The 56,939-nt window shown below is 56.6% G+C and carries 54 protein-coding genes, 2 tRNA genes and 9 pseudogenes (2 of these 65 only partly in view); 24 read left to right on the top strand and 41 right to left on the bottom strand.

Annotated features, from left to right (window positions below):
* The 12 genes and pseudogenes from PSQ19_RS02390 to PSQ19_RS02340 all read right to left on the bottom strand — a co-directional run.
* On the bottom strand, positions 1-109 hold the 5' portion of the coding sequence (locus PSQ19_RS02390) for a hypothetical protein (RefSeq protein WP_282219474.1). 242 nt of this gene lie to the left of the window's left edge; the window shows 109 of its 351 coding nt (coding positions 1-109); it begins with the start codon at positions 107-109; its stop codon lies off the left edge, out of view.
* 43 nt (positions 110-152) lie between these two features.
* A complete protein-coding gene (locus tag PSQ19_RS19640) occupies positions 153-257 on the bottom strand; it encodes a hypothetical protein (RefSeq protein WP_407649065.1) in 105 nt (34 codons plus the stop codon).
* A gap of 73 nt (positions 258-330) precedes the next feature.
* A pseudogene (locus PSQ19_RS02385) lies at positions 331-1,485 on the bottom strand (alpha-galactosidase); the annotation flags it as partial.
* A gap of 292 nt (positions 1,486-1,777) precedes the next feature.
* A complete protein-coding gene (locus tag PSQ19_RS02380; protein WP_282220592.1) occupies positions 1,778-2,575 on the bottom strand; it encodes an oligopeptide/dipeptide ABC transporter ATP-binding protein in 798 nt (265 codons plus the stop codon).
* A 49-nt stretch (positions 2,576-2,624) separates the two neighbouring features.
* Positions 2,625-2,828 (bottom strand): annotated as a pseudogene (locus PSQ19_RS02375) (ATP-binding cassette domain-containing protein); the annotation flags it as partial.
* 8 nt (positions 2,829-2,836) lie between these two features.
* Positions 2,837-3,868: an ABC transporter ATP-binding protein gene (locus PSQ19_RS02370; RefSeq protein WP_282219472.1), complete on the bottom strand. Its 1,032-nt coding sequence runs from the start codon at positions 3,866-3,868 to the stop codon at positions 2,837-2,839.
* 8 nt (positions 3,869-3,876) lie between these two features.
* Positions 3,877-5,022 (bottom strand): ABC transporter permease, encoded by a 1,146-nt coding sequence (locus tag PSQ19_RS02365; RefSeq protein WP_282219471.1) that lies wholly within the window; start codon positions 5,020-5,022, stop codon positions 3,877-3,879.
* Positions 5,015-5,998 carry an ABC transporter permease gene (locus PSQ19_RS02360; RefSeq protein ID WP_282219470.1) on the bottom strand — a complete coding sequence of 328 codons (984 nt, stop codon included), beginning with the start codon at positions 5,996-5,998 and terminating at the stop codon, positions 5,015-5,017. The genes PSQ19_RS02365 and PSQ19_RS02360 overlap by 8 nt, the downstream gene beginning before the upstream one ends.
* Positions 5,999-6,062: 64 nt before the next feature.
* Positions 6,063-8,042, bottom strand: coding sequence for an ABC transporter substrate-binding protein (locus PSQ19_RS02355; RefSeq protein WP_282219469.1), 1,980 nt, complete (start codon positions 8,040-8,042; stop codon positions 6,063-6,065).
* Positions 8,043-8,295: 253 nt separating this feature from the next.
* Entirely contained in the window at positions 8,296-9,957 is a 1,662-nt protein-coding gene (locus PSQ19_RS02350; protein WP_282219468.1) for an alpha-galactosidase, read from the bottom strand.
* A gap of 25 nt (positions 9,958-9,982) precedes the next feature.
* Entirely contained in the window at positions 9,983-10,387 is a 405-nt protein-coding gene (locus PSQ19_RS02345; RefSeq protein ID WP_282219467.1) for a hypothetical protein, read from the bottom strand.
* A gap of 126 nt (positions 10,388-10,513) precedes the next feature.
* Positions 10,514-11,359, bottom strand: a complete 846-nt coding sequence (locus tag PSQ19_RS02340; RefSeq protein WP_282219466.1) for a phytanoyl-CoA dioxygenase family protein — start codon at positions 11,357-11,359, stop codon at positions 10,514-10,516.
* An 85-nt stretch (positions 11,360-11,444) separates the two neighbouring features.
* On the opposite strand from PSQ19_RS02340, the gene PSQ19_RS02335 reads away from it, so the two are divergent.
* Positions 11,445-12,302, top strand: a complete 858-nt coding sequence (locus PSQ19_RS02335) for a helix-turn-helix domain-containing protein (protein WP_328517720.1) — start codon at positions 11,445-11,447, stop codon at positions 12,300-12,302.
* A 183-nt stretch (positions 12,303-12,485) separates the two neighbouring features.
* Here the strand turns inward: PSQ19_RS02335 and PSQ19_RS02330 are convergent.
* Positions 12,486-12,560: transfer RNA gene (locus PSQ19_RS02330), tRNA-Gly, on the bottom strand.
* 486 nt (positions 12,561-13,046) lie between these two features.
* On the opposite strand from PSQ19_RS02330, the gene yghU reads away from it, so the two are divergent.
* From yghU to PSQ19_RS02300, 6 genes are all read left to right on the top strand, one after another.
* Entirely contained in the window at positions 13,047-13,931 is an 885-nt protein-coding gene (gene yghU / locus PSQ19_RS02325; protein WP_282219465.1) for a glutathione-dependent disulfide-bond oxidoreductase, read from the top strand.
* Positions 13,932-14,024: 93 nt separating this feature from the next.
* Positions 14,025-14,720 (top strand): haloacid dehalogenase type II, encoded by a 696-nt coding sequence (locus tag PSQ19_RS02320; RefSeq protein ID WP_282219464.1) that lies wholly within the window; start codon positions 14,025-14,027, stop codon positions 14,718-14,720.
* Between the two features lie 97 nt (positions 14,721-14,817).
* Positions 14,818-16,119, top strand: a complete 1,302-nt coding sequence (locus PSQ19_RS02315) for a PQQ-dependent sugar dehydrogenase (protein ID WP_282219463.1) — start codon at positions 14,818-14,820, stop codon at positions 16,117-16,119.
* Between the two features lie 42 nt (positions 16,120-16,161).
* Positions 16,162-16,701: an ABC transporter substrate-binding protein gene (locus tag PSQ19_RS02310; protein ID WP_282219462.1), complete on the top strand. Its 540-nt coding sequence runs from the start codon at positions 16,162-16,164 to the stop codon at positions 16,699-16,701.
* Positions 16,702-16,786: 85 nt separating this feature from the next.
* On the top strand, positions 16,787-17,944 hold the full coding sequence (locus PSQ19_RS02305; RefSeq protein WP_282219461.1) for an ABC transporter permease: 1,158 nt from the start codon (positions 16,787-16,789) through the stop codon (positions 17,942-17,944).
* A complete protein-coding gene (locus PSQ19_RS02300) occupies positions 17,941-18,663 on the top strand; it encodes an ABC transporter ATP-binding protein (RefSeq protein ID WP_282219460.1) in 723 nt (240 codons plus the stop codon). The genes PSQ19_RS02305 and PSQ19_RS02300 overlap by 4 nt, the downstream gene beginning before the upstream one ends.
* Before the next feature lie 374 nt (positions 18,664-19,037).
* Here PSQ19_RS02300 and PSQ19_RS02295 read toward each other — a convergent pair whose 3' ends face one another.
* The 4 genes and pseudogenes from PSQ19_RS02295 to PSQ19_RS02280 all read right to left on the bottom strand — a co-directional run bounded on the left by PSQ19_RS02295 (position 19,038) and on the right by PSQ19_RS02280 (position 24,795).
* Positions 19,038-20,960: a putative bifunctional diguanylate cyclase/phosphodiesterase gene (locus PSQ19_RS02295; RefSeq protein WP_282219459.1), complete on the bottom strand. Its 1,923-nt coding sequence runs from the start codon at positions 20,958-20,960 to the stop codon at positions 19,038-19,040.
* 16 nt (positions 20,961-20,976) lie between these two features.
* Positions 20,977-22,203 carry an FIST signal transduction protein gene (locus PSQ19_RS02290; RefSeq protein ID WP_282219458.1) on the bottom strand — a complete coding sequence of 409 codons (1,227 nt, stop codon included), beginning with the start codon at positions 22,201-22,203 and terminating at the stop codon, positions 20,977-20,979.
* A gap of 238 nt (positions 22,204-22,441) precedes the next feature.
* Positions 22,442-23,458: pseudogene (locus PSQ19_RS02285) on the bottom strand (NAD-dependent epimerase/dehydratase family protein).
* Positions 23,455-24,795 (bottom strand): UDP-glucose dehydrogenase family protein, encoded by a 1,341-nt coding sequence (locus tag PSQ19_RS02280; protein ID WP_282219457.1) that lies wholly within the window; start codon positions 24,793-24,795, stop codon positions 23,455-23,457. Before PSQ19_RS02280 ends, PSQ19_RS02285 begins: the two are co-directional and overlap by 4 nt.
* A 157-nt stretch (positions 24,796-24,952) precedes the next feature.
* Here PSQ19_RS02280 and PSQ19_RS02275 point away from each other — a divergent pair, with 157 nt between their 5' ends.
* The 4 genes from PSQ19_RS02275 (at position 24,953) to PSQ19_RS02260 (ending at position 26,950) form a co-directional block, all read left to right on the top strand.
* Positions 24,953-25,549, top strand: a complete 597-nt coding sequence (locus tag PSQ19_RS02275) for a sigma-70 family RNA polymerase sigma factor (RefSeq protein WP_282219456.1) — start codon at positions 24,953-24,955, stop codon at positions 25,547-25,549.
* Positions 25,546-26,103: a ChrR family anti-sigma-E factor gene (locus tag PSQ19_RS02270; RefSeq protein ID WP_282219455.1), complete on the top strand. Its 558-nt coding sequence runs from the start codon at positions 25,546-25,548 to the stop codon at positions 26,101-26,103. Before PSQ19_RS02275 ends, PSQ19_RS02270 begins: the two co-directional genes overlap by 4 nt.
* A gap of 86 nt (positions 26,104-26,189) precedes the next feature.
* On the top strand, positions 26,190-26,717 hold the full coding sequence (locus tag PSQ19_RS02265; protein ID WP_282219454.1) for an SDR family oxidoreductase: 528 nt from the start codon (positions 26,190-26,192) through the stop codon (positions 26,715-26,717).
* Positions 26,714-26,950 carry a Rossmann-fold NAD(P)-binding domain-containing protein gene (locus PSQ19_RS02260; protein WP_282219453.1) on the top strand — a complete coding sequence of 79 codons (237 nt, stop codon included), beginning with the start codon at positions 26,714-26,716 and terminating at the stop codon, positions 26,948-26,950. The genes PSQ19_RS02265 and PSQ19_RS02260 overlap by 4 nt, the downstream gene beginning before the upstream one ends.
* Positions 26,951-26,974: 24 nt before the next feature.
* Here PSQ19_RS02260 and PSQ19_RS02255 read toward each other — a convergent pair whose 3' ends face one another.
* The 7 genes and pseudogenes from PSQ19_RS02255 to PSQ19_RS02225 form a co-directional block, all read right to left on the bottom strand.
* On the bottom strand, positions 26,975-28,210 hold the full coding sequence (locus PSQ19_RS02255) for an SAM-dependent methyltransferase (RefSeq protein WP_282219452.1): 1,236 nt from the start codon (positions 28,208-28,210) through the stop codon (positions 26,975-26,977).
* 17 nt (positions 28,211-28,227) lie between these two features.
* Complete coding sequence (locus PSQ19_RS02250; protein WP_282219451.1) at positions 28,228-29,016, bottom strand: DUF1365 domain-containing protein; 789 nt, start codon at positions 29,014-29,016, stop codon at positions 28,228-28,230.
* Positions 29,001-30,326, bottom strand: a complete 1,326-nt coding sequence (locus PSQ19_RS02245; protein WP_328517756.1) for an NAD(P)/FAD-dependent oxidoreductase — start codon at positions 30,324-30,326, stop codon at positions 29,001-29,003. The genes PSQ19_RS02250 and PSQ19_RS02245 overlap by 16 nt, the downstream gene beginning before the upstream one ends.
* Before the next feature lie 85 nt (positions 30,327-30,411).
* Entirely contained in the window at positions 30,412-32,208 is a 1,797-nt protein-coding gene (gene recJ / locus PSQ19_RS02240) for a single-stranded-DNA-specific exonuclease RecJ (protein ID WP_282219449.1), read from the bottom strand.
* Between the two features lie 9 nt (positions 32,209-32,217).
* Positions 32,218-33,204, bottom strand: coding sequence for a class II fructose-bisphosphatase (glpX, locus tag PSQ19_RS02235; protein WP_282219448.1), 987 nt, complete (start codon positions 33,202-33,204; stop codon positions 32,218-32,220).
* Positions 33,201-34,568, bottom strand: a pseudogene (locus tag PSQ19_RS02230) (homoserine dehydrogenase). Before PSQ19_RS02230 ends, glpX begins: the two are co-directional and overlap by 4 nt.
* A gap of 296 nt (positions 34,569-34,864) precedes the next feature.
* A complete protein-coding gene (locus PSQ19_RS02225; protein ID WP_282219447.1) occupies positions 34,865-36,085 on the bottom strand; it encodes an LL-diaminopimelate aminotransferase in 1,221 nt (406 codons plus the stop codon).
* Positions 36,086-36,493: 408 nt separating this feature from the next.
* On the opposite strand from PSQ19_RS02225, the gene PSQ19_RS02220 reads away from it, so the two are divergent.
* Both PSQ19_RS02220 and PSQ19_RS19280 read left to right on the top strand, forming a co-directional pair.
* The gene (locus PSQ19_RS02220) at positions 36,494-37,528 is read left to right on the top strand and encodes a glycosyltransferase (RefSeq protein WP_282219446.1); all 1,035 of its coding nucleotides are present in this window, start codon (positions 36,494-36,496) and stop codon (positions 37,526-37,528) included.
* Positions 37,437-37,814, top strand: coding sequence for a glycosyltransferase (locus PSQ19_RS19280; RefSeq protein WP_328517719.1), 378 nt, complete (start codon positions 37,437-37,439; stop codon positions 37,812-37,814). Before PSQ19_RS02220 ends, PSQ19_RS19280 begins: the two co-directional genes overlap by 92 nt.
* 4 nt (positions 37,815-37,818) lie before the next feature.
* On the opposite strand, the gene PSQ19_RS02210 is transcribed toward PSQ19_RS19280, so the two are convergent.
* From PSQ19_RS02210 to PSQ19_RS02195, 4 genes and pseudogenes are all read right to left on the bottom strand, one after another.
* Positions 37,819-38,460 (bottom strand): SdpI family protein, encoded by a 642-nt coding sequence (locus tag PSQ19_RS02210; RefSeq protein WP_282219444.1) that lies wholly within the window; start codon positions 38,458-38,460, stop codon positions 37,819-37,821.
* 93 nt (positions 38,461-38,553) lie between these two features.
* A pseudogene (gene rpsI, locus PSQ19_RS02205) lies at positions 38,554-39,037 on the bottom strand (30S ribosomal protein S9).
* Positions 39,038-39,503: pseudogene (gene rplM, locus PSQ19_RS02200) on the bottom strand (50S ribosomal protein L13). It lies immediately after the preceding pseudogene.
* Between the two features lie 102 nt (positions 39,504-39,605).
* Positions 39,606-40,688 carry a COX15/CtaA family protein gene (locus PSQ19_RS02195; protein ID WP_282219443.1) on the bottom strand — a complete coding sequence of 361 codons (1,083 nt, stop codon included), beginning with the start codon at positions 40,686-40,688 and terminating at the stop codon, positions 39,606-39,608.
* A 79-nt stretch (positions 40,689-40,767) separates the two neighbouring features.
* Between PSQ19_RS02195 and PSQ19_RS02190 the strand changes: the two genes are divergently transcribed.
* The gene (locus PSQ19_RS02190) at positions 40,768-40,977 is read left to right on the top strand and encodes a DUF2842 domain-containing protein (protein WP_282219442.1); all 210 of its coding nucleotides are present in this window, start codon (positions 40,768-40,770) and stop codon (positions 40,975-40,977) included.
* Between the two features lie 2 nt (positions 40,978-40,979).
* Here the strand turns inward: PSQ19_RS02190 and PSQ19_RS02185 are convergent, their stop codons facing one another.
* On the bottom strand, positions 40,980-41,504 hold the full coding sequence (locus PSQ19_RS02185) for an anthrone oxygenase family protein (RefSeq protein WP_282219441.1): 525 nt from the start codon (positions 41,502-41,504) through the stop codon (positions 40,980-40,982).
* Between the two features lie 86 nt (positions 41,505-41,590).
* On the opposite strand from PSQ19_RS02185, the gene PSQ19_RS02180 reads away from it, so the two are divergent.
* Positions 41,591-42,187, top strand: coding sequence for a TetR/AcrR family transcriptional regulator (locus tag PSQ19_RS02180; RefSeq protein WP_282219440.1), 597 nt, complete (start codon positions 41,591-41,593; stop codon positions 42,185-42,187).
* Positions 42,188-42,344: 157 nt separating this feature from the next.
* On the opposite strand, the gene PSQ19_RS02175 is transcribed toward PSQ19_RS02180, so the two are convergent.
* On the bottom strand, positions 42,345-42,713 hold the full coding sequence (locus PSQ19_RS02175) for a VOC family protein (RefSeq protein WP_282219439.1): 369 nt from the start codon (positions 42,711-42,713) through the stop codon (positions 42,345-42,347).
* A gap of 124 nt (positions 42,714-42,837) precedes the next feature.
* On the opposite strand from PSQ19_RS02175, the gene PSQ19_RS02170 reads away from it, so the two are divergent.
* Entirely contained in the window at positions 42,838-43,341 is a 504-nt protein-coding gene (locus PSQ19_RS02170) for a TetR/AcrR family transcriptional regulator (RefSeq protein WP_282219438.1), read from the top strand.
* Between the two features lie 385 nt (positions 43,342-43,726).
* On the opposite strand, the gene PSQ19_RS02165 is transcribed toward PSQ19_RS02170, so the two are convergent.
* The 8 genes from PSQ19_RS02165 to PSQ19_RS02130 all read right to left on the bottom strand — a co-directional run bounded on the left by PSQ19_RS02165 (position 43,727) and on the right by PSQ19_RS02130 (position 47,673).
* A complete protein-coding gene (locus PSQ19_RS02165; RefSeq protein ID WP_282219437.1) occupies positions 43,727-43,951 on the bottom strand; it encodes a hypothetical protein in 225 nt (74 codons plus the stop codon).
* Between the two features lie 127 nt (positions 43,952-44,078).
* On the bottom strand, positions 44,079-44,525 hold the full coding sequence (locus PSQ19_RS02160) for a polysaccharide deacetylase family protein (RefSeq protein WP_282219436.1): 447 nt from the start codon (positions 44,523-44,525) through the stop codon (positions 44,079-44,081).
* Positions 44,494-45,126 (bottom strand): polysaccharide deacetylase family protein, encoded by a 633-nt coding sequence (locus PSQ19_RS02155; protein ID WP_282219435.1) that lies wholly within the window; start codon positions 45,124-45,126, stop codon positions 44,494-44,496. Before PSQ19_RS02155 ends, PSQ19_RS02160 begins: the two co-directional genes overlap by 32 nt.
* A gap of 14 nt (positions 45,127-45,140) precedes the next feature.
* Positions 45,141-45,386: a P-loop NTPase family protein gene (locus PSQ19_RS02150; RefSeq protein WP_282219434.1), complete on the bottom strand. Its 246-nt coding sequence runs from the start codon at positions 45,384-45,386 to the stop codon at positions 45,141-45,143.
* 58 nt (positions 45,387-45,444) lie between these two features.
* A complete protein-coding gene (locus PSQ19_RS02145) occupies positions 45,445-46,206 on the bottom strand; it encodes a hypothetical protein (RefSeq protein ID WP_282219433.1) in 762 nt (253 codons plus the stop codon).
* A gap of 61 nt (positions 46,207-46,267) precedes the next feature.
* On the bottom strand, positions 46,268-46,543 hold the full coding sequence (locus tag PSQ19_RS02140) for a hypothetical protein (RefSeq protein WP_282219432.1): 276 nt from the start codon (positions 46,541-46,543) through the stop codon (positions 46,268-46,270).
* The gene (locus PSQ19_RS02135) at positions 46,518-46,736 is read right to left on the bottom strand and encodes a hypothetical protein (RefSeq protein ID WP_282219431.1); all 219 of its coding nucleotides are present in this window, start codon (positions 46,734-46,736) and stop codon (positions 46,518-46,520) included. Before PSQ19_RS02135 ends, PSQ19_RS02140 begins: the two co-directional genes overlap by 26 nt.
* A complete protein-coding gene (locus tag PSQ19_RS02130; RefSeq protein ID WP_282219430.1) occupies positions 46,681-47,673 on the bottom strand; it encodes a GumC family protein in 993 nt (330 codons plus the stop codon). Before PSQ19_RS02130 ends, PSQ19_RS02135 begins: the two co-directional genes overlap by 56 nt.
* 153 nt (positions 47,674-47,826) lie before the next feature.
* On the opposite strand from PSQ19_RS02130, the gene PSQ19_RS02125 reads away from it, so the two are divergent.
* The 5 genes and pseudogenes from PSQ19_RS02125 (at position 47,827) to PSQ19_RS02105 (ending at position 52,392) form a co-directional block, all read left to right on the top strand.
* Entirely contained in the window at positions 47,827-48,378 is a 552-nt protein-coding gene (locus PSQ19_RS02125; RefSeq protein ID WP_282219429.1) for a polysaccharide biosynthesis/export family protein, read from the top strand.
* A 3-nt stretch (positions 48,379-48,381) separates the two neighbouring features.
* Positions 48,382-49,512 carry a glycosyltransferase family 4 protein gene (locus PSQ19_RS02120; RefSeq protein ID WP_282219428.1) on the top strand — a complete coding sequence of 377 codons (1,131 nt, stop codon included), beginning with the start codon at positions 48,382-48,384 and terminating at the stop codon, positions 49,510-49,512.
* A 72-nt stretch (positions 49,513-49,584) separates the two neighbouring features.
* Positions 49,585-50,226: pseudogene (locus PSQ19_RS19275) on the top strand (undecaprenyl-phosphate glucose phosphotransferase); the annotation flags it as partial.
* A gap of 1 nt (position 50,227) precedes the next feature.
* A complete protein-coding gene (locus PSQ19_RS02110) occupies positions 50,228-51,109 on the top strand; it encodes an exopolysaccharide biosynthesis polyprenyl glycosylphosphotransferase (RefSeq protein ID WP_328517717.1) in 882 nt (293 codons plus the stop codon).
* The gene (locus tag PSQ19_RS02105) at positions 51,106-52,392 is read left to right on the top strand and encodes an O-antigen ligase family protein (RefSeq protein ID WP_282219426.1); all 1,287 of its coding nucleotides are present in this window, start codon (positions 51,106-51,108) and stop codon (positions 52,390-52,392) included. Before PSQ19_RS02110 ends, PSQ19_RS02105 begins: the two co-directional genes overlap by 4 nt.
* Here the strand turns inward: PSQ19_RS02105 and PSQ19_RS02100 are convergent.
* The 3 genes from PSQ19_RS02100 to PSQ19_RS02090 all read right to left on the bottom strand — a co-directional run bounded on the left by PSQ19_RS02100 (position 52,363) and on the right by PSQ19_RS02090 (position 53,497).
* Positions 52,363-52,785: a phosphotransferase enzyme family protein gene (locus PSQ19_RS02100; protein WP_282219425.1), complete on the bottom strand. Its 423-nt coding sequence runs from the start codon at positions 52,783-52,785 to the stop codon at positions 52,363-52,365. The two genes, PSQ19_RS02105 and PSQ19_RS02100, sit on opposite strands and share 30 nt — an antisense overlap.
* Before the next feature lie 4 nt (positions 52,786-52,789).
* Positions 52,790-53,359: a phosphotransferase enzyme family protein gene (locus tag PSQ19_RS02095; protein WP_282219424.1), complete on the bottom strand. Its 570-nt coding sequence runs from the start codon at positions 53,357-53,359 to the stop codon at positions 52,790-52,792.
* A 61-nt stretch (positions 53,360-53,420) separates the two neighbouring features.
* A tRNA-Pro gene (locus tag PSQ19_RS02090) sits at positions 53,421-53,497 on the bottom strand.
* 269 nt (positions 53,498-53,766) lie between these two features.
* On the opposite strand from PSQ19_RS02090, the gene PSQ19_RS02085 reads away from it, so the two are divergent.
* The 3 genes and pseudogenes from PSQ19_RS02085 to PSQ19_RS02070 all read left to right on the top strand — a co-directional run.
* Positions 53,767-54,519, top strand: coding sequence for a GntR family transcriptional regulator (locus PSQ19_RS02085; protein ID WP_282219423.1), 753 nt, complete (start codon positions 53,767-53,769; stop codon positions 54,517-54,519).
* 132 nt (positions 54,520-54,651) lie between these two features.
* Positions 54,652-56,107, top strand: a pseudogene (locus PSQ19_RS19630) (putative N-acetylmannosamine-6-phosphate 2-epimerase).
* Between the two features lie 24 nt (positions 56,108-56,131).
* Positions 56,132-56,939, top strand: a pseudogene (locus PSQ19_RS02070) (ABC transporter substrate-binding protein); it runs 520 nt beyond the window's last position.

Here is a 56,939-nt window from a genome sequence, read left to right as displayed (position 1 = left end):
CCTCGGACCATTGCGAAACCGGCGCGCTGATACCTAGTGAGCCGAGCATGGCGATGCGTAGGCGGAATGCGATATCGCCGCGCTCGTCCGGCTGGGCACCCCGGCTCATGTGCCCCGCGATGCTGTTGGGTGGCCACTCGATCAGCCAGTCGTTACATTCTACCGGCGTATGGGCGAGCCTGACTGCCGAAGTGAATGGCGAGATTTCGTAGAGACTGTTTCTGATCGGACATCCAGTTGGTGTGCGCGTGCTTCATGATCGCAGCATCGAAACGACCGCCACCGCCGGCGCACATTTCGAGCGTCAGGCTCGGGCATGGCAGCGCGAATTTCGTCCTGCAGGCGATAAAGCCCTTGGTAGTGAGCCACAACCGGATCTGCATCTTTGGCGCCGGTATAACCATCGGCCCAACCACCCTGGCGCATATCGGTATTGAAATCCCACTTCATCCACTTGGCATTTGTGGCACGCAAGATTTTCAGGATACGCTCAAGGGCAAACTGGCGCGCGCCCTCAATACCCAAATTCACGATAGCGCGCTCGTTGGGCGACGGCGCGCGCCCATCGACATGATGCAGCCACTCCGGATGATTGCGACGTATGTAAGCGGACGGGCTAATAGCCTCTGGCTCGAACCAAATTCCGAACTGAAGTCCGGCCTGTTCACATGCCTGGCTCAACTCTTCCAGACCGTTTGGAAACAGGCGATTATTAACCGTCCAGTCGCCCGTTCGTGTCCACCAGCTCTCATCGGGGTCTTCCTGGTCGGTCGTGTACCACCCAGCGTCGAGAACAAATACCTCGCACTGCATTTTCTTGGCGATCGGCACAAAATCCATCATGTCCGCAACATTGGGCTCACCTGGATACGGATACCAACTGTTGAACTGAACGGGCACATTCCTTTGCCCGTTGGGGCGCTCGGCGCGACGATAATCATGCAAGCACTGGGTAGCGCGGTTCAGATCGCCGGCAACACGCAGGATCGTTGCGCGCGGCAGCACCAATTCCTGGTTTGCATGCAGGGCGTGCGAGAGGCTGATCTCGTGTATGCCGCCCGCGAGGTGGGTTACGCCGGGACCGCGCCGAGCCGACATGTTCCAATTTCCCGACCACGACAATTGCGCCACAATCGTGGTCTGATCTGCTTCCAGGGCGATCCAGGGATTGTACTCGAACCCCGTTTTGCCGGCCCGACTTTCGAGATTGATGGGGACATGCTGCAAACTAACCCGATTGACCTGAGTTTCCTCGCCCCACTCCCCTGACAATAACACAGCGCGTTCAACCGGATCGGTCAGTGTAAATGCAAAGCTGGGTGCAGATGTAAGCAACAGGGGCGCGGTCGCACCGGTGTGGATCACTTTCGTGTCTTTTACGAGCACGCCACTTGGGTGGATCGCGAACAATAATTCGGCGCGCAGATCAAACCGGGTGCTGCTAAGAATGACAGCGAGCCCGCGCGGCAACTCGTTCACCTCCATTTTGTCCCATGACACCGGTATCCGGTCGACCCCTATCCGAAAATCGGCGTCGTTGCGGCGCAGCGTATCGGGAAAGGCGAACACCGCGTCCCGGTCCGTTGCCGGATCGTCCTTGCTTGTACCCAGTCTCGTATAGAGCGCATTGACGCCGTGGACGTGATTGTCACTCTGGTCTCGCAGCACGATATCGAGCGCGTTTTCGGCCCACACTATGCGCCAGTGCCAGTCTGAAATCCGTGAGGTCGATACGGCTATCACGTCGCGCTCAACTTGCTCGTTCATCAGTACACCTTCAGATTGCAGACTGGCCGGGTGCCGCCACGAGCGGCAGTTCTCCAGCGAAATGACAGCGCGCCTGGCGTCCAGCGGATATGGTGCGCAGGGGCGGCACCTCGGATGAACATATCGGCTGCGCATAGGGACAGCGTGGATGGAAATGACAGCCAGCGGGCGGATTGACGGCGCTTGGCACCTCGCCCTTGGGCGCGCGCTTTTCCGTGGCTTTGCCGTGACCAAGGCGCGGCACACTGTTGAGCAGCGCTGCGGTATAGGGATGCAGCGGTGCCTTGAACATTGTGCGGGTGTTGCCGGTTTCAACGACCCTGCCGAGATACATCACAACTGTTTCGTCGGTAAAATAATTCACGACGCTTAGATCGTGAGCGATGAACAGATAGGTCAAATTGTGTTTGACCTGCAGGTCTTTCAGCAAATTGAGCGTCTGGGCCTGAATTGATACGTCGAGGGCCGATACCGGCTCATCGGCGACCACAAGTTTGGGGTTCATGGCCAGCGCTCGCGCGATCACCACGCGTTGGCGTTGGCCGCCACTCAATGCATGGGGGTAGCGGTCCATATAACGGGGCGACAAGCCGACCTGCTCTAACAGTTGAGCCACCCGTGGCGGGATTTCGGCTTTTGGCAGCAGCTTGTTGATGATCAGTGGCTCGGCCACGAGATCCGCCAGCGTCATACGCGGATTGAGGGACGCGTTTGGATCCTGAAACACCATCTGGATATTGAGCCGAACATGTCGGCGCAGGCTCGCTGTCTGCGTGGGCAATATCGACGCGACCACGCTCGGGATCATCAAACTGGATTTCCCCGCTATTCGCCGACAAACCACCCATTATGGTATGACCCATAGTGGATTTTCCGCACCCAGATTCACCTACAAGGCCGACACTTGCTCCGTGCGGCACGTCGAACGACACATCGTCAAGCGCCCGCACCGTGCTCTTGGCACGGCCAAAAACGCCGCCATTGAGGACAAAATGCTTGCTCACCCCGCGCACTGATAATAGCGGGGACGGCGACTGCGCCAGAGGCGTTGGCTCTTTCATAGTGCTGCTCATCCTCTCAGCACCTCCAACTGAGGATCAACCAGAAAGCAGCGGGCCTGGTGGCCTTGGCCGCAAGCGTAAAGTTCGGGTAGTCGCTGATCGCATAGTCCAGGCATGGCTTCGCGGCATCGCGTGTGAAATGGACAGCCGCGCGGCATTTCGTCCGGCGTTGGCACCATGCCCTTGATCGCATTGAGCCGGCTTGCCGGATCTGTGTCGATATTCGGGAGGGAATCGAGAAGTGCCCGCGTGTAGGGGTGCGACGGACTGGACAACACATCTGCTGCCGCGCCCCGTTCGACCACATAACCAAGGTACATTACCGCAATCTCATCGGCGACTTCACTTGCGACAGCCAGGTCATGGGTGATGAAAAGCATGGCCATTCCCAACTCGCTCTGCAATTGCCGCAGAAGGTCGAGAATCTGGCTCTCGGTTGTTACATCGAGGGCGGTTGTGGGCTCATCGGCTATCAGCAGGTTTGGCCCGCAGCAGAGCGCCATGGCAATCATTACCCGCTGCCGCATGCCGCCAGACAGTTGGTGCGGATAGCGATCAATAAGAACCTCGGGCTGGGGCAGTCGCACTAGACCCAGCATATCAATTGCGATGTCGCGGGCACCTGACCGACTGGTCTTTGGCCGGTGCGCCAGAACCATTTCGACGATCTGCTCGCCAATGGTAAAGAGTGGATCGAACGAAGTCATGGGCTCCTGAAATATCATTGCGACCTCGGCCCCGCGGAACTGACGCATCTGTTCGGAGCTGGACTTCCAATCGGTGATCAAACGCGCTTCACCGTCGTCACCGGTATAGGTAATGGTGCCGCTGGCGATCTTGCCGGGCGCGCGCACCAGGTTGAGTAGCGCGAGGCTCGTAACTGACTTGCCGCACCCGCTCTCGCCGATCAATGCCAGGGTTGCACCCTTTTCAATCGCGAAACTAACCCCATTGACGGCGCGCACAACACCGCTTTCGGTGTGGAATTCAACTACCAGATCGTCAACGGACAGAAGCGGTGAGACGTTGGGTTCAGTCATCACACCGCCTATCGGGAGAACGGGTCGGCAGCATCACGCAAACCGTCGCCGACGAAATTAAAGGAAATGATGGTGAGCACCACGAAGGCGGCCGGAGACAATAGCCATGGCAGTTGCAGGATCACCTGAACGCTCTGCGCCTCATTGAGCAACACACCCCAACTGGTCATCGGCGCCTTGATACCGAGCCCCAGAAAACTAAGTGCGGTCTCGCCCAAAATCATCGAGGGGATGGTCAGGGTTGCGATCACAAGTATATGGCTCATGGTCGAGGGCAGCAGGTGCCGGAACATGATGCGAGGCGGCGAGGCGTTGGCATAGCTGGCAGCGCGCACGAAATCACTTGTCCGCAGCGACAGCACCATGGCGCGCACCTGTCGCGCCAGTGCTCCCCAACTGAGAATGGACAAGACAATTGAAATGGCGAAATACACCTGCACGGAACTCCATGTCGGGGGCACCAGCGTCGCCAACGCCAGCCACAAGGGGATCTGCGGGAACGCCAACGTCATCTCGATAATGCGCTGTACGATTTCGTCGAACCAGCCGCCATAGTAGCCGCTGATAATCCCGACACTCGCGCCAATTACCAGCGCCAGAATGACACCGAACAGCCCCACCGTCAGCGACACCTGGGATCCATATAGAATGCGGCTGAACAGATCGCGGCCCGTTGTATCGGTTCCGAGCAGGAACAGTTTGCCCGGCGCTTCGACGCCGAACAGATGCACATCCGACTTCCAAATGCCCAAAATGTTGTATGGCGCGCCGCGAATAAACAACTCGATCGGATATCGCACACTGGTATCTTCAATGCTGGTCATCGTGAAGGTCTTGGGGTCCATCGCCCGGGTGATGGCATAGACAAAGGGCTGAAAGTGGAATTGCCCGTCGGCGTCAACGAAATGAATTGCGGTCGGGGACGTGCGAGGGAACTGCTGATGTGTTTCACGCACACCATAGGGTGCGACGAACCCTGCCAGCACCGCCAGTATATACATCACTGTCAGCACCACGAGGCCAAATACCGCGAGCCGATTGCGTCGGAACTTGCGCCACATAAGTTGGCGTACCGACAGTATCGCGGTGGGGCGCGCCGACAGGGTTTCGATTTCTGGTTCCAGGTCGGCAGCCAGAGCGCGGGTGTCACTCATAGCGAATCCTTGGGTCAATCCACGCCAGTAATACGTCTGAGATCAGATTACCGACGACGACGGTGATGGCGATCATGACGAGTATGGTGCTGGCGAGAAACACGTCTTGTCGAAGTGTCGCCTGCAGATAGATTGTTTGAATGGTCGGCAGGTTGAGCACGATACTGGTAATAGCGAAGCCGTTGATCAGAAACGCCAGTACCTGGCCGAATATGGACACCAGAGGGTGCAGCGCGTTCCGGAATACGTGCTTCCATATGATAACGCGCTCTGGCAAACCCTTGGCGCGTAGCGTGACAACATAGTTCTTGCCCAGTTCTTCGAGCATATTGTTGCGGGTAACCCGCATAATCAGTGCGGTACCAGTGAAGGCGACGGCCAAAACGCTGAGCCAGGCGTAAGACAGGAAGTCGAGTATTTTGGCGAGCGTCCATGGCTGGTTGACAAATTCGGGGGAACTCAAACCCAAAAATACATTCCCCGTGGCAGAGAATGCGAGGACCAGCAGCACGATGGCCAGCAGGAAGTCGGGAATGCCGACACCCACAAAAGCGAAGATCGTCAGGCCAACATCGCCAGCCGAATATTGGTGGGTGGCAGAATAGACGCCGAGTGGTATGCCCACGCCCCACGAGACGATGAACGCCAGGAATGATACCGCGAGCGTCATCGGCAGACGCTCCATAATAACGGCGCCGACCGGACGCAAATCACTGAACGATATGCCGAAATCGCCCCTGACGAAATTACCGACCCATAGCACAAATCGTTCCGGTGCTGGCCGATTAAGGCCGAACTGAGTCTTGAGGTTTTCGGCCTGATCCATCATGCCAGTATTGCCGATAGCAGCCTGTTGCAGGACATACTGGTCGACGAAGTCAGTAGCGGGCAGTTGCATAATGCCGAACCCGACCGCCATTATCAGGAGCAGTGTTGGCACCATTAGTGCCAGTCGTTTGCCAATGTAGCGAAGCATGGACAGACCTCGATTGTGCACAAACCAGCGTATCTGGCGTTGCCGCCAACTGAGTTATTCGTGACTAGCGCGGCGGCGATGGTCGAGACGCGCGGTAATTTGCGCGCGCCTCGAGAGTATTCAGGTCGACGATCAGGAGCCTGAAGTAGAACTGCTCAGGATCAGCTGTGCCTGGATATCCAAGGTCCCATCCACCCAGCAGTCCAGTATCCTGGACATTGTGGAGTCGGTTTGAAACGACCACTGGCGAAGGATGCTCGCCGATCGTTCCCAGCGAAACCGGGCCCTCATCAAGATGGATTTGGTAGGCGGCGAGCAATGCCTTATCGCGCTCCGCCGGATCGACAATTGCCACCGCATCGCCGTAGGCCTTTTGCAGCTTTTCGAGCATCGATCCCGCACGCGGCGCCGTGCCCTCCGTACCACCGCTCTGGTAGTACCGACCGAGATTGATACCACCAACGCACCACTCGACGCCTTCAATCGGCGCCCAAACGGTAGCGGCCGATAGCAGTCCCCAGCCAGAGGCGCTTGGCCACGAACGAATCATCATTTCCCTGTTCTGGGCTCTCACTGTCATTTCACTGCCAGCGATCGGATTGAGAATGGTCTCGATCCCGATCCCGTCCCAGTCCTCTTTCATCAAATCCATAATGGAATTGGTTTCAGGATCATCGGTAGGCATATCAATGATCAGCTGCAGCCTGGTGCCATCTGGCCGCTCACGGAAACCGTCACCATCCTTATCGACGACACCAATCGCATCGAGCAACTTCTTGGCGCCCTCGGCATCGTGGTCGATATAAGAGGTCGACCACTTCTCGTAGAAGGCCTGGCCCTCAGGCGACTGGAATTCGGGACTTTCGGGACTAAGTGCAAACTGCCGGGGCTTGGCCAGTCCATAGGCACCGATCTGATTGTACTTGTTGCGATCCATGGCGAACGACAGCGCCTTGCGGAACTCCTGCTTGTAGAACAGGTCGACAATGCCCTCGTCGTTAAAGTCGTACATCAAGATTATCCACGGCCACGCATAGTCACCGCGCTGCCACATCTTGACTGTGTATTCACCCTTCTCCTGACTTTGAAGCAATAGCGAGATATCACCCAGATTAAAGTCACGCGCCTGGAAATCTATCTTGCCTGCAACCGCATTGAGAAGCACTGCTTGCTTGAAGCTGTCGGCGGTCGCCAGGGTCGTGTCGAAGCCGTCCACATAGGGCAATTGCTGCCCTTTGGTGTCGACCTTCCAATAATATGGATTGCGCTTGGTCACCAACCGCTGGCCGGCGGTGTATGACGTGGCCAGCCACGCATTCAGCGTTGGCATATCAAGTTGCTGCGTACGGCTTGCAGTATTGTAGCGAGCCATCAGGTCCTGCGTATCGGCCGCGTCAGAATATTTCGGATGGAATTGCTTCATGTAGTGGGCTGGCACCAGCCATTGCGCACTCTGATAGTGGCCACGTGAGGCGAAATCGATGAACAGCGGATTTGGTCCGTCAAAGGTCAATTTGATCGACAGATCATCGAGTTTTTCGACGGTCATGGGCTTATTATTGACCACGGTGCCAGATGGGAAGCTAAGTCCGACATCCTGATCGAGTACCATGTCGTTCCAAAAGAACATGAAATCATCGGGGCCGAACGGCTGCCCGTCGGACCATTTCATGCCTTTGCGGAAGTGCATGGTAACTTCGGTGTAGGCGTCGTTCCAGTCCCAGGCTCTTAGCACATTTGGACGGAACCCATTGGCATCGCGGTTAAACTTGGCAAACGGCTCGACCGCCTGCACCATGCGCTCCATGCCCAAATCTTCATTGCTAATGTCGCGGATAGTGCCGCCATATTGGCCGACGCTTTCTACCGGCTCGAGCACCAGCGGCTCCTCGCCTACACGGTCTGCAGCGGCTGGCAGATTGCCCGCCGAAACATCCGCATCAAGACTCGGCGCGCCGGTTGTTTCGGCACCGCGCGCCAGTGTGGGTACCGCGGCCAATATAGCAAGCGCTGCCGACGTCTTTAACAAATCCCTACGCTTCATTTGATTTCCTCCCGTCTGAAACATTGCGACCGCCAGTTTCACGATCATATGCATCCGAAGGCTCGACGGTGCCTTTCAGCGCTGACAGGCTCCCAGCCGACTGACCCCTCGTTGAGGAGCGGCCTTGCGCAACCTCCCTCGCAACAAGGCATATCATTTATGAATTATATATGATGTTAGTGTCAAGACTGGTTAATTGATTACTGGCCCTACCAACGAGCAAGTACGGACAGCCATAGACACGCCAGCCCCGTCAGCGTCGGCGCGAGAAACGCAACACAGCGCTTTGATCGTCACCAAGGGGCACTTTTATGCCGACCTGTTTCCAGCCACTCCCGCTTCGGGTGACGCCGCTCTCAAGCGCTTCATAGCGCGCTTCTGGATCAAGGCCAGTCACACCAATTATGGGCGCATCGGTCGGGCGGCCGGGACGCAACCGGTACACAAAAACCACCGCCTCGCCCTTATCCTTTGAGACATAAGCAAGTGCGCTGATTTTGGAATCGCGCGGCGAGCGGAGGCGGTAAAGATCTCCCCCAGAAACTATCGGACGCAACAGCTTGTAGGTCGCAACATGCTCGGCCGCGCGGGCTTGATCGGTCGCTGACCATTCCAGCAAATTACCCCCAACGCCGAGGGCGCCAGCCATGCTCACATGAAAGCGGAAGTCGAGCGAATAGTTTTCCTTATCCTCGTCCGTAACCCAGGATGCCATGGTCGACGCCGGGAACAGGCGACTATAGCCCTCTTGGATTTCCAACCGCGCGGCTGGCACGGTGTTGTCGCTAACCCAGCTTTGTTCGGCCAGCGCCATCATCGCCAAATCGATCCTGCCGCCACCACCCGAGCAGTTCTCCCATATTACGGACGGGTGTCGATGACGCAGTTGTTTCCACACCCGGTAGACACCTTCGACATAGCGGACCCACAACTCGCGCTGGTCCCGGTCGTGGCCTGGCCACCCTGGCTCGCTTACATTTCGATTCATGTCCCACTTGATGAAGTCGATCGGTGCGTCGGCGAGCAACCGGTCGAAAATATCGATCAGATAGTCCTGAACATCTTTACGCGCCAAATTCAGGATGGACTGATTGCGCATAAGGGTACGTGGTCGCTCAGGAAAGTGCAGTACCCAGTCGGGATGGGCGCGATAGAGATCGGAGTCGGGATTGACCATTTCCGGTTCAATCCACAGACCGAACTGCATACCATGAGCGTGAACAGCGTCAGCTAGTGGTTTGATACCATTTGGAAATTTTTCTCGATCTGGCCACCAATCGCCGAGGCCAGCCTTGTCGTTCTGGCGCCCGGAGAACCAACCATCATCCATTACGAACAGTTCTACGCCCATCCGGGCGGCCCTGTCCGCCAGTGCGATTTGTCCGGCCTCGTCCACGTCGAACATTGTGGCGTACCACGAATTATAGACCACTGGCGGGATATAGCTGGGTCGCGGCGCCAACTCGTCGTGCACCAAGTCGTGCAGAACGCGACTGGCGGCTCCATGCCCGCCGGTGACGTAACCGAATATGACATTTGGTGCTTCGAACACCTCGTCGGGCATGAGTGTCCAGCCGAAATCGTGATCATTCAGACCCAAATGGACCAGACATCTGTCGTCCGCGGTCCTCTCTGCAATAAGTTTCCAGTTGCCGCTCCATTGCAGCGTACCAAACCAAACCGCACCCTGCTCCTCGCCTGCTACGTCGCCCAATCGGTCGCTATCGATGGCGAAATAGGGCACCCCGCCATGGGACGTGGTGATGCGACGACTCTCCCGAACTAGTGTCCCGACTGGCAGCGGGTCACGCTGAAGCCGGAATTCGTTACCCCAGCGGCCGTCAATGTGGGACAGCGCATAGGGGCCGCGCTCCGGCAGATGAAAACTTGCCGAAAATGCCCGCTCAATCGCCAACGCCTCGGCGCCACGATTTCGAATATTAACGCCGCGAGCGAACAGACCAGGCGTCGTTAGGCTCCTCGACGTGAATGGTAATTTCGAGATCCTGCGCGACGTCTTCCAGGACGAAATCCAACCGGCGGCCGGTCTGCTTGGCGCGGACAAAGCGCAGTGCCAAATCCCTAAGGCCGCTCCCAGCAACGACATCGATCGTGCGCTCACTGAAGACACCGCGCTCGCCGGTAACAATGGCAAAAGGTATGCGCTGTTCGGGCGGTCCAAACTCATAGTGACGCGCCGGTTCGGGAACAGGATAGTCGGCCAAATCGGGCAAACGCTGACCCCAGTATGTTTGCTGAAGTCGGCCCTCACTATCGACAAAAAACGCACAGGCCGCGTCGCCGTTTTCCAACACCCAACCTTTGCCCTCGAAAATCGACCTCACTAACAGCATCCTTTCAATGGCGCATTGCCGCCAATCACGGCGATTTATTATCGTATTAAATACTTATTTTCTCATATATTATATTACGTTGGGCGGTCATGCCGATCATCGTGCTCTGCTCATTGTTCAGTGTGGTGCTGTCGGCATGTCCTGCAGCGTACCGCACGGACCACCATCGTCATTGACTGCAACGTCCTGGCGCTCACCTTCAAAGCTATAGGCATCGTAATGTTTGCTCATCTCCCTGGTGCTGGCAGGCACGTAGTGAAAGATGAGCGAGCGGCGAAACCGGTCCTTACTGATATTTGGTGTGCTGCCGTGAATTACGCTGCCGTTAAAGAACAACACGTCACCGGCATTCAGACGCACATATTCTGGCTCCAATCCCTCCGGCGGCTCAACACGATCGGTGGTAAATGACGTCGCGGGATCGGCCTTGTCGGGGCAGGCAATGTCCAGATGATCCGTTTGAGGTACACACATCATGCCGCCATTGGCCTCATCGACATCGTCTATCGCGAGCCACGCCGCCATGCATGTGCCCGGCTTTACCCTGAGGTAGAAATTGTCCTGGTGAAGATCCTGCCCGCGCGCGCCCGGTGGCTTAAAATAGAACATGCTTTGGCACGCATAGGGCGTCTCACCAAAAAGCTCACTGAGGACCTGTTTCAGCTTGACGTCCCGCATATATTTGAGTGTCAGCGAACCAACCGGCTTGTCGGCGTGTTTGTGCGGGTTCATCATTCTCGGATAGAAGGACAGCGGGTCGTCGCGATTGGGGGTTGCAGCGGTAGCGGCGTTCGCGAACTTTGGCAGGTCCGACAGTCCCGCAACCGGTCCATGCTTACCCTGCTCCATGAATGTCTCACGGATCATGGCCACCTCGTCAGGTCGAAAGAGCCCGCGAACGGCCAGAAATCCGTTCTGATCAAAAAGTTGGCGTTGTTCCCTGGACAGAGTAATTTGTGACATATGCAACCTCCTAATATGTTGAGACTACCGGGCCGGGACCGCAATGGCGATTGAACATGCTGTCGAATACATATAATATTCTGCTATGATGAAAAATACACAAGGCCGAGTGTCTGAATATTCCAGGTTGTTGACCGGGCACTTCTATAAGACATCCGGGTACAGCACGTTCCGGGACATCGGCGCGCCGGATTGGCTTATGGTCTACACTGCCGGCGGCATGGGACGTTTTGGCCATGAGGCCGGCGAGATCATCGTCCGGCAGGACGACTGGGTGTTGATTCAGCCGGGCGCCCGCCACGATTATGGCGTTGAGTCTTCATTGGCGCATTGGGAACTGGTGTGGGTGCATTTTGATCCGCATCCACAGTGGCTCAGTTGGTTGAACTGGCCAGTCGTGCACGGCGGATTGATGCACCTCAATATTGGCGGATCGGTCGGCCGAGGTGTCGCGAGCCGGTTTATGCAGGTTCACCAGTTGCACAACAGTACGCTGCACCGCCGAGAAGCAATCGCCATCAATGCGTTGGAAGATGTGCTCCTGCAGTGTGACCAGCACAATCCGAGGGCGGTGCGTGAACACGGGGACGATCGGGTAAGCAACGCGATCGATTTTATGGAACAGAACCTGCAAGACAATATTGGCGTTGATGATATTGCTGCTGCTGTTGGCCTATCAACATCGCGGCTTGCTCACCTGTTTCGGGCCGAATCCGGTCAAACACCACAAAATTATCTTGAATCACTGCGAATGCGCCGCGCTGCCGAAATGCTTGGCCGCACGAACTTCCGTGTCAAACACATCGCCGCAACAGTCGGCTATGAAAACCCTTTATATTTTTCACTCCGCTTCAAGGCTTGGGCGCAAAAGAGTCCCACAGAATTCCGACAATCTGCGACTACTATTGAGACGTCGACTGGACGAAAATTGGTCGGTCGGTAGCACGCCCAACAAGACAGTCCGTTGGTGAAGCAACGCAACTGCGGCTAGGCGAACTCCTAGAGCCCCGATTTGGCGTTATGCATGCAGACAGAGGCGTGATGCGCCAATATCGGGGACCGCTAATCACGTCGAGTCAGATAAACCAGCAATATATAGAGTTATGGAATAATTGTTACGGACAATTGGAGCGGGTAGCGGGAATCGAACCCGCATATTCAGCTTGGAAGGCTGCTGCTCTACCACTGAGCCTATACCCGCCCATAGGCGTCATGGACAATTGGACTGGTGGGTCCTGTTTCGACGGAAGTCTGTTGTTTCCGACGTTATGTATCGCCTTCTAAAGGCTAACCGGTAGTCATGGCAAGCGCGTTTTGTGGTCGGTTGGACACGCTAGGGGCGTCGGTATTGTAGTGCACACTGCGCGAGTGGTCTGGCAGGGGTCATATGGCTCGGCATTTTGCAACAACGTTGCGGCGCTTCAGCTACAGTCGAAAAAGCACGGATGGGGATGCGTTCTGGCTAACACTGAAGTCTCCAACTTTTGTGCTGTGATTTGCTGGTCATTCCTTGCCCAGTGTACCTGGTTTGTGGTCTGGGTACTTTTTTGACCTCGCTCCCCCTCGATAGGACCAACGCTGCCACTCTTAAGTTTACACGGGACGAGTTGCAGTGTTGGCGTCGGTCGGCAGCGCAACTGGCACAGCGACCAAAGGTCTGTCACCAACTACAGAAAGACACAACGCCATGTCCGACAACAACAGCTATGTGCCGCCAAGAATCTGGACCTGGGATGCGGGGAATGGTGGCGAATGGTCGAAAATCAACCGCCCTATCTCGGGAGCGACCCACGAAGCCACCCTGCCCCAAGGCAAACACGCCTTGCAACTCTACTCGCTGGGCACGCCCAACGGCCAGAAGGTTACTATTATGCTCGAAGAACTTTTGGCGCTTGGCGACGTTGGAGCGGAATATGACGCCCATCTAATCCAAATCGGCGATGGGGAACAGTTCTCGTCGGGTTTCGTCTCGGTCAACCCGAACTCCAAAATCCCGGCGCTCTTGGATATAGATACCGGTAGTCGTGTGTTCGAGAGCGGGGCAATCCTGCTTTATCTGGCGGAAAAATTTGGCCATTTTCTACCAAAAGACGCCAAGGTGCGAACAGAGGCCCTCAACTGGTTGTTTTGGTTACAGGGCTCAGCGCCTTATCTGGGCGGTGGCTTTGGACATTTTTATGCCTATGCGCCTGAGAAATTTCAGTATCCCATTGACCGTTTTACCATGGAAGTTAAGCGCCAAATGGACGTGTTGGATCGCGAGCTGTCCAGGCACCAATTTCTGGGCGGCACCGAATATTCCATCGCCGACATCGCTACGTGGCCCTGGTATGGAACTTTGGCGTTGGGTGAAACCTACGGCGCAGGCGAGTTCCTGCAAGTGGAGGATTACAAGCACCTGCGTCGTTGGGCCGAGGAGATACAGGCCCGCCCCGCCGTGCAGCGTGGCCGCAAGGTCAATCGCCTGTGGGGCGACCCATCCGAACAACTACACGAACGCCACGACGCATCAGATTTCGACCTCAGAACACAAGATAAAATGGCCGCGGCGGACTATGACGCTGTTGAATAATCGACACGGTAACGCTTCACTGACGAGTATTCTACGCAGTGACGGCAGGCCGCCGCCAACAGGCGGTGTCGACACCAAGGTCGAGGACATATCATGCCAATAAATGCTATCGTGTTTGACGCATATGGCACACTGTTCGACGTGTATTCGGTGGACGTGCTGGCGGACGAGATTTTTCCTGGGCACGGTGCCCAATTATCCGGTCTGTGGCGCGACAAGCAAATCGAATATACCCGCCTCCGGACCCTGTGCGACCAGTATGTGGATTTTTGGCAGATAACCGAAGACGCGCTTGAGTTCGCCTGCGAGCGCCTGAAACAAACCCTGACGGGAACTGCACGAAAGCGTCTGCTCGACAACTATGCCGATCTGACCGCCTTTCCTGAGAATATTGAAGTGCTTGAGCAACTCAAGGAAGCAGATATTCCGTTGGCAATCCTGTCGAACGGCACGCAAAAGATGCTCAACCAGGCAATTTCCGCGTCGGGCATGGGAGGCCTCCGTGATGCGGTGTTGAGCGTCGACAGCGTCCGTCGTTTCAAGACGGCGCCGGAAGCCTATCAATTGGGGCCCGACCATTTCGATTGTCGGCCCGGCGATATTTTGTTTGTTTCCTCAAATTGCTGGGACATATGCGGGGCGGCATGGTTTGGCTATCGCACCATCTGGCTGAACCGTTATCGCCTGCCGCTCGAAAGGCTCGGTATTGCGCCGGACCGGATCGGGACGTCACTAAAGGACGTCGTTGAGTTTGCCGCCGAGACACAGACCAATATACCCAATATTTGATGGTGGAAACCGTCCGCTGCAGAGAAACTAAGGTGTTCGTGCGCCGTCAATTCCTTTAACTATGGTTTAAATCCTGTTTGCCAGTAGAGATACCCACATGAACGCCAGTGCCATTTTCGCCCGTTTTGTCGCTGCCATTGGTTCGGTGGCGATTGCTGTTCGCCACTCCGGCGATGGCCCCCGCCCGCCGGTCTACGGCACCACGCCAAATATTCCGACTGCCAAGCCGCAGGGCAGTATTCCGACGCTGAAAATGCCGACGGCAAAAGGGTGGGAAAATGGACGTACACCGACGGTAGCACCGGGTCTCAAGGTGAATGCCTTTGCTGCGGGCCTGGATCATCCGCGCCATATGCATGTGCTGCCGAATGGCGACGTCCTGGTGGCTGAGTCGCTGGGTGAGGCGGGCGCGGTCAACAGCGTATTCGACTATGCAATGGTCAGCACCATGCGCCGTGCCGCGGCGTTGGGGGACAGTCCCAATCGCCTCATGCTGTTGCGTGATGCCGATGGTGACGGTGTCGCAGAAACCAGACACGTCTTCATCGAGGGCGTTCGCCAGCCGTTTGGTATGGTCCTGTTGGGCGACACGCTTTATGTCGGCGCCAGCGATGCTGTATTGGCATTTCCATACGAAACCGGCGCAACCAGCATTACGGCACCCGGTCGCGTCGTCATGACAACAAAACCCGGTGGACACTGGACCCGGAACCTGATCCAGAGCGCCGATGGCAAAAAACTCTACGTGGCAGTCGGATCGCAGAGCAATATTGCCGAGTCTGGATTGGAGGTCGAGGTCGATCGCGCCTGTATTCATGAACTGGATCTGGCAACCGGTCAGTCGCGCATTTTCGCTGGTGGCCTACGCAATCCGGTCGGTATGGCTTGGGAGCCGACGACGGAATCACTTTGGACTGTAGTCAATGAACGCGACGGTTTGGGCGACGAGACTCCACCAGACTATCTGACTTCGGTGCAGGATGGCGGGTTTTATGGCTGGCCATTTAGCTATTGGGGCAAAACGGTTGATGATCGGGTGCCTCAAGACGCCGCCAAAGTGGCATCTGCGCTGGCGCCAGACTATGCCTTGGGTGGGCATACCGCATCGCTCGGGCTCTGCTGGTTGCCCGAAGGCACCCTGCCCGGCTTTCCCGCAGGCATGGCCATCGGCCAGCACGGATCATGGAACCGTAGTAAACTTAGCGGCTACAAAATGACATTCGTTGCATTTGAGAATGGCAAGCCGCTGGGACTGCCGCGCGATATTCTCACCGACTTTCTCTCTGCGGACGAAAAATATTCATATGGCCGCCCGGTTGGCGTTGCGCTGGCATCAGACAATGCGGTGCTGATGGCCGATGATGTTGGAGACGTTATCTGGCGAGTAACGCCAGCCTGAGAGGTTTTCCAAATCTGACTGGCCGCACCGATGGGAAAATTTATGCGTCATATCGGCGGACTGCTATTGGTGGGACTTGCCTTGGCTGTCGGCGGCATCACCGCACAGGCGCAGGACAATCAGGTCGATACGACGGTGATCGTTGGCGCACAAGAGAGCGGCACCGTTCAATGGGAGCTCCAGACAATCAAGACCTTGGCGCTCGACAAGAAGCATCATGTCAAAATTGTAGTCCGCCCACTGGCAGATAGCAGGGCTGGCCAAATTGCGCTACTGACAGGCACTGTCGATGTCATCCTGTCGGACTTCGTGTGGGTGTCGGTTCAGCGCGAGCAAGGCAATTTGGTAACGATGGTGCCCCATTCGCTTGCGGTTGGCGGATTGATGGTGCCGAAGGGCAGCACGATCACGACGGTGGCAGACCTCAAGGGCGGGACCGTCGGCGTGGCGGGCGGGCCGGTGGACAAGAGCCTGGGTCATCCTGCAAGCCTACTACAATCGTACCACCGGCCGTGCCCTCGCCGAAGATGCCAGCGCCAATTATGGTGCGCCACCGCTGATCAACGAGCTTCTGCGCTCTGAACGCATCGATGCCGGATTGAATTTTTGGCAATGGAATGCGCGCGCGAAGGCCGCCGGTAGTCACGAAGTCATTTCGGTTGCGCAGATGCTCGACGAACTCGGTGTTGACCAGCCGCCGCCACTGCTGGGCTGGACCTTTTCCGATGAAACGGCGCGGAGCAAGACCGGCGCCATCACGCGTTTCCTCGACGCCTCGTTTGACGCCAAGGCCGTCTTGCGCGAAAACGATGCCGTATGGGAGGGCCTCAAGGGAGCCATGGGGGCGAACGAGGATAGTGCGCTGTTCAGGCAGTTGCGCGACGATTATAGGCGCGGCATAGTCTCACGCTATGATCCATCGCTGGTCCACGCCGCAGAACAGGCCTTCGCGGTGCTGGCACAATATGGCGGCAGCGACCTTGTCGGCAGTGGCGATCAGGCTCGCCGCAGGAACCTTCTGGACTGGATATCAAAAATAGACACCCCGGCAACTGACAAGCCCGCCCGCCGCGCGCCGGACAATCGGGCGCTCGAATATCTGTCACTGCCTCTGCTGTTACTTGTATGGGAAGTTCTTGCCATCACCTTCCCCAACCGCTTGTTCCCCACCCCGGTTGCAGTGGGACAGGAACTTTGGCTGTTGGCTACCCAAGGCAAATTGCTAAGTGATCTGATCAAAACCTTGCTGCGGGCGAGCACCGCGTTCGTTGTCGCTATGGTGCTGGGAACAGTTTTGGGGATATTATTGGGCCGACAGCGCCGGCTCGATCGACTATTTTCATCATGGCTACTTGTCGGCCTCAATCTGCCAGCAATTGTCGTTGCCATAGTACTTTATATCTGGCTAGGGCTTACAGAACTGGCCTTGATCAGTGCGGTCGTCATCAACAAGGTGCCGTTGGTAACTACCAACATTCGGGAGGGTGTCCGCAGCTTTGCGCCGGAATTCGACGAGTTGGCGCTGGCGCTTCGGCTACCAATGGATCGCAAATTGCGGCTGATTTTCCTTCCGCAGCTGTTGCCTTTTGTCCTTGCATCGGCGCGAACAGGGCTATCGCTGATCTGGAAAATCGTTCTCGTTTTTGAAGTATTGGGCAGCGACGGCGGCGTCGGTTATCGAGTCAGTCTGTTTTTTCAGTTTTTCGATATCACCGGAATTTTGGCGTATACCACGGCCTTCATTCTCGTCGTGATGGCACTCGAACACAGTATCATCCGACCCATAGAACAGAAAGTCATGCAGTGGCGCCCGGACCCCGCTTGATCCTCAATATTGTCGAAAAACGATTTGAACAGAATAGTTTGCCGCTGCTCAATCATTTTATACTGGAGGTCGAACCCGAGAGCGTGGTCGCGCTTGTCGGGCCGTCGGGCATCGGCAAATCAACATTACTCCGACTGGCAGGGGGAATCGACCAGCAGTTTACCGGCAACATCACCATTGACGGGGTAGAGGCAGCAGATACGCCACCACCAGGATACGTGTTTCAGGACCCACGCTTGTTGCCCTGGCTTACGGCACTGGAGAACGTACGCGCGTCCAACCCGAATGTGCCCGAGGAGACGGCCCAAACGGCTCTGGCACAAGTCGGGCTGGCGAAGCAGGCCAGCGCCTACCCGCGCCAGCTATCGGGCGGAATGCAGCGGCGGCTAACGCTGGCCCGCGCACTCGCAACCAACGCTCGCCTGCTGTTGCTTGACGAGCCATTTATCTCTCTGGACCGGGTATTGGTCAACGAAATCCGTTCGTTTCTGGCTAACTTGATCGAGGCGAAGCGATCGACAATGATTTTCGTGTCCCACTCTGCTGAGGACGCAGCGTGTTTGGCAGATCGGGTAATCGCGCTGGCGGGTCGACCCGCGCGGATCGCCGACGATATAACGCTTTCGGTCGCGCGCTCGCAACGCGACGATGCGACTATTAAAGAATACACGCATCGGCTCGAAGCGATGACCAAGGACAGTTGTGGGTCAGACACCTAGCCCACGCGTTCGGGCTGGCGACAGCAAATCTAGATCAAGTGCGAATATGTGGCTCGTCTTTGACTTGGCGCAAGGACATCGACCAATTTTCGGTTTCAATTTGGGGATCGGTCGGGTCTACCTGTGCTGTTTAGCGGGTTGGCGGCGTGCCAACGCCAATCAATAGTATGGCGACCCACCACATGAGGATTTCGCCATGACGCAACGCTCAAACCAGCGCCCAAGTACCAAAGAAACGGACGATACCGCCAACCGCAGACTTCTGGCCATGTTGATATGGGGGCTGGTCCTGGCAGTTGTCGGGATTTCGATTATTTTCGCTGTCGTTCATTAGCTTGCGAGTTCGATAGCCGACCGGCGAACAATGCGTTAAATTAGGCCACTTTCCAGCAAATGTCTGAAAATATGTCCTTCAGTTTATAAATTTCGTCCACGAATAGTGGCTTGGAAAATAAATAACCCTGCACGGTCTGGATTGAAGTCTGGGACAACAGGTAGTTGAGTTCATCTTCCGTTTCCACCCCTTCAGCGACGATACTCATGCCCAAGGTATTGCCCAATGACTCTATTGTCTTAAGAATACTTTGGCTGCGAGGACGATCCTGTATCGACATGATGAACGAGCGGTCGACCTTGATTTCATCCGCCGTAATATCGGCCAATGCGGAAAGCGAGGAGTAGCCCGTCCCGAAGTCATCAATCGATACCTTGGTGCCCATTTGACGGAGTTGCGGCAATACCAGCGATTGAAATGGACCGGCCGCGACAATCGCGTCCTCGGTTACCTCAAGTATGATGCGGCTGGAGCGGTTGCTCGCTGCAATCCTCGCGGCGAAACCACTCATAAAGGTGGGGCTTGATGCTTGGCGAGCCGAGACATTTATGCTGACGCGCGTTTCGCTGCCAAAAACCTTATCCAGGCTTGGAAAACTCTGAATTGCGTCTTCAAGAACGATAGCGGCAATGTCGTTGAGCAGACCCAATTCACCTGCGATGTCAATAAACTCACTTGGATTTCGGACAGTGCCGTCCCGATCTATCCAACGCGCCAGCGCCTCGAAGCCGGTAATACGCATGGCTCTGATATCAATTTTTGGTTGAAAAACGCACCGGAATTGACGATCGCGAACCGCAAGGCGCAGTTGCTGTTCGAGTTCGAGCCGCGCCGCAGCAACAGTGCCCATTACGTCATCAAAATAGGCAGTGCTGCCCTTGGCTGCCGTCTTGGCCCTATACATGGCAATATCTGCGTTTCGGCGGAGCGCGTCATAATCAGTGCCATGCTCGGGATAGAGAGCGATCCCCATAGAAGCAGAGGAAATCACTTCGATGCCTTCAACATTGAATGATCGTTTCATCTGTTCTTCAATACGTCTCGCAATGGCATGCAGGTCTTCAACATCATCAAAAATGTCGAACAGGATCAGAAATTCGTCGCCGCTAATCCGGCCCACATGGTCACATTTGCGAATGTTGGCGCGCAGTCGATCCGCCACACTCTTGAGTAATGCGTCACCTACCGCGTGACTATAAAGATCGTTGACCTGCTTGAAGTTGTCGAGATCAATGAACGCCAGGGCGATCATGCCGCCATCGCGTTGGTTCTGGATTGCCGCCTCGACTAGTTCCTGCATGCAGGTTCGATTGGGCAACTCGGTGAGTTGATCGTGATTGGCGCGATGGGCGAGCGCCTTCTGGCTCTCCTGCAACCTGTCGGTCAGGGTCAAGAGCCTCTGGCTTTCGGCAACGCTCTGATTTGCATCGCGAGCAGCGAAGGCATGGGATGCCAACAGGGCGAATTTTCGCGCCAGAACCACGTGATCCCTATCAAAACCGGCATCGCCCTCAGGCCTGAGCAACATCATCAGGCCACGACGATCCCTAACCCGCATAGGCAGATAGAGTGCCGGTTGCGAACTCGAGATCCTTTCAAGTTTGGCACTACTCCACTCTTCAACGTTTTCGTTGGTGAAGGTTACAGCAGCGCGACCGTTGAGAACTTTTTGGAAGAACCGTCCGGCTCGCCATTTGCTATTGACCAAATCCGCGGGCTGACTGGCCACACATTCCAGGTCGTCGCCCTCTGTATCCTGTTCGACCAAAACGATAGCGTGGGAGAACCCGAAGATTGACTCTAGTGCCTTGAACACCCCCGAAAATGGATCCACTTCGTCTCGATACAGCAGCGCTTCGAGCGCGCCGGTCAGCTTCTCAGCATGAGCGGCCTCAGTGCGTAACCGATCAATCTGACGCTGCATGACAACAATGGTTTCTCGGAGTTCCTCTGAGCTTTCCATCTGGTTGACCTGGTGACTACTGGCCAAACGCGATCGCAGAAATCATGAGATTGCCGTGAACGTTTTTGCCTAAAATCAGCCCCTGCTCACCAAAAGTGAAACATCCCAGAAACGGCGTGTCGGAAAAACTCTCCGCGACAGTTTTTGAAACTTCGGACATGCCGTCGCCGACGGCCAGCATGCAACCACCGCAATAAACGACAACGCCACCAGCCAGACTGTCAATGCCGTCGGGCAAGGACGCCGCAGCCATTGACGCAACGCGTCCGGCCCTGTCGACGAGTCGCCGCTTTTCACCCCGCATGGAATAGATACGCGTGCCTTCTTCCACTTCCGCAAAGGTCGAAAGTCCGCCCTCGGGCGTAATAGCGTCGGGATGAACCAACAAATAGTGGGACACTTCGTTGATGTTACCGGAGTCGATACCCAGGGGAAACATGGTGGTGTCAGCGAGGATATTTCCGCCCTCAGCCAGTCGCTCGGTCAGCCCACCGCCTATCCAGTTATTGTATGTTTGCGCAGCCGGCTGGTTATCGATCGCCAAAATGTGGCGGCCACGTGACTCGGTCACGATGCCGCTCTTGCCATCCGTATCGAAGCCAATTCTGGTGACGATTCCGCTTTGTCCTGATGGCTCATATCCACCCTGGAACGCAAAGCCTATACCACCGGATGAGAACAGGACGCCAACCACCAGGCCGTTGGTCATTATACGGTCGGGGCCCAGTTGCCTCCAATTCCCAGCAACGGTGTCGTCGGCAGAACTGCCCCCGATAACAGGACAGCGATCGCCAACAATGCGACGCAATCCGGCGATTACCGCCTCTTCCTGGCCTGGCGCTTGATAGACCCAGACCAATTCGGGCAACTCGTTGGGACAATCGGCCGCCTCTAGTGCTGCCAAAAGCGCGGTTTCAGCTGCCGCGGCGGGATCATCCCCCAACTCAACAATTGACGAACCGTAGCTACCCTCGGCATCTTCGATCATCAGTAGACCAACGGATTCGGCACCACCAAGTCCAGCCTGCGTCATGACGCCGGAGCAAGACGTGCCACCAAGTAATGCCGCGCCGGGAAAACGTTGTTTTAGAAACGCCAGAACTTGATTGTCGTCATGAGCGCATCCATAGAACGCGTAGACAAAGTTCGGCGTAACATCGGTGTCACCTAATTTGTTCGCTAATTCGGCGATCGCCATTTCTGTGGTATTCGCAGACACCATTACTGAGTTTAGACGAACCATCTCAAACCTCTTGGCGCCAACCGGCAACTACCACACCGAGAATTTGCGCACTATAATTGCAACCAGAATCCAAACGCCAACAAGCGGTTCGATAATACTTTTTGTCGGATTACTAATAGATGGTATGTCTTAATTTTGGCTTTCGGCGCAACGCGGCATTTGCCAGGGCAAGGACCGAATACAACAACTGACAATCAGATGGTGCCTATCACTGGAGATACTCATATTGGCTGCATGACTATCGTCCCGCATAGTGCTCCCGGTACCATGAAACAAATGACCTGACGCCGGTTCCAACAGGGGTTGCCGGTTGGAACTTGGTAAGCGCGATCAACAACGCCGAGTTCGGCCCAAGTTGCAACCGGATCGCCGGCTTGCAGCGGCAACAGCTGCCTGTTGGCCACCATGCCAAGCGCAGCTTCAATTGCTTCAACGAAGTCCAATAGTTCCACGGGCTCGCCACCTGCAATGTTCACAACACGCCATGGCGCCACCGGTGATATGCTGTCACCGGGTATGAGTGGTACAGTCTCACCTCCCGCTGGCGGTACCACCGCGACAAGCCGCGCGATCGATTCAACAATATCATCAATATAGGTGAAGTCGCGCCGCATTTTCCCCTCACCGTAGAGACTCAATCGTTTCTCCGGCGAGGATGGCGCGGACAAATTTGAACAGCGCCATATCGGGACGACCCCAGGCACCGTAGACCGTAAAAAATCGGAAGCAGGTGGTGGGTATGCCGAACAGATGGGCATAGGAATGCGACATTGCCTCAGCCGACTTCTTGGTTGCTGCATAAAGCGAAACCGGGTGGTCGGCCGCGTCAATCTCGCGGAATGGCAAGTGCTGGTTGCCCCCATACACCGAGCTCGGTGGATGCCAACATCAGGTGGCGAGGCGGGGCAGCGCGCGCCGCCTCAAGAAGATTGAGGGTGCCGACCAAATTGGCGCTGGCATACCCATGTGGGTTCTCGATGCTGTATCGCACACCGGCCTGCGCCGCCAAATGCACAATTATTTCGGGTTGAAAGTCGCCGATGATCGTCTTCAGCTGGTCGCCATCTTCGAGCATGGCTTCGACACCAGAGTAGGCAGGGAATTTCTCTAACATCCCAAGTCGCTGACGCTTGAGCGCTACATCATAGTATGGCGTGATGCCGTCATATCCTTGCACCTCGTGCCCGTCTTCAAGCAGCCGACGCGCGAGATGAAAGCCGATGAAGCCGGCTGATCCGGTTACAAAATATTTCATTCTGCAAGCCCGACCATCATTTGTGGTGCACGTTGAGGCAACCCGATCCCACGATATTGAAAGCCCAGCGATTCAAGTTCTGCTCTATCGAACATGTTGCGCAGATCGACAATTCTTGGTGTCGCCATCAGTTTGTGCAGTCGCTTGAATTCAAGTGATCCAAATATGTCCCATTCAGTCACCAACACGAGGCATTCCGCGTCCACGGCGACCGCATAGGGGTCGTCACAATATTCGACATCGCGCAGAATAGTCGTGGCGGGTGTGGTGCCCTGCGGATCAAATGCTGCGATTTTAGCGCCAGCCAATTGCAATGCATTGATGATTGCAATCGACGACGCCTCGCGCAGGTCATCGGTATTGGGCTTGAATGCCAGTCCAAGGACCGCGATTTTCTTGCCATCCACGTCCCCGCCACACAGTTCTATAATTCGCTGCGCCATGGCCTGCTTGCGGTGCTCATTGACCGCGATGGTGCTCTCGACCAGCTTCAACGGGCTGGCGTTGTCCCGTCCTGTCTGTGCAAGCGCCATAGTGTCCTTGGGGAAGCATGATCCACCATAGCCGGGGCCCGGAACGAGGAATTTCGGGCCGATGCGGGGGTCAAGACCAAGTCCAAGCGCAACATCGCGCACGTCAGCGCCGGTATTTTCGCACAGATCGGCGATCTCATTAATGAAGCTCACTTTCATCGCCAAAAATGCGTTCGCGGCATATTTTGTCAGTTCGGCAGAACGTCTGCTGGTGAATATCAACAGATTTCGGCCTGCAATGATCGGATGATACAATTGTTTGATTACAGGTCTGGCCCGCGCCTCATTGATACCAACGATGATGCGATCGGGATGCCTAAAATCCTCGATGGCGTTCCCCTGACGTAAAAACTCAGGGTTTGAGACCACGGCTATGTCAGCCGCCGGGTTGGTCTGGCGTATCATGTCCTCGACTTGGTCACCAGTACCAACGGGTACGGTTGACTTGGTTATGACCACGGTAAAATTTCGCACATGTTTGGCGACGGCGCGGGCTGCGGCGTGGACATATGCCAGTTCGGCGCGTCCGTCGCCACGGCGTGTCGGCGTGCCAACAGCGATCAGGACTGCGTCGGCGTTTGCTACCGGTTGGGTCATGTCGGCCGAAAACGAAAGCCTGCCCGCCTTGATGTTTTTCGCCACCATCGGTTCGAGGCCGGGTTCGTAAAACGGGACGTGGCCCGCTGAAAGCGCCGCGACCTTGGCTTCATCGAGATCGACGCACGTAACCGAATGTCCAACGTCCGCAAAGCAAGCGCCACTGACTAGTCCTACATAGCCCGAGCCCACTACAGTGATCTGCATATAATATCCTCTAGAGGTCCCAGGCCAACCGAAGCGACCGATCATGTCCAAACTCAGCTTATGCCATTGTCGGTGTAAGTGACCAACCTCGTTCCCGACAATTGGTGATCCAGCCGCGCCAACCGTGCGTAATATCTTGGCAGACGTGGAGCGGGCAATGTATGCCATAGCTATGAGCGAAATTGGATCGGGAAAAAATCTTGGCACGCCGAGCACTGAGCCGGCTGCGCTTTTGCGCCTGATTGCGGAGCAAGGCGACAAGTCCGCGCTGTCCGATCTGTTTTTGCTATATGGAGCCAAGATCAAGGGGGTAATGCTCAAGAGCGGCGCCAACGAGGCGCTGGCCGAAGACCTCGTGCAAGAAACCATGCTAACGGTCTGGCGCAAGGCCGGCCTTTACAGCACCAGTCGTGGGGCGCCGAGCACCTGGATATTCACCATCGCGCGGAACTTGCGGATTGACCAGCTACGCCGACGATCCAACCGACCCTATGAAGATCTTGCCAGGGTTGAAATAGCGAGTGAGGCGCCATCAGGCAGCGCCGTGGTTGAGCAAAGCCAGGTAATCGCCCGCGTTTCACTGGCGTTGAAGGCACTTCCCGCCGAACAGCAGGAGGTAGTTCATCTAAGTTTCATCAACGACATTGCCCATAGTGAGATTGCCACCCGTCTCGGTATTCCCCTGGGCACGGTAAAATCGCGGCTGCGCCTAGCCTATGACAGGCTGCGCCCGCTTCTGGAAGACCTGCAGTGACTATTACTCACCACCCCGATATGTCCACCTTGATGGCGTTCAGCGCCGGGACGTTCGACGAGCCTTACGCTGTGGTAATTGCGACGCATCTTGCCATGTCCGAGGGTGGCCGGGACATAATGCATCGACTCAATGCCATTGGTGGTGCCCTCTTGGACGATGAGCAAGAGACAGAAATGTCATCGGGCGCGCTGGATCGTTTGTTGGCTGCCGCTGATCAACCCGATTTGCCTGAACAAATAACGCCCTCAAGTGATGTGCCGCTGCCGCTGGCGCCCTATCTGCCGAATGGGCTTACAAGCGCGAAGTGGAAATGGTCCGGCCCAGGGGTAGCCATATGCGATCTGCCGACAAGAGATGAAAGCTCTTCCCGCCTGATGTTGTTGCGTGTGGCAGCTGGTCGCCCCGTGCCTGAGCACAGCCACGGCGGACAGGAACTTACCCTGATACTATCTGGCGCCTATCGTGATCGCTTCGGCCTGTTCGGTCCGGGCGATATTGCGGACCACGATGAAGATGTTGAACATAAGCCCATCGCTGAAATGGGAGCCTGACTGCATTTGCCTCGTCGCCGTGGATGCGCCGCTCAGTTTCCGGAGTCGCCTGATCCGCACGCTGCAACCACTATTTGGACTTTGAGATGGCTGAAGGAAAAGTAGCCTGGATCATCGGCGGCGGCTCGGGAATCGGGGCCGCTGTTGCGCAAAAACTGGCTGACGCAGGCTGGCGAGTGGCGATTTCGGGGCGCCGAGTAGAGAAATTGGAGGCAGTGGCGGAGGGGCGCGACATCAAGCCGTTTGGTCTCGACGTAACCGACAGCGACGCTGTTGTGCGCGTAATAGGCGAACTGGTTGACACTTATGGCCGGATCGATCTGACACTATTCGGGGCCGCAGCCTGGCAACCTCGTCGCGTCGGAGACTATGCGCTTGAGCCGTTCAGCAAAATCGTAGACACCAATTTTATGGGGGTGATACGGGTGGCTAACCCGCTGTTCGCACAGGCTCGACAAGCAGGGCGGCGGACAGTTTGCCGTGATTGCATCCGTTGCCGGTTACTTTGGCCTGCCCCGTTCCGCCGCCTACTCCGCCACCAAAGCCGGGTTGATCAATTTGCTCGAGACTATGCGCGCCGAGCCTTGCGCCTAGAAATATCGTTGTGCAGATGATTGCACCCGGATTCGTAAAGTCCGAGCTTACCGCCAAGAACGACTTTCCGATGCCGTTTCTGATGGAAACCGAAGATGCGGCCAAACGCATTGTCGACGGTCTGTGCAGGTCGGATCGGTTCGAGATCGCGTTTCCGCGCCGGATGGTGTGGCTGATGAAATTTATCCGGTGGCTGCCCTATCCATTATTTTTTTGGTTCTCCAGCAAATTGCTACCAAAGCCCAAAAAGTAGAAATGCCCGAGTCCGGTCAGGACCTTAGGCGGGCTTTCTATATTGGTAGATGCCCACGTCGATGGCTCCCTCTGCAAAGCCGGCCTCGCAGTAGCAGAGATAATATATCCACTTGCGCCGGAACTCTTCGTCATAGCCAAGCGGCGCTATCATCGACCAGCGTTCAAGAAAGCGCTCACGCCAAAGTCGTAGTGTTTTGGCGTAGGATAGGCGGAAGGTTTCAGAGTTTTCCAGCACGAGCCCGACCTTGTCGCCAAACTGACGCATGACGGTCTTAGTCAGCAGCATGCCGCCAGGGAAAATATAGCGCTGGATGAAATCGGGTCCACTACGATAGCCATCAAAATCGGCTTCATCGATGGTAATTGCTTGAATTGCGGCGGTTCCACCGGGCTTTAACCGGTCGTGAACCGTCTGAAAATAGCTTGGCCAATTGTCCTCACCTACCGCCTCGATCATTTCAATCGACGCGATGTGGTCGAACTGGCCAGTTGTGGCGCGATAATCCTCGAAACACAGGGTTGCCAGATTGTCCAGGCCTTGAGCGCGAAGGCGATCCTGGCCGTAGCGCAGTTGTTCGGACGACAGCGTGATTCCACGCAAATGGGCCCGATAGTCTCGTGCCACGGCCTCGGCGAAACCGCCCCATCCACAGCCAATCTCTAATACGCTGGCACCCTCGGTGATGCCGGCCATGTCGGCGACCCGGTGATATTTCAGGCGCTGGGCCTCTTCCAGACTCTGGTCGCCCGAGGTGAAGACTGCCGAAGAATAGGTCATGGATGGGTCGAGCCACTGACCGTAAAAATCGTTGCCGAGATCATAGTGTTCGGCAATATTTTTCTTGGAGCCTTCGAGTGTATTGCGTCGAGACAGATGATAACCCAGATCTTTGGCGGCGCGGCGAAACAGACCCGGATTCGCCTTGTCGAAAAGGTCGCGATTCTGCAGGAAAAACCTGAACAAGGCGGTCAGATCATCAACTTCAAAGTCGCCATTCATATAGCTGGCCGCAAAACCAACGGTTCCACGTCGCATAGCTTGGCTTAAAACGTTCAAATTCTTGAGTTTGACGACAGCGTGCTCGCCCGTGGCGGCGTTCCCGACAGTTCGAGTTCGCCCGTTGGGTAGGGTAACGGTCAACGCCCCGAAGCGTGGCGTTCCTAGTAGTCGTACACCAGCCCATTCTGAGAATCTGGAAAACAGCCGGGTCCACAGCGTTGCCCCGCTATTGGACTGATCTACAGCACTTTTACTCATTGCTTGCTATTCCGAAACTACCGAGGCGCTGGGTGATTGTCCCGCGTTTTGTGCCTGATGCCGAGCGTAAGCGGCACACCCTTCAGCCACAGACGCAGCGCCTCCCAATGAATACCCACCATTATTTTAGCGGTCATAAGTGGATATGCAAGTGCGAGTTTCAAGAGTTTGGCGTCACTTAGCGGCGTATGCTCGCCTGCGAAGTAAGCTGTAAGCACACTGCCCTCACCGGTTGTCAGCACGATTCCCATGAAGACGTTGTCGCCTGGAGGGCGGATCGAAAATCGGTATGTGCCCTCAATTCCATTGAACGGAGACACGTAAAATGCCTTGGATTCGTCGTGGCTGATGACCTTTCTGTGCTCCCCCACGAACGCCTGATAAAAGTGGTGCTCACCAAATGTATTGCGCACCTCATAAACCAGCATTCGCGTGCGGTTGTCCTCGTCGTCCAAAAAGTAGACCGTCAACGGGTTGAAGCCAAATCCAAACATGCGCGGATAGGCCAGCATGCGGATACGGGCGATATTTTGCTGCAATCCTGCTTCGACGGCCCTTTGTCGAATGAATGCGGCGATAGAGGTGCCATCGCGTGGACCAAAATCCTTGTTATGAAATGAGACTAGATTGAATCTATTCAAGGAGAAAAAGCGCATTTCTTCATCCAGTGATTCAATCTGATCCAGATCGACCAGCATCGAAAATACCGAATAGCGAAGCATATGACGTTTGGGTCGCGCACGCTTGTGCACTACATCGCCGACATAGATTGCGCCTGACGCGCCCGGGTCTACTCTGCCGCCCACAGCCGCTGATCTCCTTGCACCCAGTTGTGGGCTATTCGGCCACGCTGCTCGGGTACTATCCAGGGACGAATTGACGGACCAATGCGTTCGGCCACTTCCAGACCTGCTTGAAGCCCATCCTCATGAAACCCGTACCCCATCCAGGCGCCCACAAACCAGGAATTTTGTACGCCTTGAATTTGCCACAGGTCCGACTGAGTGCTGATAGCAGCAGCGTCAAATAGGGGATGTTCATAGTCGATAGTTTTCTGAACGGTGCCCGGGGCGAAGTCGCGCTGCGGATTGAGCGTCACAAAAATATTGGTATTGGTGGGCAACGGTTGGAGCCGATTCATCCAATAGGTCAGGCTCAATTCATCGCCACCAGCGCCGCCGCGCAAGTAGTTCCACGCCGACCATAGGTGCTTCCGTCGGGGCATGAACGACGCATCGGTATGCAATACCGCCCGATTGGCTGTAAATTTGAAGGTAGATAGAATATTTCGCTCGGCATCACTGGCATCGGCCAGGAGCCGCAACGTCTGATCAGCGTGGCAGGCAAATACGACCTGATCGAAATGACGGCGGGTGCCATCGGCAAAAAATAATTCGGCTCCGTTATTATGCCGAACCACGGTGGTTACGCCTGCATTGGTTTTAGTTGCGAAACGACGTTCTGACATTATTCGGGTAACGTACTCGCGCGAACCGCCGGACACTGTGCGCCATTTACGGCGATTGCCGACCTGTAACAGATTGTGGTTGGCAAAAAATTCAATGAAGGATTTGGCTGGAAACTCCAGCATACCTCGAGCCGGCGTTGACCAGATTGCGGCCGATATCGGCAATATATGGTCCTCGACGAAAACCTTGGAGTAGTCGAATTCTTCCAGAAATTGCCCAATAGTCAAATCGTGCGCACAGGTGGCAATCTGTTTTTCGGCCTCGCGGAAAAAGCGCATAATGTCGCCAACCAACTGCCAGTGTTCGACCCGAACGATGTTGCGACGCTGGCCAAACAGACCGTTTAGGTGCCTGCCGCTATATTCCATGCGACCACCAGCGACCGACACCGCAAACCCCATATCGGATTTCGTGGTCCCGACGCCGAGATGATCGAAGAACGCAGTTAGATTGGGGTAGTTTTGCTCGTTAAAGACGATGAAGCCGGTATCGACTGGTACCGTGCCGTCCGGCGTCGCAGCCAATACAGTGTTGGTGTGTCCACCTAATCTCGAATCTTTTTCGAAAACCGTGACATTCTGAGTCCGGGAAAGCAGCCAAGCCGTTGAAAGTCCAGAAATTCCCGATCCGATTACCGCTATATTCATTTGCGTCATAGTCAGGAGTTCTCCGCCGTGCCTGCTAGATTGATACGCAGGAACCAACGGAACGGATCAGAGAAAAGTTTCGCGCTCACAATGGTTTGGGGCGGGCAATATCGACTAGTCGCAACTGGACACGCTCGCGACCCTGCCAGTGATCGACGCCGAGCGTGCCTGCGACATGCAGAAGTGTGTCGCTGCTGGCATTCAAAAGTGCATCACCTTTTGGCTGGCCTGCCGCGCGAAACGCAATACCTTTGATGGTGGCACCGTCACCGGCGCCAAGGGTGAAGCTGACATGACCGCCCTTGCCAACGATCTGGGCGAATTTGATCCGATGTGCTGGAAAGGCAAAGATTGGCGTGGGGTTGCCGGAGCCGAACGGACCGGCGCGTTCTACCTCTCGCACAAAGTCCACTGAAGCGCCACGTGCCGTCAGTGCCGCATCGATAGAGAGCGCGGCTGCGGCGCGGGCTGCCGCGACCGGTGCCGACAACACTTCGTTGAGATAGGCTCGAAACGGGCCGATTTGGCCATGACCGAGTGTGACACCAGCCGCCATCGCGTGGCCACCGCCCTTGCCAATCAGACCAGCGCTTACCGCCTGAATGACGGCCGATCCAAGATCAACGCCGGGCATGGAGCGCCCCGATCCGGTGCCGGTACCGTCCGGGCGTAGCGCGATCGCGAAGGCTGGACGCTCAAATCGTTCGCGCAATCGCGCTGCCACCAGCCCGACAACGCCCGGATGCCAATTTGCCGACGCCAGAACCAGCACTGAAGGACCCTCGCCGAGCCCTATTTCTGCTTCGGCGACGCGACTCGCCTCCTCTACAGCGTCAAGTTCAATGCGTTGACGTTCGCCGTTCAGTTCCTCTAACTGTGCCGCGATGACCAGTGTCTGATGCTCGTCATCGAGTGATAACAGCCGCGTTCCAAGTGCCGCATCCCCTATTCTGCCGCCGGCATTGATCCGGGGCCCGATCAGGAAACCAAGGTGGTAGGGATTTAGCGGGCCATTAACCCGCGCGGCCAATGCCAACGCCGCGATGCCGCGATTTTTGCCCGCCCGGGCAACTTCAAGCCCCCTGACCACGAACGCGCGATTCAAGCCTTTGAGCGGGACTACGTCGCAAACCGTTGCCAATGCCACAAGGTCAAGCAGTCGCATCAAATCAGGAAGCTGGGATACCCCTTGCTGTCGCAGCAAACGATTGACCGCGACAAGCACCATAAAGGTTACGCCAGCGGCGCAAAGGTATCCCAGGCCGGAGATATCATCGGGGCGATTTGGGTTTACCAGTGCGCTCGCTTCAGGCAGGCCATGATCGGCAAGGTGATGGTCAATCACCAAAACGTCGACTTCCCGCCCGCGCGCATGGGCGATGGGCGCCGTACTGGTGGTGCCGCAGTCGAGGGTCGCTATGAGGGTCGCGCCTGCGTCAATCAAACTGTCCATGGCCGCGATATTGGGGCCGTAGCCCTCAAATATCCGATCGGGAATATGCACGGTCACCTGATTGCCAAAATGGGCAAAATAACGCGCCATCAGGGCGCAGGAACTGGCGCCATCAACATCATAGTCGCCGAACAGAGCGACATGTTCACCGTTGCTGGTGGCGCGTGCCAAACGCTCGGCCAGCGCGTCCATGTCGGTCATCACCGAGGGGTCGGGCATCAAGCCGCGAAGGGTTGGATCGAGATAGGCTTCAAAATCCTCAACGCCAACGCCGCGCCCTGCCAGGACGCGCGCGAGGATTTCTGAGGCATCAGTGCGCTGGCTGATCGCGGCAGCGATACGGGTCTGATTAGCGTCCAACCGGTCAACCCAGCTACGCCCAGTGACCGAGGCGGTAACATCAAGGAAGTTGGCGGGCAATTGGGTCAATGGCGCAATTTATCGTGCATGACGCGCCGTGATCCAACGTACGGTTTGCGACCACGACCGCATGACGACCGTCGAGGTTTGAATATAGTCGCGGCGCAAGCGAATGCCTTGCAACATGCTGCCGTCGGTGACGCCTGTAGCGGTGAACAGCACGTCGCCAGCCGCCAGATCCGAAACATCATAGATCCGGTTGAAGTCCGAAATGCCCATCCGGTCGCCGCGTTCGCGCTTGTCCGCGCTATCGAAGATCAGCTTGCCCTGCATCTGTCCACCAATGCAGCGCAAGGCCGCTGCTGCCAAAACACCCTCGGGGGCGCCGCCGGATCCCAGATAGATATCGATGCCGGTGTCTTCAGTGTTTACCGCGTGGATGACACCGGCGATGTCGCCGTCGCTGATCAATTTAACCGCTACTCCGGCCGCCCTTAACTCTCCGATCAATGCGGCGTGGCGCGGGCGGTCAAGCACGCAGACCGTAATTTCGCTGAGCGGCACACCCTTGGCGTTTGCGAGCGCCGTCACATTTTCGGTGGGCGATCGATCTATGTGAACCAGATCGGCTGCGTAACCGGCGCCAATGGCGATCTTGTGCATATAAAGATCGCGGGCGACATTGAGCAGGCCACCGCGCTCCGCCACGGCCAACACACAGATTGAATCCGGCTGATTTTTTGCGCAGAGGGTTGTGCCCTCAAGGGGATCCACGGCGATATCAACCTCGGGACCACCACCGGCGCCAACATTTTCGCCAATATATAGTTGTTCGACCTCGCCCTTTTCGCCTTCACCAATGACGATCTTGCCGCTGATCTGTACGCGGTCCAATTCCGCTCGCATGGCCCCAGCGGCTGCGGCGTCAGCAGCTTTTTCGTCGCCCTTGCCGCGCCATCCGGCGGCCGCCACGGCGGCGCGTTCAGTAATTCGTACCAATTCCAGAGTCAGGTTGCGTTCAATGACAGCGGCCCGCCGTTCGCCGTCGGCCTTGGTAACCTTCATACTGATCTCCCCCTTGCCGCAGCTACAGAAGCTCGATGCGTATGAGCCTGCGGCTCGCCCACTATGAACCCATCCATAGCAATCTGCGCAAGCGATTCACGCACGGCACTTTCCTGGGTCTTTTGGGTGAGCATTACAACGGTACGAGTGGGGGGCTATCAAGCATCTCGTCTTTTACCCGCAGATCGGGGCGCTGAATGACACTTTCAATGGATATTGAACGCTCGCCCATGCGGGTGGCGATGGCCGCCAAAGCACCCGGCACGTCGCGGGCGTTTATGCGGATGTAAAAGCCACCATCATGATCGCGGGCCGGCGCCGACTTAAAAGGCATGAGTTCCTGGCTGGGCACGCCCAATGGTGGCACGCGCGTGCCGCGGGCGATATCGAGAATATCGGACAGTACCGAGGATGCCGTGGGTGGACCACCCGCCCCCGGTCCGGCCAAAAGCAGTTCGTGGACATGGTCGGTTTCCAGCGCCACCGCGTTCATGACGCCATCAACGCCTGCAATGGCGCTGGTCTTGGGCACGAATGCGGGGTGCACGCGCTGCTCAACACCATCGTCGGTGCGCAGCGCCATGCCCAGCAACTTGATCTTATAACCGAGTCTCAGCGGCAACCCTGATGTCGGCCTGGCTGATCTTGGAAATACCTTCAACCTGCATCTGGTCTGGCGCAATTTCATAGCCAAAACAGAGAGTAGCGAGAATGGCGAGCTTGTGGGCGGTGTCGAATCCGTCGACATCGAAAGTCGGATCTGCCTCGGCATAGCCAAGGTCCTGGGCGTCACGCAGACATTCGGCAAAGGATATGTCCTCATTGCCCATACGCGTCAGTATGTAATTGCAAGTGCCATTCATTATGCCATAGACGCGTGCGATGCTGGCCGACCCCAAGCCCTCGCGCAGAGTCTTGATGACCGGAATACCGCCAGCCACCGCAGCCTCGAAGCCAAGTTGCGCGCCGGATTCCTCCGCAATTTTGGCGAGTGACACGCCGTGTTTGGCGAGCAGGGCCTTGTTTGCAGTTACCACCGGACGTCCAATTTCCAGCGCGGCCTTTACCGCCGCATAGGCGGGACCGTCCTCGCCGCCAATCAGTTCGACGAACAGGTCAATATTATCAGATTTCGCCAAAGCGACCGGGTCGTCAAACCATTCGAGGTCTGAAATATCAATGCCGCGATCACGTGAGCGAGAGCGCGCTGCCACGGCGGTTACCACGATCTGCCGTCCCAGTTTCTTGGTTAGTGCGACCTCGTCGCGCTGCAAGATACTGACCAAGGTAGCGCCAACGTTGCCAAGGCCCGCAACGCCCAGACGCAAGGGCGTTGCGACGGCATTGTCCCCAAGATCCTGCATCGCCTTGATAATGCGGGCGCGCGTTTCGCTGCGAGGCTCACGCCCTTCGCGCAAGTCAAAGACGAACAAGGGGTCGCCCGCCACGGTGCGGCCGAAGCGCGTTGGCGTCCACCCACGGGCGGCAATAAAGGTTTCAACGGCTTGGCGGAAAGACTGAATATCACTCATGCGCGCACATGAATAGGAAACCACCTAGCCGTCAATAGGGTTAGCTGTGCAACCTGACCTGTGCGGGGACATTGCAGCATTTTTTGTTGGCATGGCCACGACCGAACTCTGGGGCAGCCATGCCAACGCTATTTCGCCGAGTTGAGCGGCACTACGTTGGTTCTGGATGCATCCTTGCCGCCAAGCAATTTCTTGATGCCGCGCGCAGCCTGACGAATACGCTGTTCGTTCTCCACGAATGCCAAGCGAATATATTGGTCGCCATATTCGCCAAATCCAACGCCAGGTGCGACGGCAACGCCGGTTTCCTGGATCAGCATTTTTGCAAATTCAAGTGAACCGAGATGGGCAAACTGCTCAGGAATAGGCGCCCACGCGAACATTGTCGCCTTTGGCACGGGAATGTTCCAACCGGCGCGACCAAAGCTGTCCACAAGAACGTCACGACGATGCTGGTATATTTTCCGGGCTTCGTCGATCACGTCGTCCGAGCCGTTAAGAGCGGCAGCGGCAGCGACCTGAATGGGCGTAAATGCGCCGTAGTCCAAATAGGATTTGACCCGTGCAAGAGCGGCAATCAAACGCTCGTTGCCTACAGCAAAGCCAACGCGCCAACCCGGCATCGAATAGGTTTTGGACATTGAAGTGAATTCGACGGCGATATCGATGGCGCCGGGAATTTGTAGAACCGATGGCGGCGGTGCGTCGTCAAAGTAGATTTCTGAATAGGCGAGATCTGACAGGATGAAGATGCCTTGGTTCCGGCAATATTTGACCACTTCAGCGTAAAAATCGAGGTCTGCCGTATAGGCGGTGGGGTTTGCCGGATAATTTAGGATAAGCGCGATTGGCTTGGGGATCGAGTGGCGGACCGCCCGATCCAGCACCCGCAAAAACTCCTCGTTGGGGTCTGCGGGCATGGAGCGAACCACGCCACCCGACATGATGAATCCAAACGAATGGATGGGATAGGTCGGATTTGGCACCAGCACCACATCCCCGGGCGCCGTGATGGCTTGGGCCACATTGGCAAAGCCCTCCTTGGATCCAAGGGTGGCGACAACCTGGGTGTCGGGATTGAGTTTTACGCCGAACCGACGTCCATAATAGGAGGCTTGGGCCTTGCGGAGACCGGGAATGCCCTTGGAAGCGGAATAGCGATGCGTGCGCGAATCGAGCACCGTTTCCTTGAGCTTGTTGACGATGTGTTCCGGGGTCGGCAAATCGGGATTGCCCATGCCCAGATCAATAATGTCGACGCCACTGGCGCGCGCCTTGGCCTTGATCGGATTGATATGTTCAAACACATAAGGTGGCAGGCGGCGAATGCGATGAAAGTCTTCGCTCATGATTTCCTCAGCGGTCCTTTAGACCAAAATGGCCGCGACGCGCCTAGCGCCACTCCCCTCCAGCAGAAGTAGAAGATTATCGCGGAATTATGGTTGCAAACGGGTTAAAAGCGCAAGATGCGCCATACATCGTGTTCGGCTCTTCCCGGCCACCAAGTGGCCCGCGGGAAGAGCCTAAAGAGCGTTCGCCGCGCCTCGCGCACAGTTTGTCGCATACCGGAATTTGCCGGCGAGCGAGGCTACAAGCAAAGCAACGGTGTACAGCGTTGGCATAACTCTTGCCCTTCGAGCGCGATTTTTGTAATGAATTCCGCTAGTAGGGCCGTTCTTAAATGCTGTTCCCGGTATTGTAAATGGCCCGAAGGACGCCAACCTTCGGTGCTTAGCGGCGTATAATGAGGTTCGACATTGAAGCGCATTGCCCTGGTCACGATAGGCACGCAAGGCGACGTTCAACCCTATCTGGCCCTTGCAATTAGTCTCAAAAATCGAGGCTACTCGGTGGTATTGGGGGCATCAGAAGAGTTTGAGGACATGGTCACCGGCTATGGAATCGAATTCCATTCGCTTGGACCCTCGATTCAGGCCTTCCTGCAGCAATCCCGCTTCGAGAATGCGATGAGTCAGTCAATGCTCATCAATGGCCCGTCGCTGCTGCGCCAAGGTCAGCAGATTGTCGATACGGCGGCGCGCCACGCCTGGACAATGTGCCAGGGTGCCGACGCCGTCATTTTGAACATGAACACCAGTTTTGGCATCGACATTGCCGAGGCTCTAAATATTCCAGCCGTCATGGTGGCCCTGCAGCCGTTGAATTCTACCAGCGAATTTCCGTTGTGTATCTATTATGGCGCCGATTTCGGGCGGGCGTTCAACCGCCTCAGCTATACCGCGATGACCGTGCAGCAAATTTACTACAATTTGCCGCGCAACAAACTCCGGCGTGAGTTGATGGGGCTGGAATCACGCAAGAAGGGCGGCTTCTTCAAGAACACCGACGGCTCTGCGCTCACTACGCTTTATGCCTATTCCGCTGCGGTTTCGCCACGTCCCCGTGATTGGCCGAAAACAGCATTGGTCACCGGCTACTGGCAGTTGCCCGACCACAGCGACTGGCAACCGTCGCAGGCTTTTCAGGATTTTCTATCCGCTGGCGACGCACCAGTCTATATTGGCTTTGGCTCGATGCCGTTCGGTGCCGAACGCAACACACAGATTCTCAAGGAAGCGGTCAGGCAGTGGGGCGGTCGTGCTGTGGTGGCGCGTGGTTGGGGCGGGATCAACCCCAACGATCTTCCCGATCTCGATATTTGCCATCGAAAAAGCGCCACACGACAAACTGTTTCAATATGTGAGCGCGGTTGTCCATCATGGTGGTGCCGGCACCACATCAGCCGGCTTGCACCTTGGCCGCCCGACCTTTGTCGTTCCCCAGACCGTTGACCAGCCCTATTGGGGACGACGGGTATACGAACTGGGTTGTGGACCAAAGCCGGTCAGGCTGCGCAAACTGACACCGGAGCTCCTGGCCAATGCGCTTGCGAACATGAGCACCAATCCAGACTATCGCAAAAATGCAGCGACCTTGAGCGAGCATCTGATCGCTGAAGACGGCACTGCCAAGGCGATCAAGGTGATTGAGCGAGTGATGGCCAATTTCGTGCCCGGCACGTCCAAAAAGAAAAAACGTCGGGCAAAACGTAAGCCCCTGCTCAGTCAGACCGGTTGAGGGGTTATCGTTCCGGGACCAGTGCGGTTGCAAGCGCCGCGACGGCGACCGGACAGGTAACAGCCAGAATTAGTGCCAATAGCAACAAACTCAAATCAGCGTTCAACCACGCAGCAGCCAGCAAGCCAGCACCAGCCATCCCAAAGGCAATGCCCGTGGTGCGGTGGACGATACGCCACGTCCTGTCGCCCCTGATCGGCCATGGGAGCCGCAGGCCGGCATAGCTGTTGCGCTCGGCTTCGGCCATAACGACGCCGACCACAACAAGCAACGCGCCGAGTCCGTAGGCCGTCAGCTTGATCAGGTCGAGATCAGAGCCAATGCCGATGAGCAAGAATCCCATCTGAACGGCGTCGATGACGGTCAACAGGACAGTAAGCGCCGGATCAAGGATGTGGCGGGTGAGCAGAAGTCGGTTTTTGGTCAAACCCAATCCCAACCCTATAAACACCAACATTATGAGGAACGCGGCAATAGGTGCCCCACTCAGCGCCAAATTGCGGGGCCACAGCCAATCGGGCTGGCTATGCGCGCCCCAATGGGCCGCGTAACTGAAATCATCGGGGACGCGCATCAGGATGACGCCGGTGATTGCCAGCAGCACAGCCAGTAGTAGCAGATGAAATCGGGAAATCAGATTTGACATATCGGCCGCCGATGCGCTGTGGCGATGACAAATATTGGTGTCAACAAAAAGGGCCGAATTACCGGCCCTTCGCAGAATTTATTGTCGTTGCGCTTAGCGCTTGGAGAACTGGAAGGACTTGCGGGCCTTGGCTTTGCCGTACTTCTTGCGTTCCACAACGCGGCTGTCGCGCGTAAGGAAACCACCTTTTTTGAGGATGCCGCGCAGTTCGGGCTCAAAGTAGTTCAAGGCCTTGGAAATACCGTGGCGTACCGCGCCAGCCTGACCCGAAAGACCGCCACCAGCGACGGTAACAGTCACGTCGTACTGGTCGGTACGTTCGGTTGCAACGATTGGCTGCTTGACGATGAGCCTGAAGAACGGGGCGGGCAAAATAGGTGGCAAATTCGCGGCCGTTGATGACCAGTTTGCCCTTGCCTGGCTTGATCCAGACGCGGGCGACGGCGTTCTTGCGCTTGCCGGTTGCGTAGGCGCGGCCGAGTGAGTCGAGCTTTTGCACGTGAACAGGGGCAGTTGATACAGCGTCGGCAACCGTGCTGCCGCCGAGTTCTTCCAAAGAATTGATGGTCTCAGCCATTTACTTAACCCTCACGTTCTTGGAATTCATCGCAGCAACGTCAAGCTTGGCCGGCTGCTGGGCTTCATGGGGATGCTCGGAACCGGCATAAACCTTGAGGTTTTTGAGCCTGTGCGCGGGTCAACGGGCCGCCGGGAAGCATGCGGCGCACGGCGTTTTCCAGCACGCGCTCGGGGAAACGACCCTCGAGCAGTTCACGGGCCGTACGGTCCTTGATGCCGCCAGCAAAGCCGGTGTGCCAGTAGAATTTGTGCTGATCCAGCTTGCGGCCGGTCAGTTTCACCTTGTCGGCATTGATGACAACGATGTTGTCGCCCATGTCCATGTGTGGTGTAAACGTTGGTAGATGCTTGCCACGAAGGCGAGAGGCGATGATTGACGCAAGACGGCCCACGACAAGCCCTTGGGCGTCGATCAGGATCCACTTTTTGTCGATATCGCTCGGTTTGGCCGAGTAGGTGCTCATATCGATATTCCTCAGAAGTTTCGCGGCCATTTAGCGATAGCGGGATGGGCAGTCAAGCGGTATTATATTGTTGTTGTTTTTCAATATGTTATAAATGCGGTATTATATTACCGCTTCAAGGTTTTGGCGATTTCGAACCATGTCTGCGAGGTAGGCGACGACGGCGCCGGCGAGCATGAAAGCCATTGCCTGATGGCCGATGGCCAGCGACAAAGGCACGAAATTGAGCAACGTTGCAATGCCAAGTGCTACCTGAACGAGCACTAAAAGCCCCAAACGTGTTAGCCAGCCGTGCACGCCGAGAAAGCCTTCGGTGCGACTTTGACGCCAAATTAGCAGTCCGAGATAGAGAACGACGAGATAAGCTATGCATCTATGGATGAACTGCACGGTCAGCGCATTCTCAAAAAGGTTGCGCCACCATGGATCAATAACGCCGAGACCGTTCGGTATTATCGAACCATCCATGAGCGGCCAGGTGTTGTAGCCCATGCCGGCATCAAGACCGGCGACGAAGGCCCCTGCCCCGATCTGAATGAAAATCAGCGCCAGCAAGATGCCCGCGCTCCAGAAGTGGCGAGGCAGAACAATTCCGGAGAGCGCACCGGGTTTGAGCCAGCGCGGCACGAACACCAATGCCATGAACAGCAGTGACGCAGCGCAGAGGTGTGCGGCGAGGCGATATTGGGAGACAGAGGTGAGTTGGGTCAGGCCCGAGGTCACCATCCACCAGCCCAACAGGCCCTGAAAGCCCCCCAGCACAAACAGGCCAAACAGCGGCCAGGCAAGGCGACGGGGCAAGCGGCGCTGCAACAGGAAAACGGCAAAGGGCGCGAGGAAGGCAAAACCCAGCAATCGACCGATCAGGCGGTGCAGGTACTCCCAGAAGAAAATTGCCTTGAAATTGTCCAAGGTCATCCAGCTATTAAGCACTTCATATTGGGGAATGGTCTTGTAGGCGTCGAATTCGGCCTGCCAGTCGGCATCTGACAAGGGTGGAATGATGCCGGAAATCGGCTTCCAACTGGTGATCGAAAGGCCAGAGTCAGTCAGTCGGGTAATGCCGCCGACAACGACCATCCCCAGCACCAGCGCGGCCATGACATAGAGCCAAATCCGCACCGGTCGCAGCCGGTCGGGGGCGGTTGTGGTTGGTATTGATGCGGCGTCTTGGGCGATGGTCACGGCATTATCCCGGTATCGGAGAACCGCCGAGAGTGGTAAGCCCCGAAAACTTGTCCTGCAATAGCCGCGATGACGCACCATGAGCCAATCCAACCGCAAACTCCTTGGCATCGTCCTGATTCTGGTCTCGATCGCCGTGTGGTTGGGATTGGGAACCTGGGTCTATCTGGGATTGCTGCAGGAAATGCCGTGGTGGGTGCATATTCCCTATTTCTGCGTGGCGGGCCTCGGGTGGCTTTATCCGGCGATGGTGCTGATCCGGTGGATGGCCAAGCCCGACAATGCCTAGTCTCAGACCTCTTTGAGGTGCAGGAACGCGAAGCCAATCAATGCCAGACTGATGCCGCTGGCAACCGTGCGGGCGATATTCCAGACCTGCCATTTGGCAGAATAATCGGTCCATATCTGCTGCGCGGCTTGGGTGCTTTGGGGAATTTCAACCAGCGCCAACGCTTCGTTCATCGGCACATTGACCACCATCGTGGCCCCTAGCCCACCGATCAAATAGACAATGCCTGCGGCCAGAAATGCCCACGCGGACAGTTTACGCCGCTGGGTTTGCGACAGCCATGCGGTGAGGAAAAGAATAACCGGAGTTCCGAAAAATGCCGGTGCGAAGACGGCGTTACGGACGGATGCGTTCATCGCCTGCATGGCGGCAATTGCGACGGTGGGTTCGGCCGTATCGAGCCCCCACATGGTCGAGCAAATCCAGGCGTAGAAAAAGCCGAAGATTGCGCCACAAAGCACCAGCGACAAGAAGGCGAATGACGTCAGTAGCGGCGGAATCTTGAGAAACTGGGGTTGGGCTGTCATGTCATCTCCCTTGGCGTAATTGCTATTACGGTTGTATGTATCCGTAATTATTATTACGGATACTGTCAATGCCATGAGAGGTCGTGATGCGCGCGCAAACCAGATCACAGCGACAGGAAGAGATTGAGATTGCGGCCTATAGATTGCTGGAAAAGAGCGGCTATGCGGGCACCTCGATGCAAGGCATCGCGCGCATGGCCAAGGCATCAAACGAAACGCTCTACAATTGGTATGGCGACAAGCAGGGTCTTTTCAAAGCGCTGGTCTCGCGCAATGCGGCCGAAGTCAAAGCGCTGTTGGAACAAGAACTTTCCGCCGAGCGGGATGCTCTGGTTATTCTTGGCCAGATTGGCCCAAAACTGCTGGGCCTACTCCTGGGCGAACGCGCCATAGCCCTCAACCGCGCCGCCGCCGCAGATGCCAGTGGTGAATTGGGCGCGGCTTTGGGCGAGGCGGGACGCGATGCGGTGCTGCCGCTGCTTCTCCAAGTGCTGGAGCGAGCACAAAGCGCAGGCCAGCTTTCGTTTGAGCGCAGCGATCAGGCGGTTATTCTCTATTTGAATTTGCTGGTCGGCGATCTGCAAATTCGCCGCGTGATCGGCACGGTTCCAACGCCCACAGCAGCGTTTTGCGAGGAGCGGTCACAGCGGGCTTTGTCGTATCTGAGCCAGATTTTGGGATGATTTGGAGTTGCTGCCCTAGCGCGGGCTATTGGCTGGACGCAGTTTGCCTGCAGATAGTGGGGCCAGAGCCTAGAGGTCGGACGAGGCCGACGACGGCAATGGGGGACATTTCCGACCTTCGCTTTGGCTGCGCCAATGCTCGCTTTGGCGTATTCTGTCAGATTGGAGAACTGACATCGACTGCAAAGCCAGCAGGATCACGTAACATCAGACGCCGCTGGCCGTAGGGCAACTCCATCGGCTCCTGAATTATCTCGGCTTGCATCGAAATCGCTTTTGCATGCACGTCTTCGAGGTCGTTCACAACAAACGTGAGAATGGACCCGCCAGGGCCGGAAGAAAGCCCTGCTGGGATCGTTTCATGATCCTTGCTCAAAACCCCCATCTCAAAATTTGGCATTTCATCATGCGACAGGACAATAAACCAACCAAAGTCACCGGCACGCTTCATGCCAAGAAGATCTTGATAGAATTGTGCCGTCCCCTGGACATCGCTGCAAAGAATATTTGTAAATGCACGGTTCATTTTGTTCCCCGGTTTCAAGATATCGCGAGAGTACACATGTGTATGTTGCATAGGACATACATATGTGTATGTCTAGTGCATGGAAACTCGCCCACTCACGTCGGAAGACTGGCTAAACCTAGCCTTGATTGAACTAAAAGACCGGGGCTATAGCGCTCTCAAAGCCCAACCTCTGGCCAAAAAGCTCAACGTGACGCGCGGGAGTTTTTACTATCACTTTGAAAACCTAGAGAGCTTCCATGCGGCTGTGATCACTCATTGGTCGAAACACACAAGTGGTCGAGTAATCAAAACCGCACAGGAATCGATCAATCCCCAAAAGGCTCTGGATGAACTCCTTCAACAAACACTCTGTTCTGGTGAAGACTTGGAACGTGCCATCAGGTCATGGTCGACCGTGCAGCCCCTTGTTGCCAAAGAAGTTGAGAAAGTCGATCAAGGGCGTATCAAAGTCGCCGAAGCGCTTCTGATAAAAAGCGGAGTGTCCAAATCACACGCGGCGCCCCGCGCTAAGTTGCTGTATTGGGCAGCGATTGGACGGCTGATGCTCCCGTTTCCCGCCAATAATCTTTTGTCGCGCATGGAAATATCCGGCGTTGCGACGTTAATGTTGCAGGAACGAGAATAAAACATCCGCTGCGCCGCAGAAACAATGCAAATTGGGCCGAGCGGACTTCGCTTCCCTCAGCATGTGGGTCTTGATCTAGGCGGCGCTGGCGGTGTCTATCCGGGAAAACGAGGCGCTGGTCGCAAGGACGTCGCCGCGTGATCGACAAGGTGCCGCTGCCCACAGCCGAGTTTGCGAGGAGCGGCAGCAAAGGGCCTTGTGGTCCCTAGGTCACTACTGGGACGATTTGGCGCAGCCGCCCTACGGGGCTATTGGCCAGATCTTGATTGCATGCCGACAATGGGTCCAGAGCCAAAAGTTAGAACCCATGGCTCTGGCTGGGGCTGACGGCGGCATTTTGGACGAATTTTTCGGTCGCAATGGCTTGGTCGGCATGTCCAAAAACTCAGTTCGACATTTCGTCGGCGAGTTCTGCGCACTCGTCAGATAAATTGCGAAGCGCCTTGATGGCCTCTTGTGGCAGGGCTTCGAGACTGCAGCCGAATGGCACATTCAGCGACAGGCGTTTGTCTGCATCGTCGGGCCAAGTCAGCACGACCAGCGATTCTCTCTCATGCAGGTGGTGTGTAAGCGAGGCGATTTTTACGCGAGGTTGAGCTGTGCCTGTCATCAAAATACTCCATTTCGTGGCCGAATATGTGCCCCAAAATGACTAACGACGGCATGACTATCAAGCTGGTTACAAAGACGGCTGGCTCGAAGCGGTCCTTGCGCCTATCGGATAAATGGTCCCGACCCTAGGCGGCGCTGACTTTGCCCATCCAGGAAAAGAGTGCACCAGTGGCGAAGACGTCAATATAGCGTCGCGACTGGAACAGGCCATTGAGTGAAACGCGTGGCAGAGCGTGAAATTTATCTGCCTGCCCCGCGTAAAGCCCACCGGGCCGCGTGGTGACGGCTGATTTCAGGCCGATGTCGCGTGCCAGTTCAAACTCGCGCTCGCCAGCCGATTGGGGAGCGCCAATGGGGTATGAGAAATGGGTAGGCGTTTGGCCAAACTTTGCCTCGATGATCTCCATTGACTGGGTGATTTCGGCCCGCGCCTGATCAAGGGGCAATTTGGCAAGTTCGTAATGATGCACGGTATGGGCGCCAATGGTGCACAGGGGCTCGTTGGCAAAAATCTCCAATTCCCGCCAATCCATGATCAGATCACGGCAGTGCTGGTCCAGCATCCAATCCATAGTCGTTCGCCAAAGTACGCATGAGCGAAATTCTGTCCGGCTCAGGCATTTCCCGCATGTGCTGGTAAATCACCGCAAATGCAGCCTTTTTTTGAGCAAGGCTCGTGCAGTCGAACTGTTCGATGTTGCCATCGATTTCGGCTTTTATGGCGCTTTGGCGCGCAATGATATCTTCAAGCGCCTGCCACCAAACTTCGCCCAGACCGTCAACCAATTTGGTTGGCACATAGAGCGTGAAGGGGCATTGATGCCGCCGTAAAATTGGCAAGGCGTGGGTGAGATTATCGCGGTAGGCATCGTCGAAGGTGAAGACCACGAAATTGCGCCCGTCATCAGGGCGACGCAGCCGCGCAATGGCCTCGTCCATGGTGACAATATCAAGACCAAGATCACGGACGCGCTTGATGGCGTACTCGAGAAAGTCCGGTTGGACCTGCAGGATGGCGTTTGGCGCAAATTCCGCCGGTGCCTCGGGCAGCACACGGTGGAGCGTAAAAATGACTCCACGCGACTTTGACAATTGACGGATGACACCAGGCAGTCGGGCCAGCCATATCGCCTCGAACATGGCCGAAATTGCGGTGTATTTTAGTTGTGACACGAAAACCTGACCTGTTAAGCAGCAGCGCGGCGGGGCGCCAAAACAATGTCTGCATGTCCATAGCCGGCGTCGGCAAGCTGCTCGCGGGCTGCCTGCAGTTCTTCATCTTCATGTTGCGGCCCAGCCACCAAAACCAGTCTCCCACCAATGTCGGCAAATAGTGGCAATGATGAATTGGCACCCACTTGCCCAGTCATGACGATCACGACTTCGTAAATATCACTGAGTGCTTCCACAAGGGTAAATGGCTTGGTCGACATTTGATCCAGCGTGCTGGCGTGACCCCAGGGCACTTCGGCAAAGCCTTCATCGCTCGATTTATGAACGACGTCCCCAAAGCCTCGCCTCGTCCAGGCTGAGGTCGGCAATGCCGGGTTCGGTGGAGGGGATACCGCTGCCAGCGTCGACCAAAGCAACGCTCAAGCCGCGGTCCAGCGCCTCACCGGCGAGCACATCGGCAAGAACCGCACAGTCGCGATGCGATGCGCCCCCCGCCAACACAACGACCTGCGTGCGCCCCAAGACCAGATCGGACGCCAATGTTGCAAAATCGAGTGGTAGCGACGGGCGGGTTTCGGGTGTTTTCTCGTCGTCATCGGCCGATTCAGTCTCGCTGGGCGGCGCTGTCTCGGCGACCAGTGTTTCGGGCTCAACTATGTCTTCGGGTTCAAGCACAACAACGTCGTCCGGGTCAGGATCAACAATGTCGTCCGGTTCAATTTCGGCAACCGGTTGAACGTCGTCGGGTTCTACAAGATCGATCTGGTCTTGAGTGGCATCATCGCCGATGGTGTCGTCCTCGGCACCAGCCGCCTCGGAGATCATCAGCGCGCCGTCGGCCACATCATAGTCGATATAGGTGTCCTGCTCTCGTTCCTCGGGCTCTTCGACTGACGTTTCATCTGAATAATCAGAATTATATGGCTGCAAATTAGCGTGATACTCGAGGTCGTCATCGACTTCGAGTGGTTCAGGTGTCGGTTCAGACTCCTCGACCTCGATTTCGGGTTCGTAGTCGGCGACAGCGGCGACCGGCTCAGCCGGGTCCTGCACATCGTCCCCGACAAAATCCTGGTGCATTGCCGCCTCAAACTCTTCGTCTGGCGCGAGATTGTCCTGGTGACCCGCAGGTGCGGTTTGATCAGGACGGTAAATGATGGCCCGACCCGATGCGAGCCTCGGCAAAAATCAGAAAGCCGAGTTGGCCGCCGACCAGGACAATGGCGACCGCCAGCATGATAAAGGACACCTTGGGTGAGGCAGGCGCCACCGAGGGTACGGCAAACGAGACGACGCGAACATCGGGCAAGGCCGACTGCGCGTCGGTGCGTGAAACCGCCTCGCTGTAGCGCTGAAGATAGCCTTCCAACAAGTCTCGCTGAGCCTTGGCCTCACGCTGAAGTCCGTCCAGCGTCACGGTTTCTCGGGTCGCGGTTGATGCCGATCCCTTGAGCCTTGGTCAAATCGGCTTGCAGCGACGTTTCAATACCGGCTTCGATCTGCGCTTCGGCCTCAAGAGCGTCCGCGACGCGACGCCCTTCGATGCCGATCTGCTTATCCAGTTCGGCGATCTGAGCGGTAAGCGCCTTTATGGCAGGATGGTTTGACAAAAGGGTCGACGACTTTTGCGCACGCTCGCCTTGCAAACGCGCCTTGTCCTGGGTCAGTTGCTGAATAACCGAGCCTGTCACGGACATCTGGAACGCTATCTATGGGCTGCCCACGATCAATCAAACCGCGAATGAGCGTGGCGCGCGACATTGCGGTATTCTTGCGCTCCTGGGCCGCACTCATCTGGCTGGCGACCGAGGACAATTGCTGATCGAGCAAGGAGGTGTTGTTGGTGCCGGAAAACAGGTCATTGTCGACCTTGAAGTTGGCGACGTCATTTTCGGCCTTGGCGACCGAGATGCGAAGTTTGTCGATTTCCTCTTTAAGCCAGCCCGATGCTTCTACGGTGTCGGAGAGTGAAAGCTCAGTGCGCCGGGCGACATGTGCCCGCGCCACGGCATTGGCCAATTTAGCTGCCAACTCGGGATCTTTTGAGCGTACGTGCACGGTAATGATCCGGGAATCGCGCTCCTGAATAACAGTAAGATGATCATAGAGCGACGCCAGAGCCACGGTGTCCCGATCTTCGGGCGTCTGGCCACGGCCCAACAGGCTCTTGATCATGGCAATCGGGGAGAAGCCGACACTGGCACCATTAAACTCGGGAATGTCACCGAGATTTTCAGAGCGCACGACCTTGAGCAGGGTATCGCGTGATTTGAGAAGCTCCATCTGGCTCGAGACGACGCCGGCATCATTGGCATTGGTGGATGGTGCCGGGTCGTTGGTCGCGCGCGTATAAATGTTGCTGCGCGGCTCAATAAGAATTCCAGCTGAAGAATCATAAATCTTGGGCATGAAACTCAACGCGACGTAAGTCACTGCCAGAACGACAAGCGAAACCAGTATAATGCGCGGCAATCGGGACCAGACCGCGGCGATTATTGCCGTTGTATCTATTCTCGCATCGCGTGCTGCCTGAGAATCAAGCGTCATGATCTACCTCGTCCAGTTCGCTTACTTATCGACCCAACGTGGTAAGCAATCCGTTAAGGCTGTTGCAGATCGCATTCATACTTAGGCAATTTAAGTGAATTCTTAACCATCATGGACCGACAGTGGGGCGGATACAATTTGACGAGATTCCCCATGCGCTGGCTGCAGATTGCCGTTCTCATTCTTGTACTGCCATTAGCCGCCTGCGCGGGAATGCGACCGAACACCTACCTCGTGGACGTCAAGGGGCCCTACCTTCTCGATACTGGCGATGCGGTGCGCGTTACCGTATATGGCGATGCGGACCTGACCGACACCTATCGGATCGATGATAGCGGCGCCGTCGCCTTCCCGCTTGTCGGTCCCGTGATCGTGCGCGGCCAGACCACCAAAGTTGCGGCCTCGCGCATCGCCCAGGCCCTGAGTAACGGCTATATGCGCAACCCGAACGTGGCGGTGGAAGTGGCTGAATACCGGCCGTTTTTTATCCAGGGCGCCGTGAGCAATGCGGGCCAATTCTCCTATATATACGGCATGACAATTCGCGCCGCGATCAGTACGGCTGGCGGCTTTACCGAAACAGCGGACCGCAATCGCGCCACGGTTTATCGTCGTCAGGGCAACCAGATGGTCAAGGGCAATGTCGACCTGGATTATCCGATCTATCCCGGCGACACGATTGTCGTCGGCGAACGCTGGTTCTAGTTTGTGAGCCATCAACAACTTCGTGTGTTGCAGGTCATGCGCGCGCCAGTGGGCGGACTATTTCGCCATGTCGCTGACCTGACACGTGAACTGGCGTCGCGCGGCCACGCGGTCGGGCTGATTGTCGACAGCATTGCCAATGACGGGCAAACCGAGGCAAAACTTGCGGATTTGGCGAGTTCGGCTAGCCTTGGCATTCACCGGGTAGCGATGCCGCGCCTGTTGGGCCAGGGCGACTTGTTGGCCCCGATGGCAGTGCGCAGACTTTGCCGACAGTTGCATATCGATATTGTTCACGGTCACGGCGCGAAAGGCGGTTTTTACGCGCGATTGGCGCGGCTCAGCGGCACCAAGGCTGCAGCATTTTATACGCCACACGGTGGGGTTTTGCACTATTCGGCGCAATCTGCGACGGGCCGCATTTTTCATTTTCTGGAGCGGGCGCTGATGCGCCAAACCGCCGCCGTGATTTTTGAAAGCCAATATGCAAAGGCGACATATGCGCGGGTGATCGGTGAGCCAACCTGCCCTAGCCCGGTCATTTACAATGGACTGACGCCGGAAGAATTCGAGCCGGTCACTGCCGATGGCGATGCGGCCGATTTTGTTTTTGTCGGGGAGTTGCGCGCGCTCAAGGGCATATTTCCACTGGTCGAGGCGATGGACGGATTGGTACGACCTGACGGCCAACCGGCGACATTGGTAGTCGCCGGCGACGGCGGAGAACGCGGGGCGATGGAGGCAGCGATTGCCACGCGCGGCCTCGGTGATCGCATCCATTTGGTGGGGGCGCAGCCGGCGCGGGCAATGTTTGCGCGTGGACGGGTTGCCTTGGTGCCGTCGCTGGCGGAATCACTGCCTTATGTGGTGCTGGAGGCGGCCGCGGCCAAATTGCCGGTCATTGCAACCAATGTGGGTGGCATTGGTGAAATATTCGGACCGACCGCGTCTGACCTGGTACCGGCCGGCGATGCCGATGCGCTAAGGGCAAAAATGCAGACGACGCTGGCGCATCCCGATGTTGCGGCGGCTTCCATGCGGCAACGACTTGAGCATATCAGCGAACATTTTTCGGTTGGTCGCATGACTGACGCCATCGAGGCGCAATATCTGGCAGCAATACCGACAAGCTAGTATGCCGACTTTCATCGTCTTTTCATTCCTTTGGCCAATAATGCGCACCTAAAAGAAGCAGGCGGTGGCATAATGTATCGAGTAGACCCCCAGCAGGCGGTGGCCGAGCAGGCCAACAGGCGTTCAAGCAATGGCGGTGCTAATCGCGTTCTGTCGGCACCAGCCGAAGCCATCATCAATGCGCCGATGGAGCCCACTCTTTCGGGGTCCGTCGTGGTTGGCGTGGCGCAGGTAGTCGAAGCATTGCTGTTGACTGTGCTGGGCTACGTTATATTCGAAATCTATCTGCACGGGTCGCAGCGCGGCTTTTATGTGGCGCTGGTATTTGGCGCCGTGTTGCTGACCAATGTCCTGCTCAATATCGGTCGGACGCACCGCATTGCGGCCTATCGCACCATATTTACGCAGATCAACCGGGTGTTGCTCGGGTGGGCGATTGTCATGGCCCTGCTGGCGATTGGCACGTTTCTGTTCAAGGCGTCGGATCTGGTGTCGCGCATTTGGGTTTTGAACTGGTTTGGCAGCGGCGCTGTGTTGCTGGCGATCTACCGGCTGGCGCTGCGGGGGCTGGTGATGCGCCTGACACGCCAGGGGCGGCTGAAACGCCGGACAGTGATCGTGGGTGGCGGCAAGGATGCCGAGGTGTTGATCGAGCAGATCCGGCAGGGCGCAGCCAGCGACATACGGCTGTTTGGGCTCTTCGACGACAGGGTCGATGACCGCTCGCCCGAAATGGTGGCGGGATGCCCAAAACTGGGCACCGTGGCGGATGCTGGTGGAATTTGCGCGCCGCACGACGGTAGATCTGGTGATCGTTTCGATGCCGCTATCGGCGGAAAAACGGGTTTTGGCGATGCTGACCCAGCTTTGGGTGTTGCCGGTCGATATTCGGCTGTCGGCCCATATGAGCACGCTCAAATTTACCAGCAAGGCCTATTCCTATGTCGGGGATCTTGCGGTTCTGGATATGGCGGACCGGCCTATTTCGGACTGGAACCTGGTGTTCAAATGGGTTTTTGACAAGGTGGTGGCCATTACGGCGCTGATATTGCTGTCGCCGATCATGATCGCGGCGGCCATTGCCATCAAACTGGAAAGCCCCGGTCCGGTATTTTTCCGCCAGAACCGACACGGCTTTAACAATGAGTTGATCAAGATTTTCAAGTTCCGCTCGATGCGCACCGATATGACCGACGAGAGCGCCAGCAAACTGGTGACCAAGGATGATCCGAGGGTAACCCGTGTTGGCAAATTCATCCGGCGCACATCCATTGATGAATTGCCGCAGCTGTTCAACGTGCTCAAGGGCGAGTTGTCAATTGTTGGCCCTCGCCCGCACGCCTTGCAGGCCAAGGCGGCCAACCAGCTCTATTATGAAGCGGTCGAGGGTTATTTCGCCCGCCACCGCGTCAAGCCGGGCATGACGGGCTGGGCCCAGATCAATGGTTGGCGCGGCGAGACAGATACGATCGACAAGATCATGCAGCGGGTCAATCACGACCTTTATTACATCGAGCACTGGTCGATCCTTCTGGACATGTACATCGTGGTGATGACGCCGCTGTCGCTGGTTTCCAAGAATGAGAACGCCTATTGAGCGCCATCGGGCACTTTGGCGCGCCGCGATCTGAGACCGGGACAAACGGGCTCGGCACAGCCTATTTGCGTGCCCAGGCGGTCCGCACACTTGATCTTCTGGTCGCCTTCTGGATTTTCACCGGCGGATTGGTGCTGGTAGAGCCATCACCATATGAATTCTCCTTTCTTTTGGTGCTGCCGATGGCCTTTATTGCCGGTATCGGTCTTTACAGGTCGACGCTGGGTCTATTGGCGATCCTGATGGTGTTCATTCCATTTGCGCTGATTGCGGCGTTTCAAGTGAACTATGCCGATTTCACGGAAGCGTTTGTATTCGTGATCGTTACGATGTTCTTGTTCATGACATCGTATTTCCTCGCCAACTATCTGGCCGAGGCCACGCTGCACAGGGCCCGACTGATCATGAGGGCCTACACAGCGATTGCGCTGATCTGTTCGCTCATTGGCATTCTGGCCTATCTGGGTCTGATGCCGGGCGCCGATCTGTTCATTCGCTATGGACGCGCCAAGGCGACCTTCAAGGACCCCAATGTCTATGGGCCATTTCTCATCCTGCCCGCCGCCTATGCCCTGCAGCGCATTCTTTTGGGTCGCGGTGCCAGATCGTTTTGGGCCGGCATAGTGTTCATGGTGCTGTTCGTTGGGGTTTTCGTCAGCTTTTCGCGCGCGGCATGGGGACACCTGGCGGCCACTTCGCTATTGGTGCTGATGCTGGTGTTCTGGCTCGAAGCCAATGCGCACGACAAGGTTCGGATCATGATCCTCTCCATTGTTGGCACGCTGGGACTGGTGGTGGCACTGGCAGGACTTTTGAGCATCCCCGAAGTCAATCAGCTATTTGAAACGCGCACCGCATCTCAGGGTTACGACAGCGGCACCACCGGGCGATTTGGACGGCAGGGCTACGCCTTTGACTTGGCCCTCAGCAATCCATGGGGCATTGGCGCGGGCGAGTTTCATAATCTCAGGATCACCGAAGAGCCCCACAATACCTATGTCAGCACCCTGCATGTCTATGGCTGGGGCGGCGGGGCGATGTATTATCTGTTTGCGCTGGTGACCCTGTGGCGCGGCATTTCCAGCTTACGCCATCGCTCACCGTACCGATTGCTGCTTATCCCGGTGATATCAACTTTTTCAATCCTGGTGATCGAGGCGGCAATTATCGATATTGACCACTGGCGGCACTATTATCTGCTTGCCGGGATGATCTGGGGCATTACCGCTGCCATCCGGAACGGCCCACAGGGGTCAAGTCAGCGTGACGAGGCGCTGGTCTAGATAAATTGACGCCAGTTGCGCGGTATCTTGGGCGAAACCGGGCATGTGAGTTTGGGCCAATACTGTCTCGTTATGCGATCCGATCCAGGCGAGCAGGGCCATGCGGCGCAGCAGGATCATGGTTTCCATTGCCTCGCGATCCTCGTGGTCGAGCGGGCGGATTTTCTGGTAGGCGCGAAGCCACGCCGATTTCCAGACATTTACCGCCGGATGCGCTTCGAAAAACGAAATGGCGGCGGCAAAATCGTAGGCGAACCAGCAGAACCCACAATCGTCAAAATCGATCAGGGTGATGCTGTTGTCGTCGGCCAGGACGTTGCCGAGCCGCATATCGGCATGAATTAGCCCATAGCGGTGGGACGCGGTGCCGTAGTGGGCGAGTACGATCCGCAATGTTTCATCGAGCCTGATGCAGTGTTGATGAAATTTCCCTGTCGACGCCGGGCGCGACGCGCCAGTTTCCCCACAGGCCGTCAGCGTCCAGAATATTGGCAGCACTCCAGTGCTGACGCTCGAAGCCATTTGGGCGTGGCCAGGTTTCGGCATGATTGTGCATGGTGGCGGCATAAGTGCCGAGAGTAGCATAGAGATCGGCAAGGTCCTGGTTGACGCCGGGTTCCTTGCCCGGTGCGAACGAAAACAGCACGGCGTGGCGAACATCCCCTGCCCCAAGCGCCAATTGCTGCAAATGGGCTCCGTCGTGTCCGGCAACAGGTCGGGCCAAATTCAGAGTGCAGTCACGTGCCAGCGCGGCGAGCCACGCCAGTTCACTTTTGATCGCGGCGTCGGTTTGATAGCGGGGGCGATGCAGACGCAGGGTGAAGCGCGGCCCCTCAGGACCATCAAGGCGATAGGTATGGTTTTCGGAATAATTGATCAGCGTGACGCTGCAATCGCTGGTGCCGGGCCAGCAATCGAGCGCTTTTTGGATGATGGCGGGATCGGGTTGGCATTGACTGGTATTCACGGCAAACGTCCCGACTGGCCAGTGCTGGCCGTCTGACAAACCAGCAATGGGTGGAATAAATTGGTCGGAGCGGCAGGATTTGAACCTACGACCCTTTGTCCCCCAGACAAATGCGCTACCAGGCTGCGCTACGCCCCGACTTGACCGAACGCTTAGAGAAACCGGCCTTTTTATGCAAGTGCAAAAAACACCAAAATTGGTGCGGTGAAGGTCTTGCGGTGGCTTTGACCACAGCGGGAACGGGCAATTCGTACGGCTATCTGGCCAGGCGCGCCGATAGGTCGCCCCATCGAGGCGTCACGATATTTTTCAGGCGCAGACACCCCCGTCAAAGTTTTCAACAATACCAGTTCAACTCCAGTACAAAAAGTTCTATAAGCCAACCGGAGGTGACGAGCCTTTGGGGGATGCAGGTGAATTTTGGCGACATTCTGACTCGGCTCGAGGCACGTATTCAGCAGGCTGACGCCGCGCTGCCACTGCATAGGCGGCTACGCAACGCGATTGACAGTGCCATCATGGAAGGCGATTTGAAGCGCGGTTCGGTGCTACCAGGTGAGCGGCGGATTTCCGAGGCTTTGGGCCTGTCCCGGGTAACTGTTCGCAAGACTATTGCAACCATGGTGGACGATGGATTATTGCGCCGCCGCCATGGCGCCCGAACCGAGGTCAGTTCGCCTGTAGAAAAATCGCTATCAAACCTGACCAGCTTTTCCGAGGATATGATTTCGCGTGGACTCAAGCCCGGATGCATCTGGCTAACAAGGGAAATTTCGCGCCCGTCTCCCGTTGAAATGATGGCGCTAGGTATTCCAGCTACCACCAATGTCGTTCGGTTCCGGCGCATACGAACAGGTGATGGCAACCCCATTGCAGTTGAAACCGCGACCATTCCTGCGCGGTTTTTGCCCGACCCCGCGCTGGTTGGCGACTCGCTTTACGAAACGCTGGCGGCGCGCGATGCGCTGCCCCAACGAGCATTGCAACGCATGCGGTCACGTCCGGCGACCGACGAGGACGCGGCCTTGCTTGAATGCGTCGCTGGCGCGCCACTACTGATCGTGGATCGACGCTGTTTTCTGGCCGATGGCCAGATCGTTGAATTCACCCAGACCCGCTACAGCGGCGACGCGTATGACTTCGTGATTGAGACTCAATAGATAATACCAGTGTTTAACTGGTTGCATTCTGGTATGGCTGGCATATCGTTGGGCTGAAGAGGTGCCCAATTGCTGCTTGAACGTTTCAAACATCGCCTGATCGTTTCCTGCCAACCGGTGACCGGCGGCCCGATGGACAATGCCGAGGCGGTGGTGGGGTTTGCTCTGGCTGCCGAGGCTGGCGGCGCGGCGGCGCTGCGCATCGAATCGATTACCTATCTCAAGGCCGTCCGTCCCCGTACGACGCTGCCGATTGTAGGCATTATCAAGCGCGATCTGGATAACAGCCCGGTTCGGATTACCCCTTTCATCGCCGACGCAATCGGGCTGTGCGAGGCCGGCGCCGATATTGTTGCGTTTGATGCGACCGATCGGGTGCGGCCAGCAAATATTGATGACCTTGTCGCCGCTATCCATGACAATGGCAAACTGGCGATGGCCGACTGTTCCTCGCTGGGCGACGCCAAGGCGGCTCTGGCTGCGGGCGTGGACTGCGTTGGCACGACCCTGTCGGGCTATGTCGGCGGACCGGTGCCGGACGGGCCCGATTTTGCCTTGATCGCAGCGATGCGCGACCTGACCCCCTATGTAATTGCGGAGGGACGCATCAAATCGCTGGACGATGCGGCGGAAGCGCTACGCCGTGGCGCCCATTCTGTGGTGGTCGGCTCGGCGATAACCCGCACTGAACATGTCACCGAATGGTTTGCCGAGATTGTTAAGCGCACGGCGGGCGCGGCGGACAAGCCGGTATTGGCAATAGATATCGGGGGCACGAAAATTCTCGCGGCGCTGATCAGCAATGGCAAGGTGGAGGCCGAGCCTGCAGGTCGCGACCGATCGTAGTGGCGGGCCTGACCACTGGATTTCGGCTGTTGCCGAGGCGACCGCCGAATGGCGCGGGCGCTATAAGTCCCTCGGCTGCGCGGTAACGGGGCTGGTCGAGAATGGAACCTGGTCGCCACTCAACAAATCAACGCTGGATATTCCAAGGGACTTTCCGCTGGCCGAGAGCCTGACTGCCAAATTCGGCGTGCCAGCGCTTGCCGCGAACGACGCGCAGTCGGCCGCCTGGGGCGAGTTTCGGCAGGGAGCGGGAGTCGGCGAGGATATGGTGTTTTTAACCATTTCGACTGGCATCGGCGGTGGCATTGTCGTCAATGGGCGCCTGCTTGGCGGCTTGGCGGGGCACTATGGCATTTTGCGATCCCCGTCACTGGACAAGCGATTTCCGATTGAAGACGAGGTGTCGGGACGCTGGATGGCTGCCGAGGCTGAACGCGCCGGGCACGCCTGCGACGCCGCCGGGGTATTTGGCGCGGCGCGGGAGGGTGCGGCCTGGGCCGAAAAAATCGTCGCCCGGTCAGCCAACACTGTCGCCCTGCTCTGCCAGGATATCCAGCTAACGCTTGATCCACGCCGCATCGTGATCGGCGGTGGCATTGGGATGGCTGACGGGTTCATTGACCGCATTCGCGCAGCGCTGCCCGATCTGGGACCGCGCTGCAGACCGCAAATCGTGCCGGCCAAATGTGGTCGGCATGCCGGTGCCATTGGCGTGGCTGAACTCGCCGCTGCTGCACTTTGACCGTAAAGGAAGGGAACAAGTCCAATGTCTAAATCGAAATTTACAATGCTGGCGATGCTCACCGCATCGCTGATGACAAGTGTTACCGCCGCGCAAGCCGCTGTGACAGTGCTCGGATGGCCGGGCGGCTCGGAGGAAACGGCGCTGCGCGCGGTGGTTGAAACCTATAATGGGCAAGCCGACGTTACGGACGCGGACAAGGTTGAGCCTGCTGTTTTTCTCGCGCGACGGTTTTTACGACAAGCTGCAGGCGGACATGGCCGCCGGATCGGACGCCTTCGATATCAACCTGTTGGCGACCTACGCTATTGGCCGCTACGCACCCTATATGGAGCCCGTCGATCTAGGCGCTGACGCCGAGACCACATTCGGGGCGTCGATACTCAAGACCATGCAGTTTGACGGCAAGCAATATGGCGTGCCGACCGATCTGTCGCTGCACTTCATGTATTACCGCAAAGATCTGATGGCCGATTTGATGGCGGACGATGCGGCAAAAGCGAAATTTGCCGAGATCAGCGAAAAGGAATTGGGCAAAAAACTTGAACCCAAAGATCCTGACGAGTGGACATGGGACGATTGGGCTGCAACTGCCCTGTATTTTTCCAAGGACGTAAACCCCGATAGCCCCGTACGCTACGGCACGGTGTTGCAGATGAAAAACCTGCTGTTCAACATGATGGTGTTCCAGTCTTTGCCACGCTCCTATGGTGGCGACTGGATGGATGCGTCAGGCAATGTCACCATTGACTCCGATGCCTATCGCACCGGCCTCGAACTCTACAAAAAACTCTATGACGCCGGCACAACACCTCGGGATTCGCTGAGCCTA

Source organism: Devosia algicola (assembly GCF_028816455.1).
Taxonomy (GTDB): Bacteria; Pseudomonadota; Alphaproteobacteria; order Rhizobiales; family Devosiaceae; genus Devosia; species Devosia algicola.
Note: the sequence above shows the minus strand (reverse complement) of the source record. Positions and strands in the feature narration are given on the sequence as shown.

Coding starts and splice junctions, on each gene's coding strand:
- PSQ19_RS19640 (WP_407649065.1), bottom strand. CDS start 257: ATGAAGCACGCGCACACCAACTGGATGTCCGATCAGAAACAGTCTCTA.
- PSQ19_RS02380 (WP_282220592.1), bottom strand. CDS start 2,575: ATGATCCCGAGCGTGGTCGCGTCGATATTGCCCACGCAGACAGCGAGC.
- PSQ19_RS02370 (WP_282219472.1), bottom strand. CDS start 3,868: ATGACTGAACCCAACGTCTCACCGCTTCTGTCCGTTGACGATCTGGTA.
- PSQ19_RS02365 (WP_282219471.1), bottom strand. CDS start 5,022: ATGAGTGACACCCGCGCTCTGGCTGCCGACCTGGAACCAGAAATCGAA.
- PSQ19_RS02360 (WP_282219470.1), bottom strand. CDS start 5,998: ATGCTTCGCTACATTGGCAAACGACTGGCACTAATGGTGCCAACACTG.
- PSQ19_RS02355 (WP_282219469.1), bottom strand. CDS start 8,042: ATGAAGCGTAGGGATTTGTTAAAGACGTCGGCAGCGCTTGCTATATTG.
- PSQ19_RS02340 (WP_282219466.1), bottom strand. CDS start 11,359: ATGTCACAAATTACTCTGTCCAGGGAACAACGCCAACTTTTTGATCAG.
- PSQ19_RS02335 (WP_328517720.1), top strand. CDS start 11,445: ATGATGAAAAATACACAAGGCCGAGTGTCTGAATATTCCAGGTTGTTG.
- yghU (WP_282219465.1), top strand. CDS start 13,047: ATGTCCGACAACAACAGCTATGTGCCGCCAAGAATCTGGACCTGGGAT.
- PSQ19_RS02320 (WP_282219464.1), top strand. CDS start 14,025: ATGCCAATAAATGCTATCGTGTTTGACGCATATGGCACACTGTTCGAC.
- PSQ19_RS02315 (WP_282219463.1), top strand. CDS start 14,818: ATGAACGCCAGTGCCATTTTCGCCCGTTTTGTCGCTGCCATTGGTTCG.
- PSQ19_RS02310 (WP_282219462.1), top strand. CDS start 16,162: ATGCGTCATATCGGCGGACTGCTATTGGTGGGACTTGCCTTGGCTGTC.
- PSQ19_RS02305 (WP_282219461.1), top strand. CDS start 16,787: ATGCTCGACGAACTCGGTGTTGACCAGCCGCCGCCACTGCTGGGCTGG.
- PSQ19_RS02295 (WP_282219459.1), bottom strand. CDS start 20,960: ATGGAAAGCTCAGAGGAACTCCGAGAAACCATTGTTGTCATGCAGCGT.
- PSQ19_RS02290 (WP_282219458.1), bottom strand. CDS start 22,203: ATGGTTCGTCTAAACTCAGTAATGGTGTCTGCGAATACCACAGAAATG.
- PSQ19_RS02280 (WP_282219457.1), bottom strand. CDS start 24,795: ATGCAGATCACTGTAGTGGGCTCGGGCTATGTAGGACTAGTCAGTGGC.
- PSQ19_RS02275 (WP_282219456.1), top strand. CDS start 24,953: ATGTATGCCATAGCTATGAGCGAAATTGGATCGGGAAAAAATCTTGGC.
- PSQ19_RS02265 (WP_282219454.1), top strand. CDS start 26,190: ATGGCTGAAGGAAAAGTAGCCTGGATCATCGGCGGCGGCTCGGGAATC.
- PSQ19_RS02260 (WP_282219453.1), top strand. CDS start 26,714: ATGATTGCACCCGGATTCGTAAAGTCCGAGCTTACCGCCAAGAACGAC.
- PSQ19_RS02255 (WP_282219452.1), bottom strand. CDS start 28,210: ATGAGTAAAAGTGCTGTAGATCAGTCCAATAGCGGGGCAACGCTGTGG.
- PSQ19_RS02245 (WP_328517756.1), bottom strand. CDS start 30,326: ATGAATATAGCGGTAATCGGATCGGGAATTTCTGGACTTTCAACGGCT.
- glpX (WP_282219448.1), bottom strand. CDS start 33,204: ATGAAGGTTACCAAGGCCGACGGCGAACGGCGGGCCGCTGTCATTGAA.
- PSQ19_RS02225 (WP_282219447.1), bottom strand. CDS start 36,085: ATGAGCGAAGACTTTCATCGCATTCGCCGCCTGCCACCTTATGTGTTT.
- PSQ19_RS02210 (WP_282219444.1), bottom strand. CDS start 38,460: ATGTCAAATCTGATTTCCCGATTTCATCTGCTACTACTGGCTGTGCTG.
- PSQ19_RS02190 (WP_282219442.1), top strand. CDS start 40,768: ATGAGCCAATCCAACCGCAAACTCCTTGGCATCGTCCTGATTCTGGTC.
- PSQ19_RS02185 (WP_282219441.1), bottom strand. CDS start 41,504: ATGACAGCCCAACCCCAGTTTCTCAAGATTCCGCCGCTACTGACGTCA.
- PSQ19_RS02180 (WP_282219440.1), top strand. CDS start 41,591: ATGCGCGCGCAAACCAGATCACAGCGACAGGAAGAGATTGAGATTGCG.
- PSQ19_RS02175 (WP_282219439.1), bottom strand. CDS start 42,713: ATGAACCGTGCATTTACAAATATTCTTTGCAGCGATGTCCAGGGGACG.
- PSQ19_RS02165 (WP_282219437.1), bottom strand. CDS start 43,951: ATGACAGGCACAGCTCAACCTCGCGTAAAAATCGCCTCGCTTACACAC.
- PSQ19_RS02160 (WP_282219436.1), bottom strand. CDS start 44,525: ATGGATTGGATGCTGGACCAGCACTGCCGTGATCTGATCATGGATTGG.
- PSQ19_RS02150 (WP_282219434.1), bottom strand. CDS start 45,386: ATGTCGACCAAGCCATTTACCCTTGTGGAAGCACTCAGTGATATTTAC.
- PSQ19_RS02145 (WP_282219433.1), bottom strand. CDS start 46,206: ATGCACCAGGATTTTGTCGGGGACGATGTGCAGGACCCGGCTGAGCCG.
- PSQ19_RS02130 (WP_282219430.1), bottom strand. CDS start 47,673: ATGACGCTTGATTCTCAGGCAGCACGCGATGCGAGAATAGATACAACG.
- PSQ19_RS02125 (WP_282219429.1), top strand. CDS start 47,827: ATGCGCTGGCTGCAGATTGCCGTTCTCATTCTTGTACTGCCATTAGCC.
- PSQ19_RS02110 (WP_328517717.1), top strand. CDS start 50,228: ATGACCGCTCGCCCGAAATGGTGGCGGGATGCCCAAAACTGGGCACCG.
- PSQ19_RS02085 (WP_282219423.1), top strand. CDS start 53,767: ATGCAGGTGAATTTTGGCGACATTCTGACTCGGCTCGAGGCACGTATT.